The organism is Paenibacillus sp. FSL L8-0340 (assembly GCF_038593145.1).
In the GTDB taxonomy this organism is placed as follows: domain Bacteria; phylum Bacillota; class Bacilli; order Paenibacillales; family Paenibacillaceae; genus Paenibacillus_AQ.
In genome coordinates, this window is the sequence record NZ_CP151967.1 from 5,872,581 (window position 1) to 5,930,251 (window position 57,671).

At 48.9% G+C, this 57,671-nt stretch carries 48 protein-coding genes and 1 pseudogene (2 of these 49 cut by a window edge); 9 read left to right on the forward strand and 40 right to left on the reverse strand.

Features of this window, described 5'->3' with window-relative positions; all coding sequences use genetic code 11:
• From leuS to NST07_RS26980, 9 genes are all read right to left on the reverse strand, one after another.
• Positions 1-346, reverse strand: the 5' end (the start) of a protein-coding gene (gene leuS, locus NST07_RS26940) for a leucine--tRNA ligase (RefSeq protein ID WP_342480518.1). The gene continues 2,105 nt to the left of window position 1, outside the view; 346 of the gene's 2,451 nt are visible here — the first part of the coding sequence; its start codon is at positions 344-346; its stop codon lies beyond the left edge, outside the window.
• Between the two features lie 724 nt (positions 347-1,070).
• The gene (locus NST07_RS26945; RefSeq protein WP_341095621.1) at positions 1,071-1,301 is read right to left on the reverse strand and encodes a hypothetical protein; all 231 of its coding nucleotides are present in this window, start codon (positions 1,299-1,301) and stop codon (positions 1,071-1,073) included.
• Positions 1,302-1,647: 346 nt separating this feature from the next.
• A complete protein-coding gene (locus NST07_RS26950) occupies positions 1,648-2,283 on the reverse strand; it encodes an AraC family transcriptional regulator (protein ID WP_342480519.1) in 636 nt (211 codons plus the stop codon).
• Between the two features lie 14 nt (positions 2,284-2,297).
• Positions 2,298-2,651, reverse strand: a complete 354-nt coding sequence (locus tag NST07_RS26955; protein WP_341379576.1) for a hypothetical protein — start codon at positions 2,649-2,651, stop codon at positions 2,298-2,300.
• Positions 2,652-2,701: 50 nt separating this feature from the next.
• Positions 2,702-3,769 carry an AI-2E family transporter gene (locus NST07_RS26960; RefSeq protein WP_341095623.1) on the reverse strand — a complete coding sequence of 356 codons (1,068 nt, stop codon included), beginning with the start codon at positions 3,767-3,769 and terminating at the stop codon, positions 2,702-2,704.
• 192 nt (positions 3,770-3,961) lie between these two features.
• The gene (locus NST07_RS26965; protein ID WP_341095624.1) at positions 3,962-4,171 is read right to left on the reverse strand and encodes a hypothetical protein; all 210 of its coding nucleotides are present in this window, start codon (positions 4,169-4,171) and stop codon (positions 3,962-3,964) included.
• A gap of 14 nt (positions 4,172-4,185) precedes the next feature.
• Complete coding sequence (locus NST07_RS26970) at positions 4,186-4,707, reverse strand: PRC-barrel domain-containing protein (RefSeq protein ID WP_341095625.1); 522 nt, start codon at positions 4,705-4,707, stop codon at positions 4,186-4,188.
• Positions 4,708-4,799: 92 nt separating this feature from the next.
• Positions 4,800-5,951, reverse strand: a complete 1,152-nt coding sequence (locus NST07_RS26975) for a cysteine desulfurase family protein (RefSeq protein ID WP_342480520.1) — start codon at positions 5,949-5,951, stop codon at positions 4,800-4,802.
• A 147-nt stretch (positions 5,952-6,098) separates the two neighbouring features.
• Positions 6,099-6,578 (reverse strand): DUF523 domain-containing protein, encoded by a 480-nt coding sequence (locus NST07_RS26980; protein WP_342480521.1) that lies wholly within the window; start codon positions 6,576-6,578, stop codon positions 6,099-6,101.
• A 139-nt stretch (positions 6,579-6,717) separates the two neighbouring features.
• Here NST07_RS26980 and NST07_RS26985 point away from each other — a divergent pair, with 139 nt between their 5' ends.
• From NST07_RS26985 to NST07_RS27000, 4 genes are all read left to right on the forward strand, one after another.
• On the forward strand, positions 6,718-7,386 hold the full coding sequence (locus NST07_RS26985) for an SOS response-associated peptidase (protein ID WP_341095628.1): 669 nt from the start codon (positions 6,718-6,720) through the stop codon (positions 7,384-7,386).
• 181 nt (positions 7,387-7,567) lie between these two features.
• Positions 7,568-8,383, forward strand: coding sequence for a DUF2935 domain-containing protein (locus NST07_RS26990; protein ID WP_341095629.1), 816 nt, complete (start codon positions 7,568-7,570; stop codon positions 8,381-8,383).
• 381 nt (positions 8,384-8,764) lie between these two features.
• A complete protein-coding gene (locus NST07_RS26995; protein ID WP_342480522.1) occupies positions 8,765-9,346 on the forward strand; it encodes a TetR/AcrR family transcriptional regulator in 582 nt (193 codons plus the stop codon).
• Between the two features lie 20 nt (positions 9,347-9,366).
• Positions 9,367-9,993, forward strand: a complete 627-nt coding sequence (locus NST07_RS27000) for an HXXEE domain-containing protein (RefSeq protein WP_342480523.1) — start codon at positions 9,367-9,369, stop codon at positions 9,991-9,993.
• A 47-nt stretch (positions 9,994-10,040) separates the two neighbouring features.
• On the opposite strand, the pseudogene NST07_RS27005 reads toward NST07_RS27000, so the two are convergent.
• A pseudogene (locus NST07_RS27005) lies at positions 10,041-10,201 on the reverse strand (IS3 family transposase); the annotation flags it as partial.
• A gap of 117 nt (positions 10,202-10,318) precedes the next feature.
• Complete coding sequence (locus tag NST07_RS27010) at positions 10,319-11,002, reverse strand: hypothetical protein (RefSeq protein WP_341095634.1); 684 nt, start codon at positions 11,000-11,002, stop codon at positions 10,319-10,321.
• 226 nt (positions 11,003-11,228) lie between these two features.
• Between NST07_RS27010 and NST07_RS27015 the strand changes: the two genes are divergently transcribed.
• Positions 11,229-11,576, forward strand: a complete 348-nt coding sequence (locus NST07_RS27015) for a hypothetical protein (RefSeq protein ID WP_342480524.1) — start codon at positions 11,229-11,231, stop codon at positions 11,574-11,576.
• A gap of 737 nt (positions 11,577-12,313) precedes the next feature.
• Here the strand turns inward: NST07_RS27015 and NST07_RS27020 are convergent.
• The 4 genes from NST07_RS27020 to NST07_RS27035 form a co-directional block, all read right to left on the reverse strand.
• Positions 12,314-13,777, reverse strand: a complete 1,464-nt coding sequence (locus tag NST07_RS27020; RefSeq protein ID WP_342480525.1) for an IS1182 family transposase — start codon at positions 13,775-13,777, stop codon at positions 12,314-12,316.
• A gap of 1,840 nt (positions 13,778-15,617) precedes the next feature.
• Positions 15,618-15,857, reverse strand: a complete 240-nt coding sequence (locus tag NST07_RS27025) for a hypothetical protein (protein ID WP_342480526.1) — start codon at positions 15,855-15,857, stop codon at positions 15,618-15,620.
• Positions 15,858-16,049: 192 nt separating this feature from the next.
• Complete coding sequence (locus tag NST07_RS27030) at positions 16,050-16,568, reverse strand: hypothetical protein (protein ID WP_342480527.1); 519 nt, start codon at positions 16,566-16,568, stop codon at positions 16,050-16,052.
• 911 nt (positions 16,569-17,479) lie between these two features.
• Positions 17,480-17,899, reverse strand: a complete 420-nt coding sequence (locus tag NST07_RS27035; RefSeq protein ID WP_038595549.1) for an Rrf2 family transcriptional regulator — start codon at positions 17,897-17,899, stop codon at positions 17,480-17,482.
• 313 nt (positions 17,900-18,212) lie between these two features.
• Between NST07_RS27035 and mnmA the strand changes: the two genes are divergently transcribed.
• The gene (gene mnmA, locus NST07_RS27040; RefSeq protein WP_341095637.1) at positions 18,213-19,337 is read left to right on the forward strand and encodes a tRNA 2-thiouridine(34) synthase MnmA; all 1,125 of its coding nucleotides are present in this window, start codon (positions 18,213-18,215) and stop codon (positions 19,335-19,337) included.
• Between the two features lie 164 nt (positions 19,338-19,501).
• On the opposite strand, the gene NST07_RS27045 is transcribed toward mnmA, so the two are convergent.
• The 9 genes from NST07_RS27045 to NST07_RS27085 form a co-directional block, all read right to left on the reverse strand.
• Positions 19,502-21,343 (reverse strand): oligopeptide ABC transporter substrate-binding protein, encoded by a 1,842-nt coding sequence (locus tag NST07_RS27045; protein WP_342480528.1) that lies wholly within the window; start codon positions 21,341-21,343, stop codon positions 19,502-19,504.
• A gap of 20 nt (positions 21,344-21,363) precedes the next feature.
• A complete protein-coding gene (locus NST07_RS27050) occupies positions 21,364-22,269 on the reverse strand; it encodes an ABC transporter permease (RefSeq protein ID WP_341095639.1) in 906 nt (301 codons plus the stop codon).
• A gap of 27 nt (positions 22,270-22,296) precedes the next feature.
• A complete protein-coding gene (gene opp4B, locus NST07_RS27055) occupies positions 22,297-23,259 on the reverse strand; it encodes an oligopeptide ABC transporter permease (protein WP_341095641.1) in 963 nt (320 codons plus the stop codon).
• Positions 23,260-23,264: 5 nt separating this feature from the next.
• Entirely contained in the window at positions 23,265-24,200 is a 936-nt protein-coding gene (locus tag NST07_RS27060) for an ATP-binding cassette domain-containing protein (protein ID WP_342480529.1), read from the reverse strand.
• Positions 24,187-25,203, reverse strand: a complete 1,017-nt coding sequence (locus NST07_RS27065) for an ABC transporter ATP-binding protein (RefSeq protein WP_341095643.1) — start codon at positions 25,201-25,203, stop codon at positions 24,187-24,189. Before NST07_RS27065 ends, NST07_RS27060 begins: the two co-directional genes overlap by 14 nt.
• 346 nt (positions 25,204-25,549) lie before the next feature.
• Positions 25,550-28,534 carry a glycoside hydrolase family 48 protein gene (locus tag NST07_RS27070; RefSeq protein WP_342481978.1) on the reverse strand — a complete coding sequence of 995 codons (2,985 nt, stop codon included), beginning with the start codon at positions 28,532-28,534 and terminating at the stop codon, positions 25,550-25,552.
• Between the two features lie 31 nt (positions 28,535-28,565).
• The gene (locus NST07_RS27075; RefSeq protein WP_341380410.1) at positions 28,566-31,253 is read right to left on the reverse strand and encodes a glycoside hydrolase family 9 protein; all 2,688 of its coding nucleotides are present in this window, start codon (positions 31,251-31,253) and stop codon (positions 28,566-28,568) included.
• Positions 31,254-31,678: 425 nt separating this feature from the next.
• On the reverse strand, positions 31,679-32,983 hold the full coding sequence (locus tag NST07_RS27080) for a replication-associated recombination protein A (RefSeq protein WP_342480530.1): 1,305 nt from the start codon (positions 32,981-32,983) through the stop codon (positions 31,679-31,681).
• Positions 32,984-33,130: 147 nt separating this feature from the next.
• Positions 33,131-33,412, reverse strand: a complete 282-nt coding sequence (locus NST07_RS27085; protein WP_038595570.1) for a CD3324 family protein — start codon at positions 33,410-33,412, stop codon at positions 33,131-33,133.
• A gap of 501 nt (positions 33,413-33,913) precedes the next feature.
• Between NST07_RS27085 and NST07_RS27090 the strand changes: the two genes are divergently transcribed.
• Entirely contained in the window at positions 33,914-35,932 is a 2,019-nt protein-coding gene (locus NST07_RS27090; RefSeq protein ID WP_342480531.1) for a methyl-accepting chemotaxis protein, read from the forward strand.
• A gap of 74 nt (positions 35,933-36,006) precedes the next feature.
• Here the strand turns inward: NST07_RS27090 and NST07_RS27095 are convergent, their stop codons facing one another.
• From NST07_RS27095 to NST07_RS27140, 10 genes are all read right to left on the reverse strand, one after another.
• Positions 36,007-38,202 carry a UvrD-helicase domain-containing protein gene (locus NST07_RS27095; protein ID WP_342480532.1) on the reverse strand — a complete coding sequence of 732 codons (2,196 nt, stop codon included), beginning with the start codon at positions 38,200-38,202 and terminating at the stop codon, positions 36,007-36,009.
• 159 nt (positions 38,203-38,361) lie between these two features.
• Entirely contained in the window at positions 38,362-39,663 is a 1,302-nt protein-coding gene (locus NST07_RS27100; protein WP_341095651.1) for an NCS2 family permease, read from the reverse strand.
• A gap of 139 nt (positions 39,664-39,802) precedes the next feature.
• Positions 39,803-40,558 carry a tRNA threonylcarbamoyladenosine dehydratase gene (locus NST07_RS27105; RefSeq protein ID WP_341379589.1) on the reverse strand — a complete coding sequence of 252 codons (756 nt, stop codon included), beginning with the start codon at positions 40,556-40,558 and terminating at the stop codon, positions 39,803-39,805.
• A gap of 65 nt (positions 40,559-40,623) precedes the next feature.
• Positions 40,624-42,402: an aspartate--tRNA ligase gene (gene aspS, locus NST07_RS27110; protein ID WP_076109154.1), complete on the reverse strand. Its 1,779-nt coding sequence runs from the start codon at positions 42,400-42,402 to the stop codon at positions 40,624-40,626.
• Positions 42,403-42,502: 100 nt separating this feature from the next.
• The gene (gene hisS, locus NST07_RS27115; RefSeq protein WP_342480533.1) at positions 42,503-43,756 is read right to left on the reverse strand and encodes a histidine--tRNA ligase; all 1,254 of its coding nucleotides are present in this window, start codon (positions 43,754-43,756) and stop codon (positions 42,503-42,505) included.
• A gap of 807 nt (positions 43,757-44,563) precedes the next feature.
• Positions 44,564-45,013, reverse strand: a complete 450-nt coding sequence (locus tag NST07_RS27120; RefSeq protein WP_341095659.1) for a hypothetical protein — start codon at positions 45,011-45,013, stop codon at positions 44,564-44,566.
• Between the two features lie 50 nt (positions 45,014-45,063).
• Entirely contained in the window at positions 45,064-45,570 is a 507-nt protein-coding gene (locus NST07_RS27125) for a type 1 glutamine amidotransferase domain-containing protein (protein ID WP_341095660.1), read from the reverse strand.
• Between the two features lie 158 nt (positions 45,571-45,728).
• Positions 45,729-45,884, reverse strand: a complete 156-nt coding sequence (locus NST07_RS27130) for a hypothetical protein (protein WP_341379592.1) — start codon at positions 45,882-45,884, stop codon at positions 45,729-45,731.
• 182 nt (positions 45,885-46,066) lie between these two features.
• Positions 46,067-46,510, reverse strand: a complete 444-nt coding sequence (gene dtd, locus NST07_RS27135; RefSeq protein ID WP_341095662.1) for a D-aminoacyl-tRNA deacylase — start codon at positions 46,508-46,510, stop codon at positions 46,067-46,069.
• Positions 46,511-46,531: 21 nt separating this feature from the next.
• Positions 46,532-48,712 (reverse strand): bifunctional (p)ppGpp synthetase/guanosine-3',5'-bis(diphosphate) 3'-pyrophosphohydrolase, encoded by a 2,181-nt coding sequence (locus NST07_RS27140; RefSeq protein ID WP_341095664.1) that lies wholly within the window; start codon positions 48,710-48,712, stop codon positions 46,532-46,534.
• A gap of 340 nt (positions 48,713-49,052) precedes the next feature.
• On the opposite strand from NST07_RS27140, the gene uraA reads away from it, so the two are divergent.
• The gene (gene uraA / locus NST07_RS27145) at positions 49,053-50,363 is read left to right on the forward strand and encodes a uracil permease (protein WP_341095666.1); all 1,311 of its coding nucleotides are present in this window, start codon (positions 49,053-49,055) and stop codon (positions 50,361-50,363) included.
• A gap of 159 nt (positions 50,364-50,522) precedes the next feature.
• On the opposite strand, the gene NST07_RS27150 is transcribed toward uraA, so the two are convergent.
• The 6 genes from NST07_RS27150 to NST07_RS27175 form a co-directional block, all read right to left on the reverse strand.
• Positions 50,523-51,041 carry an adenine phosphoribosyltransferase gene (locus NST07_RS27150; RefSeq protein WP_038600521.1) on the reverse strand — a complete coding sequence of 173 codons (519 nt, stop codon included), beginning with the start codon at positions 51,039-51,041 and terminating at the stop codon, positions 50,523-50,525.
• A gap of 93 nt (positions 51,042-51,134) precedes the next feature.
• Positions 51,135-53,537: a single-stranded-DNA-specific exonuclease RecJ gene (gene recJ, locus NST07_RS27155; RefSeq protein WP_341095668.1), complete on the reverse strand. Its 2,403-nt coding sequence runs from the start codon at positions 53,535-53,537 to the stop codon at positions 51,135-51,137.
• Between the two features lie 29 nt (positions 53,538-53,566).
• Complete coding sequence (locus NST07_RS27160) at positions 53,567-54,529, reverse strand: cation diffusion facilitator family transporter (protein ID WP_341095670.1); 963 nt, start codon at positions 54,527-54,529, stop codon at positions 53,567-53,569.
• Positions 54,530-54,647: 118 nt separating this feature from the next.
• A complete protein-coding gene (gene secF, locus NST07_RS27165; RefSeq protein ID WP_341095672.1) occupies positions 54,648-55,550 on the reverse strand; it encodes a protein translocase subunit SecF in 903 nt (300 codons plus the stop codon).
• Entirely contained in the window at positions 55,540-56,796 is a 1,257-nt protein-coding gene (gene secD / locus NST07_RS27170; RefSeq protein WP_341095674.1) for a protein translocase subunit SecD, read from the reverse strand. Before secD ends, secF begins: the two co-directional genes overlap by 11 nt.
• A 215-nt stretch (positions 56,797-57,011) precedes the next feature.
• Positions 57,012-57,263: a post-transcriptional regulator gene (locus NST07_RS27175; RefSeq protein ID WP_341095677.1), complete on the reverse strand. Its 252-nt coding sequence runs from the start codon at positions 57,261-57,263 to the stop codon at positions 57,012-57,014.
• A gap of 224 nt (positions 57,264-57,487) precedes the next feature.
• On the opposite strand from NST07_RS27175, the gene spoVB reads away from it, so the two are divergent.
• A protein-coding gene (gene spoVB, locus NST07_RS27180; protein ID WP_342480534.1) for a stage V sporulation protein B crosses the window boundary here: on the forward strand, positions 57,488-57,671 show its beginning. It continues 1,421 nt past the right edge of the window; only the first 184 of its 1,605 coding nucleotides appear in the window; it begins with the start codon at positions 57,488-57,490; its stop codon lies off the right edge, out of view.

The following is a 57,671-nucleotide window of genomic DNA, read 5'->3' on the forward strand; positions in this document are numbered from 1 at the left end:
CAATGTTCTTGAAAGTGATATCACGCGGATGTTGTCCGGTATCCATCGCATACTGCTCTGCCGGAAGTCCAAAGGCATCCCAGCCCATTGGATGCAGCACGTTATAACCGCGCATCCGCTTGTAACGGGAGACAATATCCGTCGCCGTGTAACCTTCCGGATGGCCTACGTGCAGCCCTGCGCCTGAAGGATACGGAAACATATCCAGGGCGTAAAATTTCGGTTTACTTGAATCCTCACCTGTCTTAAACGTTTTGTTCTCATCCCAGAACTTCTGCCATTTGGGTTCAATGCTCTGGGCGCGGTAGCCGGCCCCAGTTGGGGTGCTCACTTTGTTTTCGCTCATCTTATGCTCCTCCTTGGAGTGTTGCTTACTTAGTTAAACCTGCTGTTCTTAAAAGAATTCAGAGAATAAAACTCCGCTGCAAAAAAGTTTTGGGCTTCCGCCCGCTGTTATACTCGGATTTCTGATCTCACACTAAGCGGTTGAAATCCGAGTATAAAGGCGGCCACTGACGTTGCTCCAGCTCCAAAATTTTTCTCCGTTCCGTTTCCCTGTAACTCTTAAAAATCCCATCTGTTTTGCCTGACGGGCAGCAAAGTCCAAGAACCAGCTCAAGACTCGCTGCTCCGCTGGGAGATGTCTGCCTTCGATCGTCTCAGGCAGACTTATTGTTTACCGGGGCATAGCCCAACTCCGCAAAAAAACCTCCCATCCCTAGCGTATGATCGCTAGGGACGAGAGGTTTGAATTCCCGTGGTACCACCCTAGTTAGCGGCTGAACATGCTTTATTCTGCCACTCACTTTGACACCCTTTAACGGAGGTGAGGCGACGACGGTTCACACACTGGCCTTTCGCAGCATCTGCCCTGCGAAACCTGCGGCTTGCGCCGTTACTCGGAGGTGAGTTCATTCCGTTCCGTTAACCGGCTTGCACCAATGCACCGGCTCTCTGCTATAACGTCGCGTGAGTTAATACTCCTCTTCATCGAACTGCTATTCATCACAACATAATCGTAATATTACACAACATTATAACCAAAAACGTTGACTATAGTCAACGTGGAATTATCCGAAATATAAGCTGTAGAGCGACAGAACGCCAATCAGCCACGGTATATCTCTTCCTATCCGTACGATCTTAACCACTCCGGTGGCTATCAATAACAGACAGAAGATCAAAATAAAATGCGCTATGCCCGGAAGAAACAATAAAGCAACCGGCCAGGGGAGCAGCAGCATGGGAATACCGATCAGTACGGCAATCGGAAGTACAATATTGATTAAGAGTAGATTCATAGAACGGATGTAGCGCTGTGGCTTGGTCAACTGTTTTGTATTTTTCCATTTAATCAATGCGTACAAGGACCACACATATAAAATAACAAACAATAACAGAACAGCATTAATAGTTATGTGTATTTTATGATAATGAGGCAGTTTATCTACAGAAGCCACCTGCTTGATTTTGCCAACGAATGCTGCTCTGTTTCTGCGAGGCTAATAGGGTGAGTATTCAAGGCGGACCTCCATTATGATGTGAATGTACCGCGGTTGCATTCAGTCTATCATCCTATGCAGAGGGTGTCCGCTCCGGTACGTTCAATAAGTAACAGTGTAGGGTTGGGTGCTGTCGTTGGACGGATTACAAGCGTTGGGATTCAATGATCCACTCACTCAGATTACATCCGAACCTCTCTCGGAAGCTAGCTGCAAAATGGCTCGGGTTGGAATAGCCCACCATAAGCGCGGCTTCACACACATTGATTCGTTCCATTTCGAGCAGTTCCTTCGCCTTATCCAGCCGCTTTTCCTTTAAATATCCGAAGACGGTAGTGCCGAATAGTTCCTTGAAACCGGCTTTCAGCTTGGAATCGCTGATTCCGGCCAGCTTGGACAATTCCAGCAATGACGGCGGCTGCTCCATCCGCTTCTCCAAAATCCCGAACGCCTCGCGCACTCTCGCGATATCCTCTTTACGCAGCCAAATTCTGCCCCGCTGTGCGGGTACTTCGTCTTCAAACAAGGTTTGCTGGAGCCAGAGGGCAAGCAGCTCCAGAGCTTTTCCTTCGAGGAACATTTTTCGCATCGGTCCGGTAAAGGGATGGGAGCGTAGATCCTGCAGAATGGCCTGCACCTTGGGCAATATGGAGTGATGAAATATGAGATTCTCCCGTCCACCAAGAATCAATGAAGAGCTGTAACGCACGTGTCCAAGTTCATCCATTAATTCATCAAATAAAGCTGTAGACAAACGAATTTCACAGATGGCTATTGGCATCCCTGCCGCATATTTTAGTTCAAGCTGCTGCTCCAGGCCAAATGTAAGGTGGCCAAGACCGGGGAAATCTGCTCTTGTATTCCTGAATGAAGGATTTCAATATAGCCCTGAATCCAGAAGGTCAGATCGACCATTGGAAGAACGCTGCGAAGCTGCATGGTATGGTCGTCCTTAATCTGGAAGTCAGCCATGATAACCTCCATACCGGGTCTGAGACGTGTCCGGCTGATGCTGCCGCTTCCTATGGATTCAGGCAGAAGGATCCGGTCGGTATATCGATCGTTTGAGCTGTAAGGGAGAAATGGAGACAAATACCTGTTGTAATGGGAATGAAGCTCTTCATACTGCAGGGATTGCAACGTTTGCATGCGTGTTCCCTTTCTTAATGTTGTAGTGTGGGATCCGATGGTATCTCCGGCTAAACCGGCTTTCGCTTAATATAATAAGCCATTATGTGCTGAATTACGACTTTTCCGGCTGCAAAACACGGGACCGCCAGAATAAGGCCAATCATTCCAGCCACCTCTCCGCCGACCAGCAGGGCAAAAATAATCAGCAGCGGATGCAGATGCAGCCTCCGTCCGACCACCTGGGGCGAGATCACATTGCTCTCCAGCATCTGGCATAGCGTATTCACTACTGCCACCAGCAGGACAAGGCGCAGGGACAGAGTTGAGGCCATCACAATGGCCGGAGCCGCCCCCAGGAACGGGCCCATGTACGGAACGATGTTGAACACAGCGACTACACAGGCAAACAGCAGCGCGTAAGGCATCCCGATGATGGCATAACCGATATATGCCAAAACGCCGATAATAATACAGACGAGGAACTGTCCGCGGATATAGTTTCCCAGCGCTTCATCAATATCCTTGAGCAGCTTCACAATCGTTTTGCGGCGTGAGCGGGGCAGGCAGGAAACCACGGTCCGCTCGAACACGTCAAAGTCCTTGAGAATGTAGAACACGAGAAACGGAACGATAAATGCATTAAACAGCACACCTATCGTTGTCCCGATATTGTCGAGGAAATGTGATATTCCTTTTGCCAGGCGTTCCTCCAGCTGAAAAAACCAATTGTTCATCCCCATCTCAACACCGGGCGGGATCAGCCGGGAATTCATATTCTTCATGAGGCCTTGCGCATGCAGTGTCATCTCCGGCAGATGTTCGTTCAGCTCCTCAAGCTGCTCGATAAACATCGGTATGAGATTGATGGCAATGACCGCAATTGAAGTCAGAAATACGGCGTAGATGAGAAGAACGGCAACGCTGCGCGGCATCTTCCGTCCCGCCAGCATACTGACCACCGGATTCAGTACATAAGAAATGATCATGGCCGCCAGAAACGGCGCAAGAATCGCTTTTAGAAACTGGAATATCCCCTGCAGCATCGGACGAAGCTGCCACACAAAATACAAAATGATCAGGGCGAGCAGCACTCCGATCATCCAGCGGAACCATTTACTTTGGGACCATTGCTCCATGAGTGCACCCCCTAGCGGTATTACTGGACTGGCTTCGTAAATAAGTATATGTATGCCTGCCGCAAAATAACCGCTGAACGTAAAGCCAAGCAAAAAAAGCGCCAATAACCCTCAGCAAATTGGACGCTGAAAGGAAACTGACGCTTGTTTTTAAAAATATGTACCCGCTGCTAGCCAGTGCGAGGACTTATATCAGGAGGATGCATGGATTTGGGGGAAATCCTGGGCAATTTCTTCCCCGAAGAACAGATCGTCAAGCGAACTGAGCGTGCCGTCTTCTTCAACCTGATAAACCGACATTTTCTCGCCGTTAACCGTAAGTTCGATGAAACAGCCCCAGCAATAGAACTGGTGGGAACCGATCTTGCCGATATCCTTGGAGTTGCAGTTTGGACACTTCATATAATACATTCCACCTATCCGTTAACAATATTAATGGCTTTTTGGAGCCGTTCTTCGCTCATCGCGGGAACCAGTACGGAATCCTCCCCAATGGACATTTCTTCAGAACAAGGCAGCCATTTGCGGCCTTCGATCAAATCAGTTACAAGCCCGTCACTGATTTCCAGCGCTACTATTGTGTTTCCCAACTTCTGGTCAAAATAAACATCGGATATTCGTCCAAGTATCGTTCCGGATGCAGTCAGTACCTGCAAATCCTTCAATTTCTTCTTTCCTAAAAGAAAAGTATAGGGTATATGGTCAGTGTCGGCCTTTAATATCGACTGTTTACTGCGAATCATGACAGCATCTTCGCCATAAGCGACAATATCTTCCCATGCCACAACTTTCACATGACTGGAAAAAAAAGATTTGCTTTCCAGTTCAATACCCGTAATATTCCAGTTTGAATCCAGTACAACATCGACAATTTTGCCGATTTCATTACCTTCTTCAACTTCATATACAGCCAGGCCGATCATATCTTGAAGTTTCATGGCTGCTTTAGTCCCCTCGCTTTGAGTGTACTTTCAAGTCACTTTTGGTTAAAGAGCCAAATACCGAAACGGATACGAGACCGAAAAAAATCCTAGTCTACACTACGCAACCGTCTCAGGATGGTTTCAACTTTTTCTGCAACAAGCTTTATTTCTTCATTAGTATTACCCAATCCTGTGCTAAAACGAATCGCCGAGTCCAAAACTTCTTCCGGAAGATTCATCGCTTGCAGAACATGCGAAACCTCCAGTGAACCAGAGGTGCAGGCTGAGCCGCTGGCAGCAGCAATCCGCTCCATATCCAGGTTCATCAGCATCACATCGGTCCGGGCTCCCGGAAAACTTACATTCAGTATTCCAGGTAAAAAATGCTGCCCGTTTCCGTTAATCACATAGTTCTGCCGCCCGATACGGCTGTCCAGCTCCTGCAGCAGCACATTCCGCAGCTCAAGCGCTTTATCCTGCCGCCCCGGAAGCCCCTGCACCGCCAGTTTCACCGCTTTGGCAAAACCTGCTGTGCTCGCAAGACTCTCCGTTCCGGCCCGTCTGCCGCGCTCCTGGAGTCCTCCGTGCTGTCTGGAATGCAGCGGTGCACCGCGCCGTACGTATAGTCCACCGATGCCCTGCGGGCCGTTTATTTTATGGGCAGAAAAGCTCATATAATCCACGGGAAGCTCACGAAGTGTGATGGGAATCATCCCGAGAGCCTGTACAGCATCGACGTGGAATAAAATGCCCCGTTCTGCAGCGAGACGGCCAATCTCTTCTATAGGCTCTACTGTTCCTACCTCATTATTCGCAAACATCACACTGATCAATACCGTATCATCTCGCAAAGCGGCTGCCACATCTGAAATCGAAACGAGGCCTGTCGAATCAACCGGAAGATAGGTAACATCATAGCCCTGCTTCTCCAGTTCTACGCAGGTATGTTGAACGGCATGATGCTCAATTGCTGTGGTGATGATATGTTTGCCCTTCTCCGTGGTAGCAGCTGCAGCTCCAAACAACGCCAGATTATCGCTCTCCGTGCCTCCACTGGTGAATACCCATTCATCGGGAGCACAGCCTAAAAAGCCCGCGATGGTATCGCGTGCCCCGTTCACAATCTTTTTGGCGGAACGTCCGAACGTGTGCACACTGGACGCATTGCCGTATTGTTCAAGCAGCATATTGTACATAACCTTGGCCACCTCCGGATGAACCGGGGTTGAGGCGGCGTGGTCCAAATAGATGGGTTTCATGACTAAATTCTCCGCTTCTTGAAATTTAGGATTTTCTTACAGGACTACTCGATTATACTGCTGAATGCCGCCTTTTACCACCTGTGAATAAACACAATATTGTAACAACCTTTAGGGGGCTGTTAGTGGGATTTTCCGCTAAGCCACTCACTTTCCAGCACGTGCCAAAGCTTCCAGCCTGGCAGAGAGCTGCTGCTCAGAAATCACTTCAATACCGTTTCTTCTTAGCAGAGCAGACGTTACACCTTGACCGGGAATTTTCACACCGGCAAATTGTCCGTTATAGATCATCGCACTGCCGCAAGAAGGGCTGTTTTCTTTGAGCACTACGGTGCTGGCTCCGATCTCCCGGGCTTTCTCCAGCGTTTCATAAGCCCCTTTGAGGTACATTTCGGTTACATCATTTCCTGAACGGTCCATTACCCTGGCTGTCCCCTCCAGCACCTCCTCCCCGCCGCCGCCGATAATTTCCGCCGGTTCCCTCGGTGTCGAGAATCCGCCAAGTAATTCTGGACATACAGCAACTGCCTTGTTATTATCCAGCAGTTTTTGAAGGCTTGTATCGAGACAATCCGTGCCGTTGTATCTTACTTTCATTCCTGCGAGACAGGAGCTTACAATAATCATGCGGGATCCTCTCCTTCGTTTCGCTATCGTCCGATTCTTCATTTATAATAATATAAAATACTCCGAGCATAGCATGAGGGCTACAGCGCTGTAAACAATCTCAGACCACATCATAAATGAACCGGGAGGCTAAATCAGCATGTGCGGAAGATACACAATTACCGTAACCATGGATGAGTTGATGCTGCGTTATTTTACGAATGACACCACCATTGTCCACTATGCCCCAAAATATAACGCGGCCCCGATGCAGTATATCCCGGCAGTTATTCATAATGGCAAGCATAACAAACTTGGAGAACTGCGCTGGGGACTGGTCCCGTCCTGGGCCAAGGATGACAAAAGCGGCAGCAAAATGATCAATGCCCGAGCAGAATCCCTTCTGGAAAAAGCATCCTTCAAAAACCTGGTGAGCTCACGCCGCTGCGTGATTCCTGCGGACGGCTTCTACGACTGGAAGCCGCAGGAAGGCGGCAAACAGCCGCTGAGAATTACGCTGCGTGACGGAAAGCTTTTTTCCATGGCCGGCTTGTACGATATTTGGATGGATCAGAGCGGCAATAAGCTCAGCACCTGCACAATTATTACTACAGAATCCAACAGCCTGATGGCCGAGATTCACGACCGTATGCCGGTTATCCTCACCCCTGAAGCGGAGACAGCGTGGCTTGACAGGCATAATCATGACATCCCCTCTCTTATGAAGTTATTGCGGCCTTATGATACAGAGCAGATGCGGGCTTATCCCGTCTCACCGGCAGTGGGCAACGTCCGCAACGATTATAAGGAGTTAATTAAAGAAGCATAGCGAAGAACCGCAGCAATGACCCCGAAGTCCACGCTCCACCATAACCGCCGCCGTATCCATCAACATTTTCACTTCATGTTCATATCTTTACTACCGAGTTGTATCCATCCTCTATAAATAATTAGGTATCCGACCAAGCTTAACCAGCATATGGTCTATAGAGATGATAAGGAGGGATATTATGTCTGACATGTTTGTCGCTCGGTCTCTGGAAGAGATCAGCTTTTGGTCAAGAATTATGAAAGAACATTCCTTGTTTCTAGGATTGGGGTTCCGGGCGGAAGATACAGTCCTGAAACAAGAAGCTAATCACTTTTACCGGATTTTCGAAGACATTGAGAGACGGGTGCATGCTTTTTCCCTTGATACAGACCCTGCAACGATTCACCAATTTAATCAGGAGGTTCATACCGCAGTATGTCACATATGGGCGTTCAAAAGAAAAGTACTTGGCTTAATTCTATGTTGCAAGCTCCCTGGACAAACGAATTTTCCACTTTTAGTGGATCATGTAAGTAGAGAAGCAAATTATTTTAGAAATCGGCTGGAAGAGCTAAACCAGGGCAAATTAGAGCCATTATATGATGCTATTATTGATGAAAATGTATTTTTCTTAAGAATTATGGCCGACCATGCCAAATTCATAGGTCATCTATTAGATCCTTCAGAACGAAAACTTGTCGAGCAGGCCCGGGAATTCAGTCAAGATTTTGATCAATTATTATTTCAGGCTAGAGATATTGAATCCATGCGGCCTCAATCGCAAACCGGTCCTATCTTAAACCAGTTTCTTGATCAGAATAGGGTATCCGTAAAATCATTAAGGGATTTTAAGAAAACAGCCCGGGATTTAATCGAACAATGCAAAATTAAAAGCATCATACACCCGTTGCTCGCGGATCACGTTTTCCGTGAAGCAGAGAGATTCTTGGAGATTATTGATATGTTCGAAAACTCTTTAACCGGGAAAGGAAATGCATCAATGATCCACCATTAGCTCCTTTTTGGTACCAAGTACTTCAGGCTTCGATAGAGCTTTAAATTTCTTTACATACATCATGGGCTTACTGACAGTTAATGTCCCGGTTTTCCGACAATCACCACCCTCCCATTCATTAAACAAAACGTCCTGCTACCATCATGGTAGCAGGACTTTGCTATGACTAAGTTACAGCCCATCCTCCTGTCATGAGATCCATATAAGATTGGTTTTTCACCTATCATAATGAGCACTTTTAACTAAAACAACTGGGTTGATCTCACTGAATACTTTAAAGAAGCGCTTATTGATTCAAAAAGCAAAGGGTGTTACCATAATTAAAACATTGTTTTAAACATTGTTTTAATTATCATTTACGAAGGGAGGGAGAATAAGCAAATGGACAAAAGCAATGAGACCAAAGAAATCATTCTTCAAACTGCACTCGAGATGATCAAGCAGGAAGGATTCGAGAAGATCACAATCCGCAAAATTGCGGTACGTTCGAATACGAACGTTTCGCTGGTGAATTATTACTTCGGCTCTAAGGATAAGCTGATTAGCGAAGTGATCCGGATCATGCTGTCGGGTTTTCAGGAATCTTTTGATGTGCTGGAAGATCTGTCTCTGCCGTCGGAACAGCGCTTGAAGCTTTTTCTGCTGCATTATGTACGGAGGGTGGAGCAGTATCCGGAGCTGTTGTCGCGGATCATTACGATGGATACCGGCTTATTCGCGTCGCAGCGGGAGTACGGGGAGTTTATGCGGATCATTGGATTCGATAAAGTCAAGAGTCTGCTCATGGAACTGACGAATGAACAGGATCAAGGACTTTTAATGATGATGGTGATGCAAATCTTTGGAGCCGTGTTCATGCCTGCACTGATGAGGCCGACTCTTGAAGCCGGAGCTGGCGTCGAAATGAAGCCGGCCGAGCGTCAGATTGACCTGCTGCTGGAGCGTTACTTAAACATCCACTAAGTGCCGAGGAGAGATGATTCATGAATATTTTGCGCAAATACTGGCCTGATCTGGGGATGCTGGTCGCGGCGGTGACAGCGATCGGAATCGTAATCAATCATCGTTCCATGTCTGAACTGAATATGATTTTATGGCTCAGCTTCACCGCGATCCTGGTGCATCAATTTGAAGAATACCGCTGGCCCGGCTATTTTGGCGGTTTGTTCAATATCGTTATATTTAAGAGTGAACAGCCGGAGCATTATCCGTTGAACCCGCAATCGGCAATGATTATTAATTTGGTCATCGCCTATGTCTTTTATCTGCTTCCGGTCTTCTTCCCGAACATAATTTGGCTGGCGCTGGCTCCAATCTTTATGGGCTTTTTCCAGTTTATCTGGCATGGCATCTTCGCTAATATCAAAGCCAAAACATGGTATAATCCCGGCCTGTTCGCTGTGCTGGTTTTCCATTTCCCGATCGGAGGATGGTATCTGTACTACATCACGGCGCACCATCTGGCAAGCACGACGGACTGGATCATCGGATCCGTCTATTTTGTGATCGCAGTATACGTCCTAATTATTAAAGGAAATATGTGGCTGAGGGATATCCATTCGCCGTTTAATTTCTCAGACAAACAGATGGGGCCTTATTTGAACAAATAACTCCATAAACAAAAAACAGGACCTTCCCAACATTTCTAAAAAAAGACCTTCAGTGAAACTTCATCCTTAAAATGACCAAAGAACGACTCCTGCGGCGCATTATCCCGGCAGTTTGCTCGTCTGGGCATGAATTGCCCAAGACCCATATGTTTCACTTTCTTCTGAAAATCTGGATGGGTGTAGTGGAACCTTGATCGGAATGAATGAAGCCGTGTTTGTGCGAGACACCCTATAGAGAGACCTTTTTAAAGTGTCTGCTCTATAGGGTACAGTTTACACAAGCCCGGCGGGGTTATTTATGCAAGCTTCTAAAATCCGTTTCAAGCTACCTTTCAAGTGTTGACAGTGAAACCATTACCCATGGAGCAAATTTATTCGACAGTTCACCCTTAGGATTGTGTATCCGGAAAAGAAAGGCTTCCCCCGCTTGATTCTTCCACACCATATAATCCTCTATTCCCTTATCACCGGTAGCCTGCAGATATAAATCTGCAAAACCTAGAGGATGCTCAAACAGTTCACCGCTATGGTCGCTAGCCTTACCCATTGCGGAAAGCTCAGTTTGCCCCTGTTGCTTCAGAGCGGTGAGATCGTAACCGGATGGCAAGTGTTCAATTTCGGCATAATAGGTGGGGTCCTCAGTGAGTGTTAACCGGCCAGACTGTTCATCGAATGTGAAATCATCAAAGACATACAGGGAATATCCATCACCTTGCGCAAGTGTACCTTCTTGCCCTGAGACCCCTCCCTCCTGTTCACCAAATGCCTGGGTCTCCGGACGTTGGGATGTCTGAGGATCAGTAGCGTCCGGACTGGCGGACACCTGCGCCTCCGTGGCTGCGGCAGTAGCAGAAGGTTCAGGAGTGGCTGTAGCTTCAATAACAGGCATAGTCGCTGCACTTGACGCTGTAGGCTCTGCCTCGTCTACTGTGTCATTGTTACTGCATGCACCGAGAATTGAGGCAGACAGAAGAACACTGGTAACTGTAGCAATCAATGTTTTATTCATTTTATACCTCCTCATCTGAATAATAGTTATTACCCAAATGTCCAACACCCCCACACCACTTAAGGTTGACGGGTTATTTAATGTAGGCTTTAAATTCAAATAATTCACATTTTGGATTGCAAGGGCAGCAGTCAGGAATCTGTATCGTTCTCTATGAAGCGCATAGTAAATATTACCCAATTCTGATAGAATGATTCTGAATTTATTATCAGATTTAGGGGGAGCTATGAATAGTAAGAATTGGTGGACATTGATTATTATAATCGTATTAATTGGGGGAAGCATTGGGGGGAAACTTCTTTATGACGCGAAAAAGGAACGGGATCGTCAAGACCTGATTCATATGGGGGATGAACTGGACAAAGCTTGGTCTGACTACGAGGATTCTATTAACGAGATTGATAAAAATCAGGATTTAGCAGAGGAATACACAAATCTAATGGAATCTATCCTTGACGATGATATTGCATCAAGCGAGTTAGAGGAAACTATTGTTAAAGCCTGTGAAATGGAAAGCAAATTGATGGAGCTCTACCCTACTGTCTACAATGAGCCTAGTTCTGTTTGTGAATGAAATAAATCCCCGCCAGCTCATACGAGGACACTGAAAAACACCTGTTTTTCAAAAAACCAAAACTTTAGGGGGTCAAATATGATTCCCTAAACGTGAAACGAGCCTGAGAAGCGATTCTAAAGGCTCGTTTTTTGACGTTTTTTTAAAAGAGACTTTTTCAGTGGCCTTGCTCATAATCTGAAATCAATAGTAGTTCCAGTATCCTATTACTCTCCCTCTGGTCAGAATGATGGGATGGATTATCCGCTCCCCCGCTATGATCACTGCCCTCTCTGGCGCATGTCAGGTCGCCACTGGATTTAGTTTTCACGGGCCAGCACTTCCGAGTGAAGTATGATACCACTCAATGAATCAGATCCTTGGAGTAGACCAACATCTTGTTGTATCGCAGAGTTTAATGAATATAAGCCTGAGCGTGATCTTTTGAAACAAGACAAAGAGCAAGCTGAGAAAGTGAATGAAGCAATTACACATGTTGAATGTATGATTTAATTTAATATTTAACTATATAGATTGAACCTATAATTCTTCTATTCTGGGATTGGCCGTGACTACAGAAAATGTTTGGACTTCCGGCCGCTGTTAGGTTTGGATTTCCTGAATTTAACCGCGAATCGCGGTAGAAATCCAAACCTTGCCCACTAGAGTAAAGAGCTGGTTTGTACCCAGCCCCTCCTCATCAAACCGTACGTCAGACTGTCTAACAACTGATTACTGAGCACGCTTAAACCTTGGATTTATGCAATTTTACTCAAATAAACGTTGGGCATCTTAGATATCCAATGAGCTCGGTCTCTGAAGAGACTTATGAGCTCTTTCACTCCCTTTATTTTGATCATTCTCTTGATATTATAGGCAAGGCAAATCAGATTGGTCTCAGTGCTTACTGATGCCAGCCCTCGCGTTAAAAAGTATGTATAGCCCAGGTGACGTTTTATCGTCCCAAAAGGGTGCTCTACGATTGCCGCTCTTTGCTTATATGTATTACTGTGACTACGTGTATTTTTGGCAATCTGTTCAATCACTTCTTCATCTTTAAGCCTCGTTACCGACCTTCCTCCTTTGGCAGACGTGCAGATATCCTTTTGTCCGCAAATATCGAAGGCTTGGCATGTGTAACGCCTGTACTCTTTTCCATCTTGTTTTCCATTCCATTTGAAAGGTAATTCATAACCCAAAGGGCAAATATATTTATCGTTTATGGCATCATATTCAAAGTTATCTTTATCAAATCCGCTTGCTACTTTGTTTTGCTTTCCCTTCTGCGGCTTAATTAAGAGTTCGGTGCTTTCGTTGACAACGTCGATGATTTCAAGGTAGTTATAATAGCCTGTATCGGCCAGAATTGTGGTTTTTTGATCATGGAAAACTTGCTTTGTTTTCTTTGCCATATTGGACAGTTGCCCTTGATCGTTGACATCATTGACTGTGTCGCAGTCCACAATCAATTTATACTTACTGTCCACCACAGTTTGAACATTAAAACAAACTTCGTGCTTCCCGTTGTTTTTCATTGATTTGGCATCTGGATCGGTAACACAAAGCTGGTTTTCACCTGTTTCCTTAAGTTCTTGTTTCATTACCTGCAACTCGTGCAATCTCTCTTGATAGACGGCTAACTTTCCCGTGATTTCCTGCTGTTTGAGGCGACTGTCCTCCGTTAAAAAGTCGCGCAAATAGGCATCGATTTTTTCATCGATATACTCTAGCTTCTTGCTGATAATGTTGTCATTAAAGTGTTTCTTTTTAGAGCAGTTCGCCTTTAATTTTGTGCCATCAATCGCAACAAGTCGACCATCGATTAACCCGAAACCTTTTAACAGTAAGGTGAATTCTTTAAATAGCTTTTTTATGGCTGTTTGGTTATTCTTCATGAAAGCAGATAAAGTGCCGTGATCCGGTTGGAGCTTACCAACTAGCCACATCAGTTCAATATTTCTTTTTGTTTCGGTCTCCATCTTACGAGAGGAACGGATGCCGTTCATATAACAGTAAAGATAAAGCTTGAGAAGTTCTTCCCGGCGGTAAGGTTTTTGCCCCGCTTTGGAGCCAGAATACACCTGAAATCCCAATTCTTCTAGGGTCAGGCTATCGACGTAAGCATCAATAACTCGAACAGGATTTTCTTCTTCTACAAAATCGTCCAATGTATATGGCAGTAAATGAATTTGATGTCTATCCTCACTTTTAATAAAAGGCATATGTGCTCATCTCCTTAGATACAGAGATTCGACATTGGGCATCTATTTTCATGCCCAAAATGGATATTGTTTAAAAATTGTTAGACAGTCTGACGTGAGGTTTTCCCTCATACGGCTTTCCGATGTTCGTCACTCATGGGCATGCAACCTTCACGGCCTTGGCTCCATAAGCTAGTTTCCTCCTAAGAGTTGTTGAGTGTTTTCTTGCGTGTCGTTAGCCCCTTGGGCATTCACGTACTCGTACCTCTTGGATAAACTTGAACAAAGCAGGGCCCCTTCCCTCCCGTAGGTTATGTTGTCCTACGGTTCTTCGGTACTATTGGCCCCTCGGACTCCCTTCCTGCGGGCATCTCACTTCACCTTCTGGGTTTATAGAGTGTCCTTTTACCTTTTCCTTTCGGTGCAGGGGAGGGTCTCCCCAGTTCACACTTCCTCTTTCCAGCCATGCCGTTCCCCTTACGCCGGAGGATTCTTCGTTGCCGCTCCAAGTTCTCTGCAACTTCCTTGGCCTTCATCCTAAAGCACGGGATTCGGCTTCCTCTTGTCCTCTTGCGAGGCCGCTTTGACGACGCGGCAGGATTCACTTCATGTTACGGCCTGGTCGGTTGCTCGCACGGTATCAAATCCGTACTTTTGTCGATGCGCTTCTACGCACAGATTTCGCCATGCGCAGGCATCCTAGCTACGCGGGGGCTTGGCCCCTCCCGCGACCGGACTTTCACCGGCTAGAGGTAGCGTGCTTTTCTGGGCACGCTGCTTTCGAAGCGAGCTTTCCTACGGAAAGCTTTTAGGCGGACGCTATCGCTCCGTAAGGATCAAAATTCCCCTCCGCCACTTTTCCCTAAATATAATTCTCAAGTTCAATCTATATATATTAGTTTCCTAGTACCTCTATTATAGAAGGATTATAAATTCTACCTGTTTTCGGGTTTTGGAGTTAGGAGAATCTATAACAATAAAAATAATAGCCCATTAGTTCAAAAACCGGCAGGTTATTTTCACTACGCTCTAAATTCAAATATATTTCCTGACGAATTGGGCACCATCAATTTTAATGGAACCTGGCGTAAATCCTTCACAATCCCTCCACATTCCATCAGATGGCCTACAGAATCTGGATCTTCAATAAACACTTTATAGTCTCAAATAACTCATGCAAGTAATCAAAACATGGGTAATTCCAAAAATAGCGCATGGAACGAGAAGGACATAGTTCTTCATCCAAAGTCCGACAAAAAAGAAATACAAAGGCGGCATGCATGCAATTCCTAGTATCAGTAACCACGGAGCAACCACGCCATTATAATAGAAAATCCAAGAAATATAATAGGCTGCCAAAAACATAACTGCTAGTCCAATATAAATGTTACTGTTACTTCCTTCGCCCTTGTTTATCAGAACAACCATTAGAATAACCGTTAACACCCCAAACAATCCCTCTATAATATTCAGTGTTTTATAGGCAGAACTATTTCCAGTAAGCACATTATTTGTTGGAGGCACAAGCATCCAGATTATATTGGGAAGTAGCTGTAATGCGTATTATAAAAGGCCTGTCAACGAAAATTGAAATCTATAGTTTCTCATAACACCCTCCCAAAGTCTTTATTGGTAGAGTATATTACAAAGCCAAAAACCACACCTCGGTCTCCAGTCGGGTTAATTTATGTATGGCTCTAAATTCAAGTCGTTCTCGTCTGAACCAGTTTCCGGCGATCTTAACCTACCTGAGTGATATCCTTCTACTATCCCACCAAGATCGTTTAGTCGCCCTTCTGGATAATCATTGAATTGGTGCGGTGCCAGGTGCAATTTCATTCTTCAACAAGTCGCTTTCCAATTAATTTCTTTGCCTCATCTTCTGAGATATTAGATAAAACCCAATATGATTCAGTTTCATTTTTCCAGTTCCATAATTTATCAATTCAAATGATTTCACAAGCACTGCCTGTGTATTATCTTCTTTATTAAGCAAAGTGTCTCCGATTCTTGAAACGGACTCTCTTTGAATAATCTCCCCTGCAATTACATAGCCTCTACCAGTAATTTTAAATACATCTTTAACTTCGACTTCAAACATAATTCACCTCCCTCTTATGCAGAAATACCCGCCAACTGGAAGGGTTAGTATATAAGATTTGGAATATTTTATATTTTTACTATATTTGAACCAAATCTGGCCTGTTGTGGAGTCCAGTGTTCTCGGAGTTCACCTTATAAAAACAAACAAATCATCCACCTCAAGGGTAGATGACTTGTTTTAACGCAGCTTTTAGAACTGTCTAGCACTTACATCAACATCAAGTGAATATCCTAATAAACTATATATGTAGACCTCATAATATCCATCCAGACCATTACCTAACATATCCGTAAAAGAGATTGTTTTCTGTGAGCCAACAGCAATTGCTTGATCAGTGAACTCAACTCCGTTTCGTCTCACTTGAAATTGAACCGATTGGCCACTGTTATTCATCATCCAGATGTTTAGGTTAATTCCATCAGTCGGTTCACAAGTGAATGAATCATTAAAAGCTCCACCTCTTTGATTTACACGGACTATCTTTACGGCCTCTTTTCCTCTTGCAAGTTCTGGAACTTTGACCCCGTCCCCCACCAAAATCTTCGTTCCTGTTCCTGGTTCTTCGTAAATGTTATTGTTAAAACTATAACTTTTTGCAGAGGAAACCTCAGATACTGAAGATTTTTGCAGCGATGATGAATCTACAAGGCCTGTTATCGGAGTAAAAAGTAATGATGCAGCGACACCTAATCCTAAAAGTTTAATCAAAGTAACTACCTCCCAGTTTTATTTTTTGGATTACAATGGAATTATACCATTAATTAGGTTATTAATGATATAGTATCTATTAACTATAAAAAATTACTTCATTTCCTATTATTAAACAAAAAAAGGTATTTTTTATCGCATTGTGCTTTAAATAGATTGAATATATAATAAACAACAATGTTAGTTTCCACTCAATTCTGCTCTAAATTTAAATCGCTGCCGGATAATTCTTAATTGATACAGGAGTGTATTCCTCAACGATGCCGCCATAATCCATCAAGTGAGCGATTGGGGCCGGATCTTCCCGGTACCCAACAGATAGATACTTTCGACTGCACCAGAGAAGCGGCTAAGAAGCCTGAATTGCTTTTCAATGCTTTGTATGATGTTTCCAAGCCCTTACCCCTCTGCATTTTTATGTTGTTGTTCTTATTATGAGTCTTATAATACTCCTCAATTTCTGTCCACACCAAAAAGACGATCCCTGCCGACTAAGAAAGTTTATTAAGGTTTTTGAGCGAACTGCCAACAGAATCTATCATTACATTAAATATCTCAGAACCCATGTTGTGATATTCGATCCATAAATCGCTGCATAAGATAATAAGTTCCATACAGAAATACTGATATAAAAAATAAATATCATTCCACTTGTTCTTCTGCTCATTCCATCACTCCATTCAAGAAATGCTTTTGAAAACTCACAAATCAATTATGTTTAATTTGGAAGATTAAATATATTAACTTCCATCAGTAAGGATAAACTTCCTGAATGCAAAGAAATACCCCGCCATTAATGGCAGGGTCCAGTCTTTAATTTCCAGCTTATTTAATTGCGGGTAAATCGAGGGTAAAAGTATCGTGAAAAGGCCTACTAATCCCTTGAACAACGCGGGTTCCCGACAATCCCTCTAAATATAAAACATGTAGTTGTCAGCCTTGCTTTCTTCCTTATAATTGATTAAGTCGGACAATGTGGTGGAATCCAGCACATCGGCAATGCTGTCGCGGATGCGCAACCAGAGGTCGCGTTTTGCCGGATCATCTTCTTCTGTAAAATCAACTGGCGATATGGGGCCTTCCAGCACACGGATAATATCGCCGGCTGTAATGGTAATGGATTCGCGTGAAAGGATATAGCCGCCGTAAGCACCACGAATACTCTTCACAAGCCCTGCGTTGCGCAGTGGGGCAATGAGCTGTTCCAGATAATGCTCGGATAGTCCGTTTTTTTCGGCGATGCTTTTAAGTGAGGTTGGACCTTCGCCAAATTTCAGGGCAAGCTCCATCATAATGGTTAATCCGTAACGTCCTTTTGTCGATATCTTCAAGGGGCACCTCTTTCGGTTTAGTTGCTGATAGAATCATAATTCATTGTTACGACATGAGATATGTCATATCAAGGTATTCCGATGTTTGCTCTCAGCTTATGTTATCATATTTATGGACATATTTGGAGCCAAAAAAGTAACTTTTCACATGAATGTTCGCCAGTGGTGGACAAATTGTCAATTTTCTCGTCTTTTCTGCTGCATTTTCCCGTCCTCACGGGCAGTTTGGGCTAGACAGGTGTGTTATAATACAAAATGAGCCGGGTGTTTGTATCAATAACCGGTATTTTTTGCATAGAAAATGGTGATTACGATGACAAAGGCAAACCAGGACACACGTGTCGTCGTCGGCATGTCCGGAGGAGTCGATTCCTCCGTTACGGCACTTCTGCTGAAGCAGCAGGGCTATGACGTCATCGGTATCTTCATGAAGAACTGGGACGACACCGATGAGTTTGGCGTATGCACGGCCGAGACTGACGCAGAGGATGTCCGCCGCGTGTGTGAGCAGATCGATATTCCTTACTATACCGTTAACTTCGAGAAGGAATACTTTGATAAAGTCTTTTCCTATTTCCTCGATGAATATAAGGCCGGACGCACACCAAATCCGGATGTGATGTGCAACCGCGAGATCAAATTCGGAGAATTCCTGAATAAGGCACTACAACTGGGCGCCGATTACGTGGCTACCGGGCATTATGCACGGGTCATTCAGGAAGACGGCAAGTTCAAGCTGCTGCGCGGCGTGGACAGCAATAAAGACCAGACCTACTTCCTGAACGCGCTGAACCAGTACCAGCTTTCCAAAGCGATGTTCCCGATCGGACATCTGCCAAAACCTGAAGTACGGAGAATCGCCGAGGAAGCCGGATTGTACACTGCCAAGAAAAAAGACAGCACCGGTGTCTGCTTCATCGGTGAACGTAACTTCCGTGAATTCCTAAGCCAGTATCTGCCTGCCCAGTCCGGAGACATGGTCGATATCGCCACAGGCGAGGTGAAGGGCCGCCACGAGGGCCTGATGTATTATACACTGGGCCAGCGCCAGGGTCTGGGAATTGGCGGCTCCGGCAATGGTGAGCCGTGGTTTGTGGCTGAGAAGGATCTGGACCGCAACATCCTGTATGTAGTCCAAGGGGACAAGCACCACAGCCTCTACTCCACCAGTCTGATCGCCTCCGGTGTCAACTGGATAGACGGCCTTACCCTTACAGATGCACCGCTGAAGTGCACCGCCAAGTTCCGCTACCGCCAGCCTGATCAGGGCGTAACACTGAGAGCACAGGTAGACGGTACCGTGCATGTTGCCTTCGATGTGCCGCAAAAGGCGATCACACCGGGTCAAGCTGTTGTCTTCTACCTGGACGAGGAATGCCTCGGCGGAGGTACGATTGAAGCTGCAGAGAAGGTAATACCGCAGCCGCAGCAGCAATAAGAACCGAATGAACGCACCTAAAAACGGCTGCTGACCCCACCAAGGCCGGCAGCCGTTTCTATGTGGCTAAAGCGATTTAGCCCTATGAGTATACAAAAACCTCCTTGCAGCTGCAAAAGCCGCAAGGAGGTTTTGTATATTACAGGTTGCTAAATCCCGGAAAGTTACTGTGCAGCAATCCCCTTGTCGGCGGACAGTGCAAGCTCATTTCTGTAAATACCCGTTCCATCGCCAATAGCGTAATTCAGAACGCGGTTATTTACCGGAACGAGTTCTGCACGATAGAGGGTTGGGAATACAGGGATCTCGTCAACCATCAGCTGCTGCCACTCTTTGTAGATTTCCTTGCGCTTCGCTACATCAAATGCTGCTTCCGATACGCCTTCTTTCATTAGGCGGTCGCTTTCTTCACTTGCGTAACGCGGGAAGTTGTAGATAGCGTCGCGGCCATACAGTCCTTGTGGATCCACGTCGATACCGACTGTCCAAGCGCCTTGGTATACATCAACAGAAGGATCATCTTCACCATTGGAACCTACGCGGTCATAGAAGGTGTTGAACTCCACCATTTCCAGCGTTACATTCAGACCGATGGCTTTCCACGACTGCACATAATATTGGGCCAGCGGCTCAGCGATATCCGAACCTGTCATGGAGATGAAATTGATCGTCAGCGGCGTGCCGTCCGGATTGGTACGGAATTCTCCGTTAAGCTTATAGCCTGCATCATCCAGTGTTTTCTTGGCTGCTTCCTGATCAAACGGTACTCCCGGATTGCTGGCATCATGGAATTCAGGATGAGATGGAGGAATCAGCGTAGTCGCATTCCAGCGCAGACCATGATAGAATTTCTTGCCGACGGCATCATTATCCACCGCCTGCCACATCGCTTTACGCAGAGCTACATTGCCCATCTTCGCCTTCGGATCTGGAGCCACCACTTTTTTGGTCGCGTCCCATTTACCAAGCTTGAAGCCAATGTAAGTATAGGCACGGTCAATGGCTCCAAGGTATTCAACGTTGGACAATTTAGAGTTATCAGGGAACTGGTCAATCGGGAAGCTGTCGACCAAATCGATATTTCCGGCTTTCAGCTCCTGCACAACCGTAGTCGGTGGAATTACTTTCAGGACAACCTTATCCAGCTTCGGAGCGCCGCGCCAGTAGTCGTCATTCTTGACAAATACTACGGATTCACCAGGTACAATGCTTTCTACTTTAAATGGACCGAAACCAATTGGTTTTTGACGGACCTCAGGGGAAGCGGAAATTTTGGCTACATCCATATTTCCGAAAATATGTTTAGCCAGCGGATAAATCCAGATACTGCCTGTCAGCAGGGATGGAGTCGATTTCACATAAGTGATTTCCAGTTTCTTCTCACTAAGTACTTTGATTCCGGAAATTGTCTTGGCTTTGCCGGCATGGTAATCTTCCATACCTACAATGTTGGTGAAATCAGAGCCGTAACGAGGGCCGTCATAGGCCGGATTACCGATAACTTCATGGGCAAACAGCCAATCTTCGGCAGTAACAGGCTTGCCATCATGCCAGTTTACATTGTCATGGATGGTAAAGGTGAAGGTACGTCCATCTTCAGAGACTTCATAGGTAGCCGCCCCGTCATTGGTATACACATAGTTCTTATCCCAAGTCAGCAAGCCTTCGTCAAACCAGTCCAGCACCTGAGAATCCGGAACACCGGAGGAGAAGTTAAAATTCAAAGTTCCTTCAAAGGGAGTGTCAGATACAAGGCCAAAGTTGAGTGTGCCGCCTTCAATGGCTTCACCCTGGTTCGTCTTAACATTGCTGAAATCTGCGATGTTGTACAGCCCGTCTTCTGCTGCCGGTGCTGCAGTTGGAGCAGTTGTAGCAGCTGCATCTGTCTTGGCTGTTGCCGAAGGCTCAGCCGCTTCATTGTTGCCTGAGCCACAGGCCGTAACCGCAAGCGTCAGGACAAGCATCAATGTGAAGAGCATGGTCTTGCCAGAGTTTCTTTTTCTCATTCTTGTTTCTTCCTCCCTTATTATCCTTTTCTTTGTCTTGCATCCGTCGCACGCTTAATCGCCTGACCGACATTATTTATACTCAACATCAACACCAGGATCAGCAGTGATGCGGGTAACCATATCCACCATCTCGATTGCAGCGTCTGCGGATTCCGGGCATAGCTGACCAGCGTCCCCAGACTAGGTGTGCTTTCAGGAAAACCGAAGCCGAGAAACGAGAGGCCCGACTCCAGACCGATGTTGGCGGCCAAATTCAGCGTCATCGTAACGATAATGATGGAGCTTAAGTTCGGCAGCACTTGTTTGAACATAATCTTAAGATGAGAGGAGCCCAGCGTTCTGGAGGCCTGGACATATTCCAGTTCCCTCTCCTGCAGTGTCTTCGAGCGTATTAGCCTCGCGATGCCCATCCATAGAAATGCCGTCATGATCAGTGAAAAGGACAAGGTATTATATTTGGGAACCGCCGTAACAAACGCGATGACAATCATCAGCATCGGCAGGATCATAAAAAAATCCACGAAACGCATAAAAATATTATCGACGAATCCACCGAAATAGCCGGAGATCAGACCTACCAGAATGCCGATAACACCCGTCATCAGAGTGACCATAATTCCGATACTCAGCGAGTTGCGGGTACCGATAATGAGCTGACCGAACACATCGCGTCCGCCGTAATCGGTGCCCAGCCAGAATTTAGCCGAAGGCTTCTCATATAAGGCGAACAGATCGACGGTTACTATCTGCTTTTGATCCAGAAACAGGGCGATGCCAAATACTCCGCATACAACTACACCTAGAAAAATCAGGGAGACCAAAGCCAGTTTATCTCTGAAAATCTCCTTCCAGAGGATTCTCCATCCGGATGGGCTCTTCTCCATATCCTGCGGGAGCGACAGCTCAGCGCTTGATTTTGCCATTACATTCACCTCAACAAGTTCTGATCATTATTTAATCCGGATACGGGGATCAACAATGCCTAATATGATATCCGAGAGCAGGGATCCGATGATTTGAGCAATTCCATACAGCAGCACAAGTGCCGTTACAACGGTGAAATCGCGGATAACGATGGAGCTCAGGAACAGCTGGCCCATGCCGGGATAGCTGAAAATACTCTCTACAAAGATGGTGCCGCCGATCAATCCCGTAAGCTCATACCCGAAAAAAGCGGCAATCGGCAGGAGGGAGTTGCGTAAGATGTGGCGGTTGTACACCCGTGATTCCGAGGCGCCTTTTGCTCTTGCCGTAAGGATAAAATCCTTCTGCTTCGTATCAATGATTTCGTTCCGCAGATATTGGACCGTCCCGACGGTAGTAATCAGCGCAATGGATATGGCCGGAAGCAGCAAATGATATAACTTGCTCAGAATGTAACTCATCGTCCCGGGGACCTCGCCCGGTGATACACTTCCTCCGGTAGGGAACCAATGAAAGTAGAAACCAAACATCCAGAGCATAACCAGGGCTACGATAAACAAGGGGGCCGCAAAACCGACATAGGTATATCCTGTAATCAGCCGGTCGCCCCAGGTGTCATTGAAACGTCCGCTAATGATGCCAAGCGGTATTGCAATTAAATAGGTAATGACCAGAGTCGTCACAGATAACCACACCGTGTTCATCAGCCGCTGGCCAATCAGCTCAGTTACCGGCATCTTAAAGCGGAAGGACTGGCCCATGTCTCCCTGCAGGGCATTAGTGATCCAATCCCAATACTGGATGTACCACGGATCATTCAGGCCGAGCCGTTCCCGCATCGCTTCAATGGCGGCCGGATCAATGTTCGGATCGAGCATACCGGTGAGCGCATCTCCGGGCATGGCTTTGGCCATAAGAAATACCAGAATGCTGAGCAGAAATACTTGAGGGATCATAATCAATATTCTTCGTACAATAATCTTCCACATACGTCTCAACCTTTCTCGGGCATGGCCACCAAATGGGTATCGGAAATGGGTTGTAAAGGATAAGCTAAACCGTCATTGTCAAAATAGTTCCGGTAGGCTCCCTCGTACTCCTCACTTACGGACTTGCGGAACCGGGTCCGTTCGTCACGCTGCAATGGGTCAATGTCCGGGATTGCGGCAATCAGACGTTTCGTATAAATATGGCGCGGATTGTCAAAAATATCCTTAGGCGTCCCCTGCTCAACATGACGTCCCTTGTACATAATGCCGATATGATCGCACATATGTCTGATGATTCCGAGATCATGACTGATAAATAGGTAGGTTAAATTCAATTCCTTTTGGATGTCCCGTAAAAAGTTAAGCACTTGTGCCTGAACCGAGACATCCAGCGCGGACACCGGCTCGTCGGCGATGATCAGCTTGGGCTTCAGCGCAATCGCCCTGGCGATTCCGATCCGCTGACGTTGTCCGCCGGAAAATTCATGCGGATATTTATAAATGTTGTCCGGACTCAGGCCGACCTGCTCCAGCAGCTCCTGAACTCTCCGTTTCTCTTCCTGGGGGGACTGTTTGTCGAAATTGCGCAGCGGCTCGGCAATGATGTCGAGCACACGCTTCTTGGGATTGAGCGATGAATAGGGGTCCTGAAAGATCATTTGAACATCGCGGCGGACATTGTTCAGCTTGCGTGAGTTCTTCAGGGCTAAATCGGCGCCTTCAAAAAGAATGCTGCCGCCTGTAATCTCATTCAGCCCGATAATCGCTCTTCCTGTCGTTGTCTTACCTGAGCCTGATTCACCGACTAATCCGTAAGTCTGCCCGGTCTCAATGGTGAAATTGACCCGGTCGACCGCCTTTACCTCACCGACCGCTCTGCTGAATATGCCGCCTCGAATCGGGAAATGAACCTGTAAATCCTTAACTTCAAGCAGTGCCATGGCTGTCAGCCTCCTCAACGCTCTCGGGGAAATGAAAATGTCTGTAGCAGGTGCAGCGGACCAAATGACCCGGAGCGATTTCGTGCAGCTGTGGATTCTCCTCATGGGCTGATTCATCAATCCATGGGGTTCTGGCGGAGAAACGGCAACCCGTACGCGGCAAATTTTTGAGCGACGGGACGATTCCCTGAATCACATGCAGTCTGGACTTCGCTTCCTTGACCGTAGGTATCGAATTAAATAAAGATCTTGTATAAGGATGCTGCGGGTTGGAGGTCAGCGTATAAATATCAGCAATTTCGACAATTTGCCCGGCGTACATAACAGCTACGCGATCTGCCATTTCACTGACTACGCCCAGATCATGGGTAATTAGGATTATTCCCGCTTGCATATCATTTTTGAGCTTCTTGATCAGTTCAAGAATTTGCAGTTGAATCGTTACATCCAGTGCGGTTGTCGGTTCATCGGCGATTAGCAGCTGTGGTCCGTTGGCGATTGCGATGGCAATCACTACCCGCTGCCGCATGCCGCCGGATAATTCATAAGGGTATTGCTGATATGTATGCTCGGGACGGGGAATTCCAACCTTAGTCAACAAATCGATGACCTTTGCTTTTCTTTGTTTCTTGGAGAGGCCGGAATCATGAAGGAGAAGTACCTCTTCAATCTGCCGTCCGATAATCATAAGCGGATTTAGTGCAGCCAAGGGGTCCTGGAAAATCATCGACATTTCCTTGCCGCGGACCTTATTCAGCATACCTGGGGACATTTTGACAATATCCTGACCTTTGTAATACACATGTCCATCAATTTTTGCTTTGGTGTGCAGCCCTATTATTGAGAAAGCCAACGCACTTTTGCCTGATCCGGATTCTCCTACGATGGCGAGGATTTCGTTCTTCTTCACCGTGAGCGTCACATCATCGACCGCAGCGTAATAATCGTCTGCAATCTTGAAGGATGTCGTTAAATTCTCAATATGCAGCAAATCTTCACTCAAGTTCATCACCCTAACACTAGGATTTTTTTAGCAAGGAGCACTCATGTTATATACAGTAACCCTATCTATCAACTACGAATTTCCATTTAGGATTATATTGGAATTAATCCCTGAATGTTAGAGTTTATTCTAATTGACTTATGGTGAATTATCAATGATTTTTCCATAAAATTTTTTTATGGTGTTAAGTAACATGACAAATACGACAAGATTCGACGCATCTATTAGATTTTTTTGTCAAATATTTTCACAGTTTCGCATATGAAATGTGATATTAATAACAAAGCCGCAAATGTCCCGGAGTATTGGGGATTTGCGGCTTTTCATTTTACCTTCTACTGCACTTTTAAGGCTCTAATCCCCAGACCAGCGTTCCATTCAGGTAGAGTGGTACACGTGCCCAGTCAGTGAACGAGGTTTTGGCCGGGTCGTAAGAATAATCGCCGGTCTCGTTAAAATTGCTCCAATCGGTTTTGTTGATCCGCAGCTGAATTTCACCGGTGCTGGCTCTGGGAGCAAGGCTGCCCGCACCCGCAGTGAAGGAGATCTCCACATAATAATCTGCCTCTGTCACAGAGGGAGCCAGCTTGACGAATGTTCCCTGCACATTGCCGCTGCCTATAGCGGCATAGTCTACATTGAACTGCTGCGCCTTCTCGCCGTCTACCGTGTAGTAGTAGCGCAGCTTTACATCCTTAAGTGCAACCGAAGTATCCCCGCTGTTCACAATCCGCAGCTGCGGACGGAACTGGGCATCGCCCGGATTTGTATCATTGGTCCGATACTGCACGATCAGATTCCCTACAGGCGGCTCGGGAGCCGCTGCCGGCTTGGCGCTGACCTCGGGTGAATTCGGGCTTGTTCCTACTTTGTTAGCCGCACTGACGACATAAAAGTAGGTCGTTCCATTGACTACAGAGGTATCGCTGTAAGTGGCCTGGGTAACTACTGATACATCGCTGTAAGGACCTCCGCTGACAGTGGCCCGCTTAACTGTATAATTGTCGGCAGCAGTTACATTGTTCCAGCTAAGCTGTACAAAACCGTCGCCGGCAACAACAGCCGGTTTGGAGGGCGCTTTCGGGGCAACGGGCTCGACCGGACCGCTGCTGTTGTTGATTAACCTGTCATATTCGGCATAGGCCGTGGCCATATCCACTTGGGACCAGAAGCGGTGATACGTAAATTCAGGGGCTCCATTCTCCCATTGCTTGGTGGCCGTATTATATGACGAATTATATTTGTTAAGCAGGTACTGCCAATCGGGATCATTCACAATATCCGGCCGGATGTCAGTATAGCTGGCGTAGACACCGTTTCCGCCTTTGGCAGGATCGGAAGGTACTGTCGCTGTTCCCGGAATGCTATTGCCTTGTCCAAAAGTACCCGTCCAGCCGCTTGGGAAATAGATCTCCTTGGTGAAGTAACGGGCATAATCGCCACGGCTCTCCTTAGTTGCTATACCGACACCATCATTATATCCCCAAGCTGTATCCAGCAAGGATTTAGCCAGCTGCTGTGCCTTCCCGCCAAGCGCGGTATAACTGCCGTTTTCTGCCTCAGTACCTGCGGCATAGAAGGTGAGCGCTTTGATATAGCTGCCGAGTACACCGGTATCCTGGCTCGGGCTCTTGGTGACTGACTTTAAATTGCTGTTGCCGTCACTGCTTGCAAAACCTGTCCAGGTATCCGGTTTCCCCTGCCATTCCACATTGCCCGGAATCCAGAATTCTCCCGGAGCAGCAACTGTAGCCACTTGGGGATTATCACCGCCGAGAATGCGGTTGCCCTGGCTGTCCAGATAATAGCCCTCTGCATCCGTAACCGGCCGGCTGCCTGCAAAGACATAGTCCGTGGACCAGTCCACCCAGTTCTTCACCACCTGCTTGGCCATCTGGAAGTTCTCGGAGGTTGTGTCGCCGCTTGCAGCCAGAATGTAATACAGCTCGGCCACCCGTTCAACACTCCAGGCCTGCATTCCGAACCAGTTGTTGGACGGCGGATCATGGTAGACAGGCGCGTCATCATATGCCATGCCGTAGAAGGTGCTTGTGCCGGCAGGATAAGCCTTATAAGCACCTTCGTAGCTGTTCGTTGCTCCGCCGGCAATCGCGCCTTCGGCAGATTGCAGCCAGGTGTAGAACTCCAGCTGGCGCTTCAGCGAATTGCTCCAGTCCTGCCCTGCTGTTGCTGATGCCGGAACCAGACCTCCGTCCGGATTGGAAAGCGCGTAGGCTGCCACGACATTCTGGTAACCCTGATGCGCATGGCTGGCGCCGATTCTCCAGGCCCAATTGCCGGTTGAACCAAGCCCGCCGCCCCAAGCGGTATACCAGGCAAGCAGGTATTGGCTGGAATCCTTACCGGTTCCCGCTTCCGGTGTGCCGTCAGCTGCGCTGCCGATCTTTTGGAAATACTTGTCGTACATGCCGTAACGGAGATAATCCCCCATTTTCTTGGCCTTGTTCAGATAAACTGAATTATTATAGCCAAGCTCCTGGGCCCAGTACATAGCCTGAACTGCACGTGCATCTGCATCGGTAGCATTGGTATAACGCCACTGTGCTGCAGGCGCATTGCTTTCTTTGGTGAACAGGCTCATAAAGCCCTCACCTGTTTTGCCGAATGATTTGTCGTCCTGGGACGGATGCGGGACAGCTTCCCACACCGATTCCTGTTCGCCCCTCTGGAATGTATTTACATAAGCGGCTGTATGTGTAGGATTCAGCAAGTTGCCGAAGCCGTACCAGTTGTCCACATCCACCAGCCAATGCATAAGATAGGTCTGGTTGTTGCCATAGCTTGCTTTCAGTTCGGAATCAAGCGGATCTTTGCCTGCCGTGTACTTTCCGCTAAGCTGGCTTGGATACTGATCCGGCTGCGCATACTCGGAAGCGTAGGTAGCCGGGCTGTTCGCATTGTAATAACTCATCGTCGGCTGCTCCTGCTTGCCGTCGCCTTCATTAACAGGGATAATGTATTTCTCCATGTTGTCCCAAGCTGCTTCCAGCTTGCTCCAGTCGCCAGTATGATGGCCATACAGCACCTCGAGCCACATCCAGTAGCTGTAAGCTTCCGAAGTGGTCATATGCCCGTAATCAGGCGCTTCGCTCATCAATGTCTCTACCGCATGGTAGGGAATGCCTTCAGCCGAGAAATAGCCGTTCGCCGGATCCTTTAGCTGAGCATATAATTGCAGAAATCGGGTCTCCTCCGCCGAAGCGGCCTTTGCAGTTCCGGGGTTACCAGTAAAGAAACCAGTTATGAGTGAGAGAAACAGAATCGAGGCCATTATAGCGGAAATAGGCTTCTTGCTTAAGCTCAATTTCATCATTTTGGCTAGCTCCCTCTCTGTAGATAAATTATGGTTCTAAACCCCACACAAGTGTTCCGTCACGATACAGTGTCACCTTTTCCCATTCGGCGAAGGCAAGCTGCGTTCCACTGTAGGAATAGTCATTGCCCTCGCTATAATTCGTCCAGTCCTCCTTGTTGGTGCGCACCTGAATTTCACCGCTGTTCCCTCCGGGAGCAAGGCTTCCGGCACCTTCAGCAAAAGTGATCTCCAGATAGTAGTCCGCTCCGGTTAGGGCCGGATTAAGCTTCACAAAGGAACCGCTTACATTTCCGCTGCCGGCAACGGCATAATCGCAGTGGAATTGCTGGGTTTTGTCTCCGTCCACGGTAAAATAGTAGCGGAGCTTAAGACCACTCAGCGGTACCGCAGCAGTTCCCGTGTTCACAATCCGGAATTGCGGGCGCATCTGTCCGTCCCCGGGATTGTTGTCATTAGTACGGTATTCCACCCTTAAATCACCTTTTGCCGGAGTAGGTGTTTCACGCGGCTGGGCACTAACCTGCAGAGATGGCGTACTCTCGCCAACACTGTTCGAGGCGGTGATTACATAATAATAGGTAGTACCGTTAACCAGCCCGTTGTCGGAGTACACGGCCCCTGTAGTGCTTGCAACTACAGTGTAAGGTCCGCCACTCGTTACAGCACGTTTAACTGTATAGCCCGTTGCCCCGCTGACTGTGTTCCATGACAGTTTTACGCTGGCGTTCTCAGCAACAGCCGCTACACCGGAAGGCCGTCCGGGCACCTCCGGTTCACCCGGATGTCCACCTCCAGGAGGCAGTTCACCGAACACAAGCACCCCGGCATCGTATACCGGTATATACGCCGTTTTTACCGGAAGCGCTCCTCCCGTTGCCACGCCTTTGAAGGAATAGTCATTTGTATTGTCCCAGAAGAGCGTGTTGAGCGGAGCGGCGATCCGGAACTGGACTTCCTTCCGGTAAGCGGATTGACCGCCCGGATAGATCGCAGTACCGGTAAAATCAACCTTGGTGTAATAAATATGATGTTCTTCATCATAAGGCTGAAGTGCGGATACCGTTGCTCCCTGGTTGTAGCCACCGGCAGTGACCGTAATATCCTCAGGACCGTACCCTGCGGCAATTGCTTCGCTGAGGTCCAGATAATAATGGAAGGACATCGACTTGCTGACCCGTGCCGGCCAGCCGGAACGGTTGTTGAGCAGCGCCCGGATCTCTACAAAATTGCTGCCGCTGGCATTTACGGAAGCCTCGACGAACATTTCATCCTCAGGGGTCTCTGCCGCAGGAAACTGTGGTTGCGGCTGCTGCCCTTGCCCGTGGAGCAGCATCATTTTGGCCAATGCTCCTGTAAAGGCGGAATTGTAGTCGGTTGCCACTTCATTCGAGACATAGTCGTTGATCGAATCGGTATACGTGTCCGTCTTGGATGGACCCCCGACCAGCGCTCCGTATAGAACATGACGATGATCTGCCGGAGTAGACTGGCTGTCGCTCCATGAACCATGCGAGGTCCGGTGATGCGGATGCTGCGGCGAATTGTTACCATATCCGATCACATAGCTGCTGTTCCGCGGGTTGTCGCCCAGCATATACGTAATCTGCCGTTCCGCGAAAGAACGGGCCGTTTCGCCTTTGACAGGGTCGCTTACCCAGTCCGCATAAACAAACGCCAAAAATGCCTGGTTGGCGGCATATCTCAGGGCACCCCACTGATCCAGATGTGCCAATCCTCCAGGTGTATAGGCGACCCGGTCGCTAGTCCCGCCTACGCCGGTTGTCCAATACTGCATGTTGCGTTCTGTAGATTGAATGAACTTGGCATCCCCGGTAATCCGTGACAGCAGCAGCTGCGCACCGTAATGCTTGTCATCCCAGGATTGTGTCCACTGGTAACCCCATAATCCCGATTGGTTCGTTCCCCACAGACTGCTTGCGGCTACTGCCTTGTCCAGGTACGTCTGCTCACCGGTCGCCAAATAGAGCCATACACCGCCCCAGCTCAATTCATCGGCATAACCGCTCCATGAATTGTAATACTGCTTGACGTCGGTAATACTGTCCGAATAGGCGCCGCGGTAAGTGTCCGCAAATTGATACAGCTGTTTGGCATGCAGCAGCAGCTTGTCCGCATAGACAGCATCCGAATCCCTGAAGATAATCGATGCCGAAGCCAGCGCCGCTGCGGTTTCTGCCGCCAGATCAGAGCCGGGATGAGTTGCATCAATTTTGTAGGAGGGCCGCTGCATTTGCATCACTTCCGCTGCTCCCCACCAATTATGGTCGGCCGTTCCGTTCCCTACTTGTCCCCATAGCTCATTTGGAGCTGTATGGGCTTTGACAAAATAGTCGGTAGCCCAGCGGATATTATCCAGAATCTCCTCCAGCTGGCCGGACTGCACGTAACCATCCTTGTATTCATAGACCGACCAGGCCAACATCGTAGCTGTATAAGCCATTGGAAATCCAAATTTGACATGATCACCCGCATCATACCAGCCCCCGGATAAATCGTGGCCGACATCCGCACCATCCAGAAGTCCGGAGTCCCCTCGCCACTCGACCCGGTTGTCTTCCGGCAGATCGCCTGAACGCTGAGCCTCATAGAAATAAATCGATTTTTGCAGTGCCTCCGCGTAGTTGTAGTCGGCAGCCGCTGCTGTGCCCACAGATGGATGAAATACAGCTCCGGAACATGTAACCGCTAACATAAAGCTCAAGGACAAAACCCAGCCCTTCTTGATCCCTTTGCCCATCTTAGCCCTTCTCCCTTCTTGTCCTTCTTGTCCTTCTTGTCCTTGTGTTCAATTTCATCTCTGCACAGACTCTTCAAACCGTGGTCCTAACTCTCTTATTCATCCCCAATAAAGTTTTCCACCTTCTTCCCGGGTATCTTTAGGATGATTTTCATCCTATGTAAATATATACCATATATAGGAATAGAATTCTATATACAAAATAGCAAATATGTAATAAAAAATAGATATTTTTGTAAAAAAATTGGAGTCTATCAGAAAAAACGCGAGTCCGTTAAACAAAAAACCGCTTCTTTTACAAAAGGAATGAAATCTCCCCCTGTAAAATAAGCGGCTGATGAATAATATGGAGAAAGTTGTATAATCGAACGCCTATATGACTACTGTCCGCGCCGAAGCGACTGGTTATGGCGGATCTTCGCTTCATTGCCTTGTTCAGTAGCCTGATAAAAGACCCGGCGTGCAATAGCCTTAGGCAGATAATCCTGTTTGACATAATGGCCCGGAAAATTATGCGGATACTGGTAGCCCTCATGGCCGAGCTTCACGGCTCCTTTATAATGCGTATCGCGCAGATGCAGTGGTACTTCAGCCGATTTCAACTCGTCGATACTGGCCATGGCATTCGAAATCGCCACGGTCACGGCATTCGATTTCGGACTTTCCACCGCAAACAGGATCGCCTGGGCAATATTCAGCTTGGCTTCCGGCCAGCCGTTATTGCGGTAGGCTTCAAGTGCGCTGACCGCCTGGACCATCGCCTGCGGATTGGCGAGGCCGATATCCTCACTGCTGGCAGCGATCAGCCGGCGGATGAATGTCATCGGGTCCATCCCCAGCTTCTCCACAGCATAGAGAAACCAGAACAGCGCCGCGTCGCTGGAGCCGCGGATGCTTTTATGAAACGCAGACAACACATCATATTGCGTCGATTCATCCGCTTTGACAATCGGGCGGCGGATGGATTCTTCAGCCACCGCAAGTGTAATATGCACACTGCCGTCCGGTTCCGGCGCAGTGGTCATGGCAGCCAGCTCAAGTGCATTAAGCGCCCGGCGGATATCGCCGTTGGCCATCGTTGCAATATGCTGTAAAGCTTCTTCATCCACCTGCAGCTGCATGAAGCCAAGCCCCCGCTGCTCATCGGTAAGCGCCCGTCTCATAGCAATCAGACTGTGCTCACTGGTCAGCGATTCCAGCTGGAACAGTGTGGAGCGGCTCAATAACGCCCCGTTCACATAGTGGAACGGGTTCTCCGTCGTCGCGCCGATAAAGGTGATGGTCCCCTTCTCCACAGCGGGAAGCAGTGCATCCTGGCGGGAGCTGTTGAAGCGGTGCACCTCATCCAGAAACAAAATGGTCTTGGAGCCGTACAATGCCTTATTGCTCTGAGCACGCTCGATCACTTCCCGCACATCCTTGACCGAGGCTTCGACCGCATTCAGGCGGACGAATTCCCCCTGTGTATGATGGGAAATAATATGGGCCAATGTTGTTTTTCCGCAGCCTGGAGGGCCGTAAAGCAGAATAGAGGAGACCTGATCTGCCTCAATAGCTCTGCGCAGCAGCTTCCCCTGGCCAACAATATGCTCTTGTCCTATATATTCATCAAGATTCGCCGGACGCATTCGGTCCGCCAGCAGGCGTCCGCTACCGGTGTCTTCCCCGAGCGAAAATAAATCCATTGTTCCACTTCCTTGCTGTAATCTTGTAGGTCGGCACTATTAGGATACCTCCCACTATCATACCATACTGCGTATACACCCTTGTATTTAAAAAGAGCATGACCTCGCCTCCTCCGGCGGTGCCATGCTCTTTGTTCAAAGTTCAGGCTAGCGGTTCAGCGCCAGCCGCATTTTTGAAATAATCTTGCGGATGCTTTCTTCGGATAAATGGTATCTCTTCTGCAGCTCGTTCACTGAGCAGCCGCTGCTGTGACTGCAGAATATCTCCTCGTTCCGGCTGGCAATCTCCTGCCTGGATCCGCTGTTCTCGCCCCATCTTACCCTTTGCTCGGTTTTCTTGGGGATGTATAGCAATTCACCCTGGATGTATCCCTGAAGCTCTTCGAGCAGGCCCGGGGGGAGCACATCCTTCCCATTTACATAACTCACTTTTTACTTCCTCCTTCAACAGGTGTGTCCCTTTGTGTCCGACGACTGCTTGTAATGAATTGATCACGTCACCTGCCTCCTTTCTTCAGCTCATATTTGGTAAATACCGTAAGTTCATTATATAAAAACCATTGGATAGCGTCTACATCCGGTTTTGATCACAACTTTATGTGAATTATTTATTTCTATGTTTTTTAAATAAGGAGGCCTTTCGGCCTCCTCCGGTTATGCGGATTTCCGTCTTAGACGGAAACCACCTCGTATACTGAAATCATTTCAATCAGCCTCCTTCCAGAGTAATCTGCCCGGCCGGACACTTATTATTAAGCCATACCCAGGGATAGGTTACAAGTTCAAGAACAGTTATAACTGTTCTTCACCAGATGGGAACTTATTTTTTTAAGAAAAATCTAAAAAATAAGTCGATTAGTGTCGAAATATAAAAGTAATTATCTATTAACTAATAGATATGGAAGTAATTAAAAGCAGGAGGAATATAATATGACAGCTAAAAGGCACATCCTCAAACAAGTATTCCGCATCAAGAAACTCAGAACTGAACTAATGGCTTTTATCATTACCGCCATTGCAGTTCCTTCGCTTGTACTAGCTGTCAACTCTTCAGAAACTTCCAAAACAGAGCTGCAGGGCAAAATGGAGGAAACTACAAAATCGAGCATTCATCTTCTCGATAAGACACTTGAGCAATTAATACAGCTCGAGAGCAGCAATGTGAATCAGCTTGCCTATCAAATTACTGCGGCGGATCTGACAGCGAACTCTCCACGCGTACGGAATCAGATCAACAAATTTAAAGCGGAGCATCCTGAGATCGACATCGTTGCTTTAGGCAACAGCGATGGCAAGTTTATGTTCGCGCCTGATTCCAAACCAAACGACTATGATCCCCGGGTCCGCGACTGGTATATTGACGCGCTGAAGACACCGGACCGCACATCCGTTATCAACCCGATTTTCTCCAAGGTTACAAACTCCTTCATCCTGCCGATCTCCAGAGCCTTTCAGGACGGCAAAGGGGTAGCTACAATCAGTTTGAGCATGAGTGGGCTTATGGAACTGGCGCAGAATGTCAGCCTCGGTTCCAGCGGTTATGTATATATACTGGACAGCAGCAATAAGGTTATCTACCATCCTACTCTGGAGGTAGGAAGCCCCGTTACAGGCGGGCTGCTGGATACGCTGAATGCGGCCCCGGCAGGCAAAGTGTCTTACAAAGACAGTGCCACAGACCAGGTAATGGACGGCTTTTACATTACGAATGAACTTAGCGGCTTTAAGCTGGTCGGTGTGCTGCCCGAGAGCGAGTATGCAGAGGCCGTTTATCCTATTTTGTATAACTCAGCTATCGTTTTGCTGGTTGCGCTGCTTCTGGCCGCTGCAGTAACGTTCTTCATTATCCGCCGCATTACCAAGCCGCTTGAGCAGCTGAACCGTTCGGCAAAGCGTGTCAGCGAGGGTTATCTGGACGAAGTGGTCCACACCACACGTAAAGATGAAATCGGGCAGCTTGCGGGCAACTATAATGCCATGGTAGCGTCGCTTCGAAAGATGGTGCAGGATGTGGCCGAAACATCAGGCCAGCTCGCAGCTGCCAGTGAGCAGCTGACAGCCAGCACCGGCGAGAACAGCAAGGCAGTGGAGTATGTCACCGGACTGGTGGAGGAATCCACCCGCGGTGTGGAAACCCAGGCCTATGCATCCTCCGAGGTAGCCGTAACTATGGATGAAATGTCCGAAGCCATCCACAAAATTGCTTCCGCTTCCCAGGCCATTGTAAGTGCCGCAGTACAGACTGAACAGGTTGTGAACACCGGAAGCACCAGAGTGCAGCATGTCAGCGAGCAGATGAAGACAATCCGCCAGTCCGTTCAGCAGTCCGGCGGACTGATTTCCGAACTTAACGGGCTTAGCACAAAGGTAGCAGAAGCAAGTACAGCGATCTCCGCGATCGCGAAGCAGACCAATCTATTGTCGCTCAATGCAGCTATTGAAGCTGCCCGTGCCGGAGAACAGGGCAGAGGATTCGCCGTTGTTGCCGGAGAGGTGCGGAAGCTGTCCGAAGCCTCCCATGTCAGTGCGGGTCAAATCCAGGAGACCATTACCGAAATGGTCGGCCTGATCGCCAGCGCCTATGATGTAATGAAACATAAAGTGGCCGAAGACGTTGAGCAAGGCATGAACCTGGCGCTGGAAGCGAGCGATGCCTTCATCCAAATTGAGCAGTCTACCCGGCACGTGGGCGAACAAATTCATGAGGTTTCGGCGATTACCGAGCAAATGTCTGCCAGCTCGGCAGAAGTGGCTGCCTCCGTACAGGAGATGGCTGCCATCTCGCGGGCAGCGCTGGATTCCTTCCAGAGCGTAACAGCTGCAACGGAGGAACAGCTTGCTTCCATGGAGGAGATTACGGCCTCCTCTACAGCGTTGTCCGCTATGGCTTCCGATATGCAGCAGCAGGTGGAACGGTTCCATATCACGGAACAAAACGAGATGAAATAAGATGTTCTCACCCTATAGAATATAAAAAGTGGACCGCCCTGTTTATGACAGGCGGTCCGCTTTTTATAGTTGCACTACTGTGATTCAGGCCAGCCGGAGACTGCCTCTTCTCCAAACAGCTGTACATAAGGCGGCAGCTGCCCGTCATGCAGCAGCCACAGTTCATGCAGCGCACGGGTACAGCCGACATACATCAGCTTCGCGTCCCAGGCCGCTTCCCCGTAATGTCCGCTGTCCGCGTCTGCCAAGATAACAGCGTCGAACTCCAGCCCTTTGGACAGATACACCGGCAGTACAGACAGCCCGCCCTGATATTCAGTCATGCTGCCGTCAATCAGGTGAAGATCGTCAAACTGTCCGGCAAGCGAGTCGTACAGCTCAGCAGCTTCCCGCAGGCTGCGGGTTAAGACAGCCACTGTGCGGTATTCACGCCCGGAGAGGGCCCCCAGAGCCGTTCTGACGGCACTGAGGCGCTCACTCCCGGCTGCTGTTGCCGCCGGCTGGCGATCGGCGTAAGAGATCAGCCGGACCGGGTTGCCGCTGCGGAAGACCGGAACGGCTAGCAGGGAGCTGCCAACACCGGAAGACAATATGCTGTTGGCAAATTCAATGATTTCCATGGTGGACCGGTAGCTGCGGGTCAGTGCATGATAGGCCGTATGTTCCGGTGCAAACAGCGTCTGCATCTCTTCCCAGGCATGTACGCCCTTGTAGGCATGTATCCCCTGTGACAAGTCGCCCAAAATGGTAAAGGAATGACCCTTCACATACAAATCAAGCACCGCAATCTGGAAAGGCGAGAAATCCTGCGCCTCATCAATAACGATATGGTCAAAGCGGTCCCCGCCTTCATTTCCGCTGAGCAGATAATGAATATAGAGCAGCGGCGGCAGATCCTCTTCGCGCAGGATGCCTTTTTTGAGCTCCTTGACCGTTTCCTTCAGCACACCTTGCGGAATAATCTCCGGGGCTGCAGCCGGCCAATGCTCCGGAACCTTTGCCGCCCGGAAAATCTGCTTATAGATCATAAGCGGATCATATTTGGGCCACTTGCCGCTGTAGGTCTTCTCGCGTGCCGCCGCTTTTTTCTTGCGTTCCTTCAGCGCTGCCTGCGAAGGGCTCTTCTTCAGCTCCATCTCAATCCAGCGGTGAATTCTGGCCATCACACGCTCTTTGCGTTTGGCCGGCGGATAGGGGGCGTATTCCTCGTTATGCCAGCGCAGAATCATCGAACGCCGCAGTACCGCACCTTCCCAGGGAATGAAATCCCCCTCCGGCACCGCACCGGTCTCAAGGAGCTTGATCGTGGATTCAATAATCTCCATCAGCACCGTCGAACCCTTGAAGCGGCCCGGTGTTTCTTCAGTAATCACCGGCATGCTGCCTGCCGTTTCGAACCAGCGGTTCATCGTTTCCGCTGTATCTTGCTCCGGCAGTGTGATCCCCAGCACGTCCGCAGCCCAATCCGGGAAGGTACTCTGGGCAATGTTGCCCACGCCAAGCTCCGGCAGGACATCCGAAATATAATCCAGGAACATCCGGTTCGGGGCGAAAATAATCATTTTCTCCGCGGAGACCTGTTCCTTGTATTGATACAGCAGGAAAGCCAGGCGGTGCAATGCAACCGTTGTTTTTCCACTTCCGGCCACACCCTGAATGATCAGCGCCGTATTCTTCGCGGCACGGATAATCTTGTCCTGCTCCTCCTGAATCGTCGAGACGATATCGCGGAGACGGTTGTCCTTATTCTCGCCCAGGCGGTATACGAGAAATTCATCGGATACGGCCGGGGCGTCGCTGTCGCGGTTGTAGGTATCCGCCACCCGCTCCAGGATTTGCTTGCGGATCACCACGTTGCGTTTTAAATATACCAGCCCCTCAATCAGCCCCTCCGGGGCTTCATAGGAGGCCGGCTCAGTTCCGCCTGTAAACGAATAGAACAGGCTTGCTACCGGTGCGCGCCAGTCAATGACTAGCGGACGGTCGCTTACCTGTTCTCGGTCTACGCCGATTTTGCCAATATATAGTGCCTTGCGTTCGTCCTCGTCATTGCCCTGAAAATCAAGCCGTCCGAAATAAGGCTCCTGCCTAAGCTTGGCAAGATCTTTGCGCCTCTGTTCTCTGGAATCCTCCAGCACTTGCTCGGTATACTCGCTTCCTGTGTACACCGGTATGCTGCGCAGTCTCTCCAGGACAGTGTCGATCTCTGTAAGCGCGCTGTTCAGCCTGTCTTCTTCCTCTTGATAGGCACTTTGAAAGTCGTCTTCCAATTTCAGTTACCTCCTAAAAGTAATCTTAAAGAATGATCTCGTGCAAGACTGGCTTCACTCACACAAAAAGGATACTCATCATATCACAACAGACCGGTCAAATCCACATATTTCAAATTATAGTATACAGGCGAGTCTGGATAAGCTGCTCCACCAGGTTTAACCCATTAAAGCATGCAATACAAAATTCGCCACAAAAAGTCCGGCGATGCCGTACAGCGCAGGCGGCACTTCCTTGCCCCGGCCCATAGCGAGTTTAACGATGGGATAAGTAATGAAGCCAAATGCCATACCGTCGACAATGCTGTAGGTGAACGGAATCATCACCATGATCAGGAAGGACGGAAACAGCTCGGTCATATCGCTGAGATCCATTTCACGTACGCTTTGCACCATAAGACCGCCGATTACAATCAGGATCGGTGCGATGGCGCTGTCCGGCACATAAGCCAGCAGCGGGATGAACAGGAAGGTTGCCCCGAACAACATGCCGGTAACCAGCGAGGTAAGCCCGGACTTGCCGCCGGCCGCGATGCCTGCAGTCGATTCTGCGGCAGCGACTACCGGACTGCTGCCGAACAGGCCTGCCGCTATATTAGCGATGGACAACGCGCGCAGGCTGCTCTTGAATCGCTCCGGGCGTCCTGCCATCAGCGTCTGGGAAGAGATCAGCCCGATATTTTCAAACACGACAATCAGCAGCAGCAGGAACACGGCAATCACGAACACAAGGCTGAACCCCCGGCTCAAGTCCATTCCTGCAAATACATCACCATAGCCGGAAAACACATGGCCGGAATCCGCCTGATCCGGGGCATGCGCCGCACCTAACAGATAGGCAAGTCCTGTGCCCACAATCATGCTGATCAGCAGTCCCCCGCGTGTTCCGCGGATGAACAGCACCAGTGCCAGAACCAGGGTTACGCAGGAGGTTATCACAGCAGGGTCGCTGAAATGTCCGATCGCGACAAATGTCGTCCGGTGGGCGATGACGATTCCGCTTTTTTGCAGGCCTATGAAGGTCAGAAACAAGCCGATTCCGACAGTAATCGCATGCTGCAGATTATGAGGAATAGCGTCACTGAGAATACGGTACAGTGAGGTGAACGCCACAATTGCAAACAGCACCCCGGTCACAACTACAACAGCGAGCGCTTCCCGCCAATCCAGCTTCATGGAATGCACCAGCGTATAGGTGAAAAAGGCATTAATGCCCATTCCCGGCACGACGATAATCGGTGTCTTACCGCCGAAGGCCATAAGCAGACAGCCGGTAATTGCCGTCAGCAGCGTAGCCACCATACCGGCCCGCAGCGGCATCCCCGCATCATGCAGAATAGCAGCGTTGACCATAACAATATATACAGAAGCAAAATACGATAGGATCCCAGCCGCCCATTCCTGTTTCCAGTTGTCGCCCGGCTCCAGGCCAACGCTATTTCGCCAAAAATTCGATTTCATGCAAATACCTCCACTGATGGTAAATTCCTGCGTTGTTTCCGGATTTCAAAATCACAATAAAAGGGCGTAAGCAGCCGGAATCCGGCTGCACGCCCTTTTGTCCTTTGGTTAGTTCGAGCTAAGATAAGCCTGCTTTCGTTTATACGTTTACTCCGCCAGCCTTCAAAAGGTCCTGTACGGCTACACTCACCATAATAAGTCCAACTACCGGAGGCACAAACGAGTTGCTGGCAGGCGGCAGTTGAGCCTTGCGTCTGTCCGGCGCATCTTCGGGAACGATTTGCTCGGTCACATCCACACGCGGTTTCACCGGCTTCTCGGTGGAGAAGACAACCTTGACACCTTTTTTGATTCCATCCTTGCGCAGCTTTTGGCGGATCACACGGGCAATCGGGTCCATCTCCGTCTTGGAAATGTCAGCCACCTTAAAGCGTGTCGGGTCCATTTTGTTAGCTGCGCCCATGCTGGAAACCATCGGGATTCCCCGGCTTAGGCATTCTTTAATGAGATGGATCTTGTAAATAATCGTATCCGAAGCGTCGATGACGAAATCGGGCTTGTATTTGAAGAGCTCCTCATAAGTTTCATCCGTGTAGAACATATTCAGGGCAATGGCTTCGCATTCCGGATTGATCAGCTTGACACGATCCACCATCAAATCCGCTTTTTTCTGTCCGATGGTTGTCGTAAGCGCATGAATCTGGCGGTTGATATTGGTGATATCCACTGTGTCTTTATCAATCAGGATAATGCGGCCGATACCTGTACGGGCCAGAGCCTCAACCGACATGGCCCCTACGCCGCCAATGCCGAGCACAGCCACTGTACTGTTCTTCAAAATCTCCAGACCTTCCGGTCCGATGGCCAGCTCCGTACGCGAGAACTGATGCAGCATGATGTAGCGCCTCCTTCAAAAAGCCGGCGAAGCAGCGCTGCCGCTCCGCTTAGGCCTGGTTAGATTTAGTTCTTTACCTTCTCCGGCTTCGGAGCCAGCTTGATGTGCAGCTGTTCCAATTGTATTGCATCTACCGGTGCCGGTGCATCCATCAGCAGGTCAGTCGCACTTGCCGTCTTAGGGAAGGCAATGGTTTCGCGCAGGTTGGTACGGCCGGCAAGCAGCATTACGAGACGGTCGAAACCAAAGGCAATCCCGCCGTGCGGAGGTGTTCCGTATTCAAATGCATCCAGCAGGTAGCCGAATTTCTCGTATGCAACCTCCGTTGAGAAGCCGAGTGCATCGAACATTTTTTCCTGTACCTCACGTTTGTAGATACGCTGAGAGCCGCCGCCTACCTCGTAGCCGTTAAGCACGATATCGTAAGCCTGGGCACGGATAGCACCCGGATCAGTCTCAAAGAGGTGCAGGTCTTCATCCATCGGACGAGTGAACGGATGATGTTCTGCCACATAACGTTTCTGGTCTTCGTCGTAGCTAAGCAGCGGGAATTCAGTAACCCATGCGAACTTGAACACATTGTCGTCAATCAGGCCAAGCTGGCGTCCGATCTTCAGGCGAAGTGCACCCAGTACATCGGCTACCACCTTTTTATTATCAGCAGAGAAGAGCAGCAGGTCGCCTTCTTCGGCACCGGTACGTTCCTTCACGGCAGCAATTTCTTCCTCGGTGAAGAACTTCACGATAGGCCCCTTGAATTCGCCATCCTTCACTTGAATCCAGGCAAGTCCTTTGGCTCCGTAACGCGCGGCATAAGGTCCAAGATCGTCGATCTCTTTACGGGTCCAGGTACCGCAGCCTTTAGCGTTGAGGCATTTTACTTCTCCGCCCTTCTCGATCACAGAGGCGAATACTTTGACGCCGCTGCTGGCTACGATGTCATTCATTTCAACCAGCTCCAGGCCAAAACGCAGGTCTGGCTTATCTGAGCCGTATTTGCCGATGGCTTCGGCATAAGTCAAACGCTGGAACGGCAGGGCAATTTCGACGCCAATCGTTTCTTTAAGCAGGCGCTGCATCAGGGTCTCCATCATCGACAGCAGATCATCCTGCGGCATGAAGGAAGTCTCGATGTCGACCTGGGTGAATTCCGGCTGGCGGTCAGCGCGCAAATCTTCATCACGGAAGCAGCGGGCGATTTGATAATAGCGCTCAATACCGCCGACCATCAGCAGCTGCTTGTAGATTTGCGGCGATTGCGGAAGTCCAAAGAACTCGCCTTCATGTACCCGGCTCGGCACCAAATAATCACGGGCGCCTTCAGGTGAACTTCTGGTCAGGATTGGTGTTTCGATATCAATAAAACCTTCGTTGTCCAGGAAATCGCGGAAAATCTTCGCCGATTTGGAACGAAGCAGCATCGTTTTGTACATCTCCGGACGACGCAGGTCGAGATAGCGGTATTTCATACGCAGGGATTCATCCACTTCCACACCGTCTTCGATGAAGAACGGCGGCGTTTTCGCGGCATTGAGTACTTCAATATCCGTAATCTGCACTTCAATCTCTCCTGTAGGCAGGTTGCGGTTAATGGTTTCTTCGTCCCGCTTAACCACTTTCCCCGTAACAGCGAGCACATACTCACTGCGCACTTTATCTGCAATTTGCAGCGCTTCGCCGGAATAGTCGGGATTGAAAACGATTTGTACGATTCCGCTGCGGTCGCGGAGATCAATAAAAAGTACGCCCCCAAGGTCGCGGCGGGTCTGCACCCATCCGTTCAGAGTTACGGTCTGGCCGATATGCTCCGGCGTCAATTGTCCACAGTGATGGCTTCTGGTCATAATATATTCTACCCCTTCATGGTTAAAAGTAACTGCGCTTATATGAATCAGTGAAGCCTTCTTCCTCTTGCAACAATACAATTACTTCATGCCAAGCTGTCTAGTCCAGCGACTGTCCCAGCTCTTCCAGCTTGATGGTCCGCTGCTCGCCAGTAGCCATTGATTTCAGCGCAATGACGCCGCTGTTCAGCTCATCTTCACCAAGAATCGCTGTGTACCGAGCCGACATGCGGTCGGCCGATTTCATCTGCGCCTTCATCTTGCGGCCCAGATAATCCCGCTCTGCAGAAAAGCCAAGACTGCGCAGAATGAACAATTGTTTCGTAATCTCCAGATCGGCCGCTTCGCCAAGTGCCACGAAGTATACATCCAGCGGCTTCACCGTCTCCAGCTCTACCCCTTGATTCTCCAGAATCAGCAGGATCCGCTCCAGCCCGATGCCAAAACCGATGCCCGGCTGATCCGGACCGCCGATTTCCTCCACCAGACCATTGTAACGGCCGCCGCCGCCGACCGTGTCGATAGATCCGATGCCGGCTGCTTTATATTCAAACGCTGTATGCGTGTAATAATCCAGTCCGCGTACCAGACGGGGATTAATGCTGTACTCCACACCCATGATATCCAAATGCATTTTGACCTTCTCAAAATGAGTTGTGCATTCTTCATCCAGGCTATCCAGAATGGAAGGCGCACCGCCGAATTTGTCCTGGTCCACCTTGCAATCCAGCACGCGCAAGGGGTTGCGGTCCATACGCCGCTGGCAGTCACTACAAAGGTTGTCCCTCATCGGTCTGAGGAAATCCAGCAGCTTCTCCCGGTACGCCGCACGGCTAGGTACGTTGCCCACGGAGTTCAGCTCTACCCTTACATCCCTCAGTCCCAGATCCTTATAGAACTGGTACCCTAGAGAAATCACTTCCGCATCAATCGCCGGATCTACTGCTCCAAATGCCTCGATGCCGAATTGGTGAAATTGGCGGTATCTTCCCGCCTGCGGACGCTCATAACGGAACATGGGACCGATATAATACAGCTTGTTTACATCCGGCTCACCGTAGAGCTTGTTCTGAACATAAGCACGGACCACTCCGGCCGTTCCTTCCGGACGGAGTGCCAGATCGCGGTCGCCCTTATCCTTGAAGGTGTACATCTCGCCTTCTACAATGTCTGTTGTTTCTCCTACACCGCGTTCGAACAGCGCAGTGTGCTCGAACATAGGAGTGCGGATCTCCCGGTAATTGAACCGGCGGCAAAGATCCCTGGCCTTCCCTTCAACATACTGCCATTTCTCAACCGCACCCGGAAGCACATCCTGCGTGCCTGTTGGTTTCTCGAATCTTTCTTTAGCCACAGCCTATCCCTCCTGAAAATAACCCCTCTGCCTGTCTGTTTGTCAACTTCTAAAAAAAACAAAAAATCCCTCGCCCTGTTTATATCAAACAGGGACGAGGGATTATTATCAACCTAATAATACACCCGTGGTACCACCCACATTCCGAATCCATGCAACTGCCTGAATCCGCTCTAAGCGGTTAACGCCCGCCTACGCGCAATCGGCTACTGACTTCCGGCAATCTTCATTGCCTGCTTTCGCCGTGCGTTCTCGGGGAGGTCATTCATCCGTTCATCAACAGAATCCTTACAGCCGGGCGGAAACGGTAAGCTCATCCTACGGTAGGACGATTTCCATCTCTGCGGGGGATTCCTCTCTGGGGTTGTGGGGTACGGATTACTTGGTCCCGTCATCAAAACTATATGACAATCTGTATATTGTTAGATTCTACTGAACCACTGCGCTAAAGTCAAGGAATCCAATAAAAAAAGCTATTACAAAAAAAGTGACCTACAGCCGATTGCTGCAGGTCCATCATCATATATTATAAAAAAGGGGGTCATGCTTCTATTATAAACACGCTATATTAAGGAATCATGAATGTAATATTACGGTTGTATTACAGAAAAGAAAGCGTTTTATAAATCTGGACAATCCCTTACTGAAACACAAGGACTACTTTACACTACAACATAATTCCCTGTCCAGAGAAATCAAAGAAATATTACTATTCTTGGATTTTAAAAAGCTCCGCCAATCCCTGTAACGGATTTGGCGGAGCTGTAGTTTCGCAACTATTCATCTGCGAGAGAGCGTGCTCTCTTTTTAATCAAAGATTTCCACGTAAGCACGCTTCCGGCGCAGCGTCTCGATAATCTCATCCTGTTTGCCGTCAGCCACCTTAACTTCCATGACATAACGAAGATCGTCCAAATCCCTGTCATCAAATTCAGCATGATTCCGGACATCACCCGCACTGCGGTTATCCAAATCATCAGGACCGTCATTCGCATCGATTGCCGGTACAATAGGTGCACCAACAATCGGGCCGGAGCCTGCAACCGCACCCGTAGCGCCAAATGTGCCACCGGTCATCGCGGAGTTGTTATAAGGAACCAAGGGAATCAGGATATTATTTCTGTAATTTCCGTCTGTTTTTAAAGGATCCGTCAGCGGGGATACTTCCAGATTATCCACTCCGTAAGGAATCAATGCCGTCTTAGCGCCTTCTGCTTCATCTTCTGTTCTGAAATAAGCCTGGATTCTTCTACTCATTGTCGTTCCCTCCTTGGATTGTTGTTTAGATTTTTGGGGCCAAGCTTTTATTACAACACCTTCAACAGCTCACGCACAAATGCGGGCTCATCTTTCGGTGTGCGTGAAGTAATGTAATTGCCGTCCACGACGACCTCTTCATCCTTAAATTCCGCTCCGGCGTTAATAACATCATCCTTAAGTGGCGGATAGGAAGTCACCGTGCGGCCTTGCAGCAAGTCTGCACTGATCAGGATTTGCGGTCCGTGGCAGATGGAGGCAATCGGCTTGCCTGTTCCATCGGCTTCCTTCACAAAGCTCAGGATATCAGGGTCGAGCCGTAAATTTTCCGGGGATGAGCCTCCGGGAATAACCACAGCGTCATAGTCTGCTGCTTTCACCTCGCTGATGGCTTTATCGGCTGCATAGGACACACTGCCTTTTTTGCCAAGCAAGGTTTCGTTTTTCTTCAGACCGATGATCTCCGCCTGATGCCCTGCTTTTATGACTTCATCGTAAGGTACCTTCATTTCGGAATCTTCAAAACCGTTGGCGAGCAGAAATGCAACTTTACTCATGAGATTAATTCTCCTCTCCACTTTTCTGTTCTCGTCTTCTTATTACCCTTATTGCAGCGCTTTCTAACGAAGTGAAGCTGCTTACCTTTCTTTTCATCCCTCTACGCTATAAAAAGAGTTACGCCCAATATGCCAAAAACCGCAGCCTCCCAAGCATTTCAAGTGCGCGGCAGGAGGCTGCGGCTTCTTCCTTTCAACACGTCAGTCTCTTGTTGCTCCACGGTCCCTTTGGCCGCCGCAGCGGCTTCTGCAGCACTTCCGGCCGCATATGCCGGCAAGACGCTCCATACCCATGCTTTCTGTGATTGTCTCATGCTGGACTCCCTGCTCCTCGGCGAATTATGGCTCTACCTTAGTTTATCCAGCCCAGGACCCGCCTATCCGCAGGGAAAAAGCAAAGGATGCCTCATAGGGTCCTTAGAACAGAACCCCATGCGGCATCCTCGGGTGCACGTAAACAACTTAAATTTTGCTAAAGCGGCAATTAATTCCGCAGCTAACCCCGGCTGTCCAGAATCAGGGTGACAGGGCCCCAATTGGTCAGTGATACATCCATCATTGCGCCGAACACACCTGTTTCCACCGTAAGTCCGCTGTTTCTCAGCTCATGGTTGAAATAGTCGTAGAGCTGCTTTGCCCTAGCGGGTGCTGCGGCAGCCATAAAGTTGGGGCGCCGGCCTTTACGGCAATCTCCATACAGCGTAAACTGCGACACGGACAAGATTGCTCCGCCGGTCTCGGTGACGCTGAAGTTCATTTTGCCGGCTTCATCTTCAAAAATGCGCAATCCGGCGATCTTGTCAGCCAAATATTTAGCATCCTTCTCCGTATCCTCATGAGTAACGCCGACAAGCAGCATCAGGCCTTGGCCTACAGCTCCAGTGACTGTCCCATCCACGGTAACTTTCGCTTCCTTGCAGCGCTGCACGACCACTCTCATTGGTGTGTTCCACTCCTTGCCTTATTGCATAATGCGGTTAACCGTATATACATCCTTAACCCGTTTCAACCGATCGACCACTGACTGCAAATGGTCTGTATTGCGGATAAGGATCGTCATATGAATCATCACCATCTTGTTCTTGTCGGAGCGTCCGGTGACCGCAGAGATGTTAGTCTTGCTCTCTGACACCGCCTGCAGCACTTCATTGAGCAGGCCGTTGCGGTCATGGCCGGTAATCTCAATATCAACACTGTAGTTGGCTTCCATACTGCCTTCCCATTCCACTTCAATTACACGTGCCGACTCTTCTCCGTCACCATCGCCCGGAATGTTCGGACAATCCTCGCGGTGGACGGAAACGCCGCGCCCGCGCGTCACATAACCGATAATGTCATCGCCAGGCACCGGATTGCAACATCGTGCAAAACGGACCAGCAGATTATCAATTCCTTTTACACGTACTCCGTTGGTTGGCTGATTCCGTTTCTCTCCGCTGGACTTAATTTCCTTCATCTCAGAAGTAAGCTCCAGATGTCCCGCGGCCTCTTCCTGATCCTTGCGCAGCTTCTCCGTAAGCTTGGAGGCGATCTGCGCCGCAGTAATCCCTCCGAAACCGACTGCCGACAGCATGTCTTCCAAATCGCCAAAAGCAAATTTCTTCGATACCTCAGTCAGCTTATCTTCCGTAAGCCAATCCGATACTTCAACATTGAGGCGCTTCAGCTCACGTTCGATCGCTTCACGGCCTTTTTCAACGTTCTCCTCGCGTTTCTCCTTCTTGAACCATTGCTTGATCTTGCTCCGTGCATGCGAGGATTGTGCGATCTTCAACCAGTCCCGGCTGGGACCATACGAATTCTTCGAGGTCAGGATCTCTACAATATCCCCGGTCTTCAGCTTGTGATCCAGCGGCACGATCCGCCCGTTCACCTTGGAGCCGATGGTCCGGTTACCTACCTCCGTATGGATACGGAAAGCAAAATCAAGCGGAACGGAACCTGCCGGCAGCTCCACAACCTCGCCCTTCGGGGTAAATACGAAGACAAGGTCGGAGAAAAAATCCATTTTGAGCGATTCGACAAACTCTTCCGCATCCTTGGCTTCATGCTGCAGTTCCAGGATTTCGCGGAAGAACGGCATCCGGTTCTCCGGATTAACGTTATTGCTGTTTCCTTCTTTATAAGCCCAATGGGCGGCAATCCCGAACTCGGCGGTACGGTGCATCTCCCAGGTACGGATCTGCACTTCCGTTGGCTCTCCGCCTGGACCCACTACCGTCGTATGCAGCGATTGGTACATGTTCGCTTTGGGCATGGCTATATAATCCTTGAAACGTCCGGGCATCGGCTTCCAAAGAGTATGAATAATGCCTAATGTGGCATAACAATCCTTAATGTTGTCGACGATAATGCGGATGGCAAGCAGATCATAGATTTCATTAAACTGCTTGTTTTTGGTGCTCATTTTGTTATAGACACTGTAAATATGCTTGGGACGTCCCGACAGATCGCCTTCAATGCCCATTTCATCGAGTTTGGCACGAATGCGGCCGATTACACTCTCAATGAACATTTCACGTTCCGCCCGTTTTTTATGCACTAAATTAGCAATACGGTAGTATTGCTGCGGATTCAGGTAACGGAGAGCGATATCCTCCATTTCCCATTTAATCGCTGATATTCCCAAACGGTCTGCAATGGGACAGAAAATCTCCAGCGTTTCATAAGAAATACGGCGCTGGCTTTCTTCTGACTGGTACTTCAGAGTCCGCATATTATGCAGACGATCCGCCAGCTTGATGACAATAACGCGGATATCCTGAGCCATAGCAATGAACATTTTGCGGTAATTCTCGTTCTGCTGCTCTTCCTTGGAACGGAAACGGATGCGTTCCAGCTTTGTTAGACCATCAACCAGCATGGCACAGGTATCGCCAAAATTCCCGCGGATCTGCTCCAGTGACACCGTTGTATCTTCTACGACATCATGCAGCAGCGCTGCAATAATGGAGATGACATCCATCTGCATATTCACGACAATATCTGCGACCGCGAGCGGATGCAGAATGTATGGCTCCCCCGATTTCCGAACCTGCCCGTGATGAGCCTGATCGGCAAATTCATAAGCTTCCCGGATGCGGAGAAGATCTTTTTCTTTTATATAGGCGCTAGCCTTTTCAATTAATTGCTCTATGCCCATTCTCGTCGTATCCGTTTCCTTTCTATAAAGAAAAATTCCGTAATGGAGTTTATCTATTTAATGAATGAACCCGCAAGGTGTGTCCGGTTTGCAGGGTTATCAGCTCTTCCAGGCTGCACTACACGCAGTTTAAAGTTGTTTATAATTATGACGCTTACGATGGATTACGTCAACACTTGCCATAGGGTGGCATTCCTGCAGGCTTAGGCCTCGAAGTATGGGCAATTTCGTGGCATCTGTAAAATTGTTGTTGTAAAAAGTCGCCGTACTCTTTAATCTAGTAAAAGCGGTTTTCCGCGACCTAACCTAAAACTACATAAAGAAAGAGAAGTGAACTCCATTGCAACGCGAAATTCAAGTTAATGAGAAACTCCCCTGGGGCCCGGGATTTCTGTTAAGTCTTCAGCATTTGTTCGCCATGTTCGGTAGCACGGTGCTTGTCCCTAACCTGTTTGGGGTAGACCCTGGTATGATCCTGCTGATGAACGGTATCGGCACATTGCTCTATATCCTGATTACCCGCGGCAAAATCCCGGCTTATCTTGGATCAAGCTTTGCCTTCATCTCACCTGTAATGATTGTGCTTAACCATAACAAGAGCGATCATATGCATGGATATTCGCTTGCACTGGGAGCGTTTATTGTTACCGGTGTTATCTTTATTCTCGTCGCTTTAGTCGTCCGTTATGCCGGCACTGGCTGGATTGATGTGGTGTTCCCTCCGGCGGTTATGGGCGCAATCGTGGCGACCATTGGACTGGAGCTGGTACCGGTTGCCGCACGTATGGCCGGACTGATTGCTCCTGAAGGTGTAAGTACTGCCGACTGGACACCGGACGGAAGCGCAATTACGCTGTCTATGGTAACGCTGGGTGTAACGGTTATTGGCGCAGTACTCTTCCGGGGTTTCCCCAAAATCATTCATATTCTGATCGGGATTGTTACCGGTTATGTGCTGGCCTATATTATGCATAAGGTTAACACGGGTGCCATTTCCGACGCACAGTTCTTCTCCCACCCGACGATCGTCACCCCATCCTTTGACTGGGATGTAATCTTCACCATTATTCCTGTATCCCTTGTCGTTATCGTTGAACACATCGGCCACTTGCTCGTAACCAGCAACATTGTCGGCAGAGACCTGGCGAAAGACCCCGGTCTTGACCGCTCGCTGATGGGTAACGGGATTTCCACCATTTTCTCCGGTTTCCTGGGTTCTACTCCTAATACTACTTACGGCGAGAACATCGGTGTTATGGCCTTAACCAAAGTATATTCGGTGTATGTGATCGGCGGAGCGGCAGTCATCGCCATTCTGCTCTCGTTCTCCGGCACCTTCTCTTCTATTATTGCCAACATCCCCGCACCGGTAATGGGCGGAGTATCCCTCTTGCTGTTCGGGGTTATCGCAGCTTCCGGTTTGCGGATCTTTGTAGAGCAGAAGGTCGACTTCTCCAAAGCAACCAATATGATTCTGGCTACCTTGGTGCTTGTTGTCGGCATCAGCGGCATCTCCCTTAACATGGGCAAAGTGGAGCTTAAAGGAATGGCGCTGGCTACGATTGTTGGTATGGTTCTGTCTCTGTTCTTCAAGCTGTTCGAGGTTCTTGGCTGGTCAAACGAGCAGGAAGATGAGAAATCCGCCCATTAGACCCCGAATACTTATATATGAAGAAAACGGATGCTCATCTGCTTCAGGGTGGCATCCGTTTATAGTAAATAGAACGAATCTATTAATAAAAGCGGATCGCTGTCTTCGTTCGACAGCGATCCGCTTTTTATTTCCCGGGAAAAGTTACCCTCTTTTAAATTAGTCCTCGTAAGTCATCAGGGATATCACTTCAATATCCGAAAGTTTGTTGCGGCCGGCAAGCTCTACAAGTTCGATGAGAAAAGCAGCGCCGACAACTTTGCCGCCGAGCTGTTCCACCAGACTAACTGATGTGGCAATGGTACCGCCGGTAGCCAGTAAGTCATCAGCAATCAGCACCTTTTGTCCCGGCTTGATGGCATCGGTATGAACGGCCAGTTTATCCTTGCCGTATTCCAGATCATAACCCACTTCAATGGTTTCGTAAGGAAGTTTGCCACTCTTGCGAATCGGTACAAATCCGACCCCCAGTGCGTAAGCCAGCGGTGCGCCGACTACAAAACCGCGCGCCTCAGGACCGGCAATTACATCAATCTGCAGATGTGACACAAGCGCTTTAAGCTCATCAATCGCCTGGCGGTATTTGTCGCCGTCTTTAAGCAATGTAGTTATATCTTTAAAGCTGATTCCCACTTGCGGAAAGTCCGGAATCACACGAATACTGTCTTTTAAATCCAACATGATCATCTCCTAAAGGTTGTGAGCAGTTCCCTCACTGAATTCTCTTCAAACAAACTTGCTACGGAAGCAAAGCCTCCAGTCCATTCCGACCTAGGATGCTCCTAAACGGCGGGACAGCATCCATTCCTGCAGCTCGCTGAGGCTGCCTTCCATGAAATATTGCTCCATTTCCGCAGTCTCACCCAGTCTGACAAAATGCCGGGAGGCCGTAAGACTCTTCGCCGCAGGCTGGGTAACAAAGGTAATGGTCCCATTGCTGCGCTTGATAAAATCAAGTTCCTCAAACACCTCAAGCATCTTGCCCAGCATGCGCACACTGAGTGAAGACTGGCGGCTAAGCCGCAGCAGCACCTCGTGCTCCGGTGTCGCCGCAGCTGCAATCGAAGCCAGCAATTTATATAACGACTTGAAATGATCACGTGTCGGTATTTGCAGCCGGTCACGGCCATCCCGAATGGAGTGCAGCAATGCGATATTCTCAGCTTGTGGAAAAGCAGTAAGCACCGCATCCAGCTGCTCCGGTGTATCCGGCATGTCCAGCAGGCAAAGCAGGGAAACCTTGCCTTCACCTGTTTCGGCTTGCCCTTGATTCAGCACGGAGATCCCGGCATTCTCATCATATACCCAAAGCGACATGCCTTTCAATTGATTCAGCGGCGTCATGCGGCTGTTGTGAAACACAGCTGCAGCGCTGAAGGAAGTTCCGCTGCTGAATTGCAGCAGCAGCTCTTTGAGGGTAGCCGCCTGCTTCACTGCATCAGCTGTCCCGCGCAAATCCAGCAGCTGCGCATTCGGGACTGCTAAATCCTGCAGCATCAGCTGAGGTTTGCGCGAACCGTTCCATTCATTCACCGAAAGCTCTGCCAGGACATCAACCATAGTGCCTCCTGGCAGCAATTGGGCTAATGCTCCTTTGCCGAAGGCTACCGCCTCAATCGTATGCTTGCCTTGCTGCAAAACCAGCTTGAGATGTTTGCCATCCTGCCCCATCTTGCGGGTCTCCTTCACCGCAGCTCCGCGAACTATAAACTTGGGCAGCGGATTGGCCATCCCGAAGGGAGCCAGCCTGTCCAGATCCAGTGCGGCCTGCAGCGTTAAATCAGAGATCGCCGTTTCACCGTCCGCTGCTGTCACAGGCATGAAATGTTCCGGCTGGAGAACGGAGGCTGCAAACTCATTAAGCGCAGCCGCGAATTCTTCCAGCTTATCACGATGCAGGCTCATCCCTGCTGCTGCTGGATGGCCGCCGAAATGATCCATCAGCCCGGCGCAGGAAGAAAGCGCTGCATAAATATCCAAACCGGGAATCGAGCGGGCAGAACCTTTACACATCCCTGTTTCCGGGTGAACATCCAGTATAATCACCGGACGGTAATACCTGTCCAGCAGCTTAGAGGCCACAATACCCACCACGCCGACATTCCAGCCTTGATCAGCAAGAACAATAATATCCGGCAGTGTTCCCTCTGCGGTCTGCTGCTCAAATTTAGCGGTGGCTTCCGTGACGATTCTTTCCACGACCAGCTGACGCTCTTTGTTAAGCAGATCCAGTTCTCCGGCAAGCTGTTCAGCTTCCCCCGAATTTGTGGTAGTGAGCAAAGCCACAGCACGGCCTGCGTGATCCAGCCGGCCGCTGGCATTAATGCGCGGCGCCATGCCAAAGGCAATATTTATAGCGCTCACTGTACTCATCGTTACACCACTGACATCAAGCAAGGCCCGGATCCCCGGGAAAGGTGAATGCCGCATACTGGAGAGTCCTCTGCGCACTAGACTGCGGTTCTCACCGAGCAGCGGCATGAGATCAGCAACTGTACCAATGGCCGCGATCTCGCTCCATTCCTCCGGTACCTCGTCCCCAAGCATGGCTTCAGCCAACTTGTAGGCAACCCCCACACCTGCCAAACCCTTAAAAGGATAAGGACAGTCAGGAAGCTTCGGATTAATCAGTGCAAAGGCCTCCGGCAGCAGTTCAGGCGGCTCGTGATGATCCGTTACGATCACATCAATTCCAAGCTCTGTCGCATAAGCGATCTGATGATAAGCGCTAATTCCGGTGTCTACGGTAATGACCAGCGATACTCCCTGCTGTACCGCCCAGTCCAGCGCATGATTGTGCAGCCCATAGCCTTCATTTGAACGATGGGGAATATAAATGTCAAAGGATGCCCCCAGATAACGCAGCAGGTAGATCATCAGCGCGGTGCTGGACACTCCATCCGCATCATAATCACCGTACACGAGAATATGTTCTTCTTCTTGTAATGCTTTTTTGATCCGCGGAACCGCCTCGGCCATTCCCTTCAACAGGAACGGATCATGTCTATCCTCCGCGCCTCCATCCATGAATTGCAAAGCATCAGCAGCCGTCCCCAAACCTCTGGTTACCAGCAGTGATGAAAGGAGCGGAGAAATAGAAAGGCTCCGGGCCAATTCCTCTACTGCAATGGGATCGGCTGCCGGAGAATGCCATCTTGTTTTTGAATGAAGCAATTGAGTTCACCTTTCTCTCACCCTGCGAACTACTGGAGCAGCGTGGGACTATCGTTGTCCACGAGCTCATAGTTGCTTTTGTAAGGATAACCCGGATCATAAGGCACAACATCCATATGAACCTCGCCCACATGGACAAAACGGTGCTGCAGCAGCTTCCTGGCGCATTCCGAAATATCCTGGGCTTCCGTCACGGTAATCCGCGGGTTGACGCTGATTTTAACTTGGAGGTTCACGTAACGCCCCTGCTCAAGTGCTTTTAAATACTCTACACGAATAACACCATGCACCCGTTCCACGGTTTCAATAAAGCTGGCCGTCTCCGCGGAAGGAAGTTCCTGATCCCTCTGGGCCAATACAGAAGTCATAATCAGTGAATACCCTTTACGGATAATTAGTGCGCTGGTTAGAAGAGCGGCAATCGGGTCCATATACAGCAGCGGATTCCAGTTGAGATATCCTCCAGCAAACGACCCGGCAATCCCGACGAATACGGTAATTGAAGTATATAGACTGAAGCGGTGGTTATCCGCGTATGCGGCATGGCTGCCATCGCCAATTTTCTTAAAATAACGATATTGATATTGAAAGATAGCCTCTTTAAACGCGATGGAGATCAGGACGGTGACAATCGCCGCCTCTCCAGTGGGTGATAAATGTCCCCGGGTTAAATCGCGAATTGCCGAGAAGGCAATTTGCAGCCCGCCCATTAGAATAAGAACTGAAAAAAGGATCGCGACAATCGGTTCCTTATTACGCTGCCCTTTCTGGGTACGCTCTGTTTCTTTATTCCTCTTAACCAGTTCTGAGCGCCACGGAAGAATATCCGCCAGCTTGGCTGCAGCGTCTGCTCCGGAATATAAAGCATCACCCAGCAGTGCTTTGCTGCCGGAGAAATAGCCAACACTTCCTTTAGCCAAAGCTAATGCAACATCGCTGACGATTCCAGTCCAGGCAACCGTCTCACTTTGCGGTGATTGTTTGTCATTCATAACGAGGCCCTCCTTGCCGGGTAGCGAGTAATCTCATGATGATTGAAGTTTGCTCATTCCACTCCAAAGATTCGAAAAGCCGCGTCGCCTTTGACGCGGCTTTTCGGGACAGGAAATTTTAAGCTTTGGCCGGATTGTTCTTCACTGGAGTCTTCTGGCGCTTCTTCAGCAGCAGCCAGAGCGGACTCGCGATAAAGATCGAGGAATAGGCTCCGAAGAGCAAACCGATAACCATCGCAAGTGAGAACATTTTGATAGACTCTCCGCCAAGGATAAGCAGGAAGAATGCAGCAATAAATACCGTAAACGCTGTGTAGAGGGAACGCATCAGGGTTTGGCTCACACTTTTGTTCACCAGTCCCTTAAGGTCCTCATACGTCTTCTGCTTGCCGAAGCGCAAATTCTCGCGAATCCGGTCAAAGATAACGATGGTATCATTGATGGAATAACCGATAATGGTCAGCACCGCGACAATGAAGGTCAAATCCACCTCCAGGCGGAAAATCGAGAAGATCGCAACAACCATAAACGCATCATGAGCCAACGCTACAATCGCAGCCAGGGCAAAACGCCATTCAAAGCGGATACTTACATAAATGATAATCCCCAGACAGGAAATTAGCACAGAATAGATCGCATTACGCGCCAGCTCTTTGGCCATTTCTGTATCTACCGTGTTAATCTCGAAGGAAGCTTTATCATCAATCTTGTTAATTGCAGCCTGCAGCTGCTCGCTCTGTTCCTCTTTAAGAACCTCATCATAACGGATATTCACCCGTTTCTCACCAATGGTGATGCTTGGTTCATGGGAGAGGCCCAGACCGCTGAGCGCAGGATTAAGCTCTTCCTGTGTAATCGTCTTGGACAGCGCCACGTCAACATTGGAGCCGGCCTTGAAATCAACGCTGTAGTTCAGTCCAAGAAAGCCCAGGAACACTAAGCCGAGTATCGTAAGGACAATGGAAAAAATATAGAAAAACTTACTCAAATGTACAAAATCAAGTTCTTTCTTAAAGCGCACGGATGTCACTCTCCTTTACCCCAAATTGCTTCGGCTTTTTCAGAACGCCGGCTTTGACCAGTGTACTGAGCAGCCAGTGGGCAAAATAGAGGTTCGTTACGATACTGAGCACAATTTCCACAATCAGTATCAGAGCAAAGCCCTTAACCGCACCCGTACCAAATGCGAACATAACGGCCGCTACGATTATAGTCGTCACATTGGCGTCCATAACGGTCCGGAAAGAGGTTTTATTCCCCGCTTTGACGGAAGACAATATGCTCTTCCCGCTGCGCATTTCTTCTCTTATCCGTTCGTTGGTAATGATATTGGCGTCAACTGCCATCCCAATACCGAGAATAAATGCGGCAATACCAGGAAGTGTCAGCGTAAAGTCGGCAACGACAAATACCAGAATCAGCAGCCATGTATGCAGAATGAGTGCAAAGCTGGCCAGCAGGCCCGGCAAGCGGTACATGCCGATCATAAAGATCAAGATAATCAGGGAACCCACAAGTCCCGCTCTGATCGTTTGATCAAGGGATTGTTTACCCAAGGTAGCGCCTACGCTTTGTGAATATTTCTCTGTCAGCTTCAGCGGAAGGGCACCGAGGTTAATCGTGTCGGCCAGTTCACGGGCCCCTTCTATAGTATAACCTCCGGAAATCGAAGCTTTTCCATCTGTAAGTACTGCTCTTACCGTTGGTGGAGGGTCGGATAACAATTGCTCATCAAGATAAATAGCGAGTTCTTTACCCAGCAGGCGCTTGGTAATTTCCGCGAATTTATCCTTATCCTTAACAGTAATCCCGATCTCAGGCTGGTTCAAGTTGTTGCTTTGAACCTCGGCAGCATTCTCAACAAAGTCACTGCCCACGAGTTCTATCTTGCTGTAAACTCCAGGAGCATCGCCTTCGGCAGCACTGCGGAAGGTCAGAACCGCAGGTTCCTTCATCTTCTTGCGTACCTCGGCCTCGTCGGTAACGCCCGCAATTTTCAGACGGATGCGGTCAGTTCCCTCAGTAGTTACTTCAGGTTCGCTTGTGCCAAGCGCATTGGCACGTTTCTCCAGACTTTCCGCTGTTTTCTGCAGCGAGGCATGGCTCAGTTCTCCTCCTGTTTCCATCGGCTCCGCGTGATACAGAATCTCGAAACCGCCCTTCAGGTCAAGCCCCAGTCGAACCTTGTCCAATAGTCCGGGAGTACTAAATGCCATGACGCCTGTTAAAACGAGCACGGTAATGATAAAGCTCAAAAGTCTCTTCATGCTCTTGCTAGTTCCCCTTTCATTACTCAATATTCCTATTATAGCTACGTGCGAAATCACCGTCAATTCGTGGAGGAACGACGGTGTTATACTCACACAAAGAAACGGCCGGCTCTGCCCAAGGCAAGCCATCCGTTTGATAGGAAAAGCAAAATTGGTCTTCTCTTACTTTACTGCTTCCTATAGCCATTTGCAAAAGAAAATCATTCCTTGTATCAGTTTAATCCCCGATAAGCGGCAATCGTTAAATAATTCATATAACTAGTGGATTTCAAGGAATAGATATCGTTCACAAGCTTGTGCAGGGGAGGGTTGCCCTCCTTGGCATAGTTGCGGCTGATGCAATCCCAGATATCCTTGCCTGTTACATACTCATAGCCGAGGAGTCGGAATTCCTCCGCTTTGCTGCGGCACATGGCTTCGATATCTTCACCAAGCTCATCATCACTCCACTCTATCGATTCCACGTGTTGACACCTCCAAAGTTCGCTCGCTTTCGCATGTTACTTTTTAGTATTCGACCAGACTCCCCCGCATTCCTTCTTCCGGGTTAAAACTTATCATTTCCAAAGCTTGTCATGGAGTAGACAGGGTACCGCATATCAATATACAAGCCTGCATCCACAAGCTTACCTTTTGGACAGACAGGAACGCCAGCGTTTTATTTCAATTCGGGAAGAAGGAGTGCCCTTTGAGTAATCTAAGGAAACAAAGCTTTATCCAAGGAACGCTTATACTGCTTGCCGCAGGCATTATTAACCGGATGCTTGGATTCATTCCGCGCATTGCATTACCCCGTATTGTCGGTGCTGAAGGCGTTGGTCTTTATCAGTTGGGTTATCCCTTTTTCATCGTGCTGATCACTGTAATCACTG

Coding starts and splice junctions, on each gene's coding strand:
- opp4B (WP_341095641.1), bottom strand. CDS start 23,259: ATGTGGAAGATTATTGTACGAAGAATATTGATTATGATCCCTCAAGTA.
- NST07_RS27010 (WP_341095634.1), bottom strand. CDS start 11,002: ATGAATAAAACATTGATTGCTACAGTTACCAGTGTTCTTCTGTCTGCC.
- NST07_RS27045 (WP_342480528.1), bottom strand. CDS start 21,343: ATGAGAAAAAGAAACTCTGGCAAGACCATGCTCTTCACATTGATGCTT.
- NST07_RS27105 (WP_341379589.1), bottom strand. CDS start 40,558: ATGCTGCATCAGTTCTCGCGTACGGAGCTGGCCATCGGACCGGAAGGT.
- NST07_RS27100 (WP_341095651.1), bottom strand. CDS start 39,663: ATGAAATCGAATTTTTGGCGAAATAGCGTTGGCCTGGAGCCGGGCGAC.
- NST07_RS26985 (WP_341095628.1), top strand. CDS start 6,718: ATGTGCGGAAGATACACAATTACCGTAACCATGGATGAGTTGATGCTG.
- NST07_RS27120 (WP_341095659.1), bottom strand. CDS start 45,013: ATGAGTAGAAGAATCCAGGCTTATTTCAGAACAGAAGATGAAGCAGAA.
- NST07_RS27160 (WP_341095670.1), bottom strand. CDS start 54,529: ATGAATGACAAACAATCACCGCAAAGTGAGACGGTTGCCTGGACTGGA.
- NST07_RS27130 (WP_341379592.1), bottom strand. CDS start 45,884: ATGAGACAATCACAGAAAGCATGGGTATGGAGCGTCTTGCCGGCATAT.
- NST07_RS26970 (WP_341095625.1), bottom strand. CDS start 4,707: ATGAAACTTCAAGATATGATCGGCCTGGCTGTATATGAAGTTGAAGAA.
- NST07_RS27070 (WP_342481978.1), bottom strand. CDS start 28,534: ATGAAATTGAGCTTAAGCAAGAAGCCTATTTCCGCTATAATGGCCTCG.
- NST07_RS27060 (WP_342480529.1), bottom strand. CDS start 24,200: ATGGCACTGCTTGAAGTTAAGGATTTACAGGTTCATTTCCCGATTCGA.
- mnmA (WP_341095637.1), top strand. CDS start 18,213: ATGACAAAGGCAAACCAGGACACACGTGTCGTCGTCGGCATGTCCGGA.
- NST07_RS27015 (WP_342480524.1), top strand. CDS start 11,229: ATGAATAGTAAGAATTGGTGGACATTGATTATTATAATCGTATTAATT.
- NST07_RS27075 (WP_341380410.1), bottom strand. CDS start 31,253: ATGTTAGCGGTTACATGTTCCGGAGCTGTATTTCATCCATCTGTGGGC.
- aspS (WP_076109154.1), bottom strand. CDS start 42,402: ATGACCAGAAGCCATCACTGTGGACAATTGACGCCGGAGCATATCGGC.
- NST07_RS26980 (WP_342480521.1), bottom strand. CDS start 6,578: ATGATTATTGTAAGCTCCTGTCTCGCAGGAATGAAAGTAAGATACAAC.
- NST07_RS26950 (WP_342480519.1), bottom strand. CDS start 2,283: ATGCCAATAGCCATCTGTGAAATTCGTTTGTCTACAGCTTTATTTGAT.
- NST07_RS27080 (WP_342480530.1), bottom strand. CDS start 32,983: ATGGATTTATTTTCGCTCGGGGAAGACACCGGTAGCGGACGCCTGCTG.
- NST07_RS27050 (WP_341095639.1), bottom strand. CDS start 22,269: ATGGCAAAATCAAGCGCTGAGCTGTCGCTCCCGCAGGATATGGAGAAG.
- NST07_RS26960 (WP_341095623.1), bottom strand. CDS start 3,769: ATGGAGCAATGGTCCCAAAGTAAATGGTTCCGCTGGATGATCGGAGTG.
- secD (WP_341095674.1), bottom strand. CDS start 56,796: ATGAAGAGACTTTTGAGCTTTATCATTACCGTGCTCGTTTTAACAGGC.
- dtd (WP_341095662.1), bottom strand. CDS start 46,510: ATGAGAGTGGTCGTGCAGCGCTGCAAGGAAGCGAAAGTTACCGTGGAT.
- NST07_RS27125 (WP_341095660.1), bottom strand. CDS start 45,570: ATGAGTAAAGTTGCATTTCTGCTCGCCAACGGTTTTGAAGATTCCGAA.
- NST07_RS26995 (WP_342480522.1), top strand. CDS start 8,765: ATGGACAAAAGCAATGAGACCAAAGAAATCATTCTTCAAACTGCACTC.
- NST07_RS26975 (WP_342480520.1), bottom strand. CDS start 5,951: ATGAAACCCATCTATTTGGACCACGCCGCCTCAACCCCGGTTCATCCG.
- NST07_RS26955 (WP_341379576.1), bottom strand. CDS start 2,651: ATGCAAACGTTGCAATCCCTGCAGTATGAAGAGCTTCATTCCCATTAC.
- NST07_RS26965 (WP_341095624.1), bottom strand. CDS start 4,171: ATGAAGTGTCCAAACTGCAACTCCAAGGATATCGGCAAGATCGGTTCC.
- NST07_RS26990 (WP_341095629.1), top strand. CDS start 7,568: ATGTCTGACATGTTTGTCGCTCGGTCTCTGGAAGAGATCAGCTTTTGG.
- NST07_RS27000 (WP_342480523.1), top strand. CDS start 9,367: ATGAATATTTTGCGCAAATACTGGCCTGATCTGGGGATGCTGGTCGCG.
- NST07_RS27140 (WP_341095664.1), bottom strand. CDS start 48,712: ATGGGCATAGAGCAATTAATTGAAAAGGCTAGCGCCTATATAAAAGAA.
- NST07_RS27025 (WP_342480526.1), bottom strand. CDS start 15,857: ATGTTTGAAGTCGAAGTTAAAGATGTATTTAAAATTACTGGTAGAGGC.
- NST07_RS26945 (WP_341095621.1), bottom strand. CDS start 1,301: ATGAATCTACTCTTAATCAATATTGTACTTCCGATTGCCGTACTGATC.
- NST07_RS27090 (WP_342480531.1), top strand. CDS start 33,914: ATGACAGCTAAAAGGCACATCCTCAAACAAGTATTCCGCATCAAGAAA.
- NST07_RS27020 (WP_342480525.1), bottom strand. CDS start 13,777: ATGCCTTTTATTAAAAGTGAGGATAGACATCAAATTCATTTACTGCCA.